The following is a 57,201-nucleotide window of genomic DNA, read 5'->3' as shown; positions in this document are numbered from 1 at the left end:
TGCTGCAGGCCTGCAGCACACTGGGGGTCCGGTTCATTGTCTGTGAGATGGGGCTGCGGGCAGAGGGGCTGACCGCAGCTGACCTGCGCGATGATCTGCCGCTGGAGGTCGCCGGGCTGGTAACCCTGCTGAACGACGCCTCACGCGACGGTTCGGTTATCTTTATCTAGGTCGCTCTGCTGACCGGAAAATCGCAAACGCTCCTCATCCCGGACCCGCCGGTCAGAGCTTGTCGTCATCCAGCAGAATACGGTTGGCCGCACCGTCCGGATCATCGAACTGCCCACTGCGCACGGCCCAGAAGAACCCGGCCAACCCGACCAGACCGAGAAACAGCGCCACCGGTATCAGCCAGACAATCACATTCATCCGCCGACCTTTCGGGCAACCAGCCGCAGCCGCAATGCATTCAGTGTTACCAGCAGGGAACTCGACGACATGGCCACGGCGGCGATCAGTGGCGTCGCAAAACCCAGAACGGCGATCGGCACAGCCACCAGATTATACAGCAGGGCCATGGCAAAATTCTGAAAGGCGATCCGCTTTGCGGCGCGGGCGACGGCGACAAGCTCAACCAGTCCCCGCAACCGGTTACCCTGCAGGACAACATCAGACGCCATGCGCGAAATATCCGCCGCATCGCCCAGTGAGGCCGAGGCATGACCGGCTGCCAGCGCCGGGGCATCATTCAGCCCGTCACCGACCATCAGCACCCGGCAGCCCTCGCCTCTCAGCGCCTCAACGACGGCCAGCTTATCCCCCGGCGACAGACCTGCCCGCGCATCCGTGATGCCCAGAGCCACCGCAACCTGTGTTACCGGGCCAGTCTGATCGCCCGACAGCAGAAGGACACAAAGCCCGGCAGCCCGCAGGCCGGCCACAGCTTCCACCGCATCATCCCGCAGCCGGTCTTCAAACCTGAACGCGACAGCTGGCTGATTGCCCGTTTGCAGCCAGACCACACTGTCTGTACCCGTCTCCGATACTTGTTCTTCGACGCCACACCACCGCGCACTGCCAAGCCGGACCGGCTGGCCGTCAAACAGGCCTTCCAGACCTGCCCCGGCTTCTTCCCGCACATCCCCGACAGCCAGACCCGCAGGGTCGCCAGCAGCAACCACCAGCGCCCGCGAGAACGGGTGACGGCTGTGCCGGGCAAGAGACGCCGCCAGCGCCAGATCCTGAGGCTTATGATCTTCCGCATTCAGGAGAACAGGGCGTCCCTCGGTCAGAGTGCCCGTCTTGTCAAAAATGACCGTGTCGACCTCCGCCAGCCGCTCCAGCCCGTCCGGGGCCTTGACGACAATGCCTTTTGCCAGCAGGCGGCCGACAGCCACCGTCTGGGTTGCCGGCACGGCCAGGCCAAGGGCACAGGGACAGGTGATGATCAGGGCAGTGATCGCCACCGTCAGTGACCAGGCCCAGCCGCCCCCGACAAACAGCCAACCAAAGAAGGCTGCCGCGGAAACAATATGGACAACCGGCGCGTACCATTGCGCCAGCCGGTCAGCCAGTCGTACATAATCCGTCTTCCGGCCTTCTGCCGCCTCGGTCATCCGGGCGATATCAGCCAGCAGGGTTGCCGCACCGACAGCCAGCACACGGACCGTCAGCACCCCGTCGAGATTGACCGTTCCCGCATGCACGGCAGCACCCGGCCGGACAATCTGCGGCACGCTTTCACCGGTCAGCAGGCTGACATCAAGCGAGGAAGACCCCGCCTCAACCTCGCCATCAACCGGCAGGCGGTCACCGGGCATGATCCGTATCCGCATCCCCGCGGTCAGGTCCTCTACCCGGGTTTCAGTCAGCCCGCCATCATCCGATATACGGGTCGCCCGTCGCGGGGCCAGACCTGCCAGACGGGCCGCCGCAGAGCGGGCACGCGAGCGCATGCGCTGATCGAGATAGCGACCGACCAGCAGGAAAAACAGCAGGGTGATCGCCGCATCGAAATAGGCGTGTTCTGACCCCATCGCCGTCTGGGCGACCGACATCGCGCTGGCCAGCACCACGGCAAGTGCGATCGGCACATCCATGTTCAGACGGCGTTTGCTCAGCGCCCGCCAGGCCGACCGGAAGAACGGACGGCCAGACCAGGCAATCGCCGGCAGGGCGATCAGCGCCGACAGCCAGTGAAACAGGGTTCGCGTGCCTTCCCCCATGCCGGACACATGGCCGGACCAGACGGAAACCGACAGCAACATCACATTGGCTGCCGCAAACCCGGCAATCGCCAGAGCCGCCAGCAACTGACGTTCTTCGCGGTCGCCCGGCTGATCCGTTTCCCCCTCGTCAACCGGCATCACCCCGTATCCAAGGCTGCCGACAACCGCCGCAAACCGGTCTGCGCGAACCGCATCACCACGCCAGACAAGCCGCAGCCGCCGGCTGGTCAGGTTCAGTCGTGCCTCCTGAATGTCCGGTTGCCGTCCGAGAGCCCCCTCAATCGCCGCAATACAGCCGGAGCAGTGGACCCCGTCGACATAAAGTTCCAGCCGGCACAGTCCCCCCTCGTCAACGGTGACGAAATCGGCCAGACCCTCGGAAGAACCGACCATGCCGTCCAGCGTCTGTGCCGCTGCCAGATCATTGGCAGCAGAGGACAGGCAACAGCCGGCTGTTGTCGTGATCTGGTTACGGGCGGAGACGAGTGTCATGGCCTGATGAATATTTCCTCTGTCATCCGGTAAACCGGCTGGCCCTCACGGGAGGCCACAACCAGCAACTGCCAGCGTCCCGGGGCAATTCCGTCCAGTCCTGTCCGGTGACCGGCAGCCAAGGGGATAAGGTCCAGATCCCGGGCACCGTCTGCGGTTGCCGGGCGCTCCAGCCGGGCCGTGACGGCAAGATAGGGAACATCCTGCCCGGCCGTATCGCGCAACCGCACCAGCAACTCTTTTTCACCCGCCGGGCCAGCGGGCAGGGTTACATCAAGGTTCCAGCCCAGTGCGGCCTGGCGGCGGCCGTCCTCCAGCGTCTGATTGTAATTCAGGCCTTCAACATAAGCCCGGTTGCTGGTCAGGCCGGGAAAGCTGTCGAGCGCGAGGTAAAGAAACACCCCATTGACGGCAAAGATTACCCCAAAGAAGGCAATCATGCCGAACAGGACAGTGCGGCCGGTAATGGTCATGGTTGTTGTACTCACTGATCTGGCCCTCTGAAGACACTGTTATAGGATGCACGCCCCTCGCCATTGACATCGATCAAAACAAATTCGATTTCCGTGCTTTCACCTTCCAGAACATCCCGGGGCAGGGTCACGAACAGCCGGAAACTGCGCAGCTGGTCAGACGGAACGTCGAGGAAGACCTGACGCCATTCGCTTTTGTCTTCAGACCCGACAATTGTCAGTTTGGCATCTTCACGTCCCAGCACAGACAGCATGAATCTGCGGTTGCGGTTCGCCTGATTGAGAATCTTGAAGGTGTAGCCGTTCCGGACCGACCCGTCGCTGAGTGTTGTGAAGACCGGATTGCGGTCCCGCAGCACGTTGATATCAAGGTCACTGCGGGTAAACAGCACAAACAGCATCGCTGCCCCGATCAGGGCCCAGGCCAGCGTGTAGACGATCGTGCGTGGCCGCAACAGCCGGATCGGTGCCGGACGGCCCTCGCTCCGGCGGACTTCATTGGCAACGGAGTCATAGCCGATCAGACCGGTTGGCTGCCCGATGCGGGTCATCACATCATCACAGGCATCGATACATAGCGCACAGGTGATACATTCAAGCTGCTGACCATCCCGGATATCAATACCCTGCGGGCAAACCACCACGCAGGCATTACAGTCGATACAGTCCCCGCGATCGGCAAAACTCTCGCCCTTTTTGAAGGGCCGGCGCGGTTCACCCCGGTCGCGCTTGTAACTGACGGTCAGCGATTCCTCATCCATCATCGCCGCCTGAATACGCGGCCAGGGGCACATATAGGTGCAGACCTGCTCGCGCATGAAACCGCCCAGCGAGAAGGTGGTGAAGGTCAGCACGGCCACGGTTGCATAGGCAACCACCGAGGCATTCAGTGTGAACAGATCAATGAACAATGTCGGGGCATCGGCAAAATAGAAAATCCAGGCCCCGCCTGTCGCCGCAGAGATAACCAGCCAGACCGCATATTTTGCAATCCGCCGGGATGCTTTTGACAGCGACATCGGTGCCTTGTCGAGCCGGATCCGCGCCCCCCGGTCACCTTCAATCAGCCGCTCAACCCAGATGAACAGGTCGGTCCAGACAGTTTGCGGGCAGGCATAACCACACCAGGCCCGCCCGACCACGCTGGTCACTGCAAACAGGCCAAGCGCGGCCATAATCAGCAGGCCGGCAAGGTAATAGACCTCGTGCGGCCAGATCTCGATGAAGAAGAAATAGAAACGACGCCCCGGAAAATCGATCAGCACCGCCTGATCCGGTACACCTGCGCCCCGGTCCCAGCGAAGCCAGGGCGTGACGTAATAGATGCCCAGCGTGATCGCCATGATGATCCATTTGAGCTGCCGGAACAGACCATAAATCCGCTTCGGATGAATTTTCACCCGTTTTGTATAAAGCGGCCGGTTTTCCTTTTTGTTGACCGCCTCAACCTCAAAGCGATCCGGCGCGGTCTCCAGCTTCGTCGTCATTTTGGGTTCTCTTTCTCTCCTGTCCTGTCGCCTCCGGGGCAACAGGACATGAAGAATTGCCGTCGTTCAGCCCTCCTGTTCAGCTTCCCGGAGGGGGCCGGGAAGCTGACAGAAGGTTATTTTCCGCCGCCCAGAGAATGGACATAAATGGCCAGTTTCTTGATGGCGACATCGTCGAGAATTTTACCCCATGCGGGCATGACCCCGGCCCGGCTGTTCGTAATGGTCGCCGTCAGGGTTTCAGTGTCACCGCCATAGAGCCAGATATTGTTGTTCAGTGCCGGCGCCCCAAATTCGGTCAGACCCTGACCCTGTTCCCCGTGACAGGCAGCACAGTTATCCGTGAACAGGGCCTGTCCCTGCGTGGCAGAAGCGGTCATCTCGCCATTGCCGGAGATATGCCGGACATAGTCGACAATCTGGGCAATCTGCGGGCGCTCCAGAATACCGTCCCTGCCGAAAGCCGGCATGGCGGAATCTCGGGCTTCGTCGGACTGGTTGTTACGCACGCCGTTGCTGACGGTGTGATAGATCTCGTCAATCGAGCCACCCCACAGCCATTCGTCATCATTCAGGTTGGGATATCCCGCAGCACCCTGTGCACCGCCGCCGTGACACTGCGAGCAGTTCACATTGTACAGCGCCCGGCCACCGGAGAGGGCGAAATTCAGCAATTCGGGGTCGGTCCGGATGGTTTCAAGATCACTGGACCGGATCCGGTCCGAATAGACAGCCTGTGCCGCCCGGGCATCGACAATCTCCTGTGAGACTTCAGCCCGCGAGGAATAGCCGATAAACCCCCGGGTGTAGTCGTCGATCAGCGGCCAGGCGGGATAGACAAACCAGTAACCAACCGACCAGACGATGGTGGCATAGAAGATCCACCGCCACCAGTTGGGCATCGGGTTATCCAGCTCCCGGATGCCGTCCCATTCATGGCCGGTTGTCTCAACACCGCTAATCTCATCGACATATCTTTTATCGGCCATGGTCTCAGTCCTCTTTCAACGGTATCCGGGCGGCGTCCTTGAACTTGGCCCGGGAGCGGGGGTTGAGGGCATAGATCAGCACCGCAATGAACATTGCGAAGAGGTAGACCAGGCCCCAGGTTTTGGCGAAACCCGCCACTGCTTCATATTCCATTTTCTGCTCCCTAGCGTTCGTTTGCTTTGGCGTCATAGGTCGAGAAATCGACCATCGTGCCCAGCACCTGCAGATAGGCAATCAGCGCATCCATCTCGGTAGGCGCACCGCCCACACCGTCAAAATTGCGGATATTGACGCCGGGATAGCGTTCTTCCAGTCCGTCCGTGCCATCGGCATCCGGATCAGCCTGCGCCTGCAAATCGGACAGCGCCGCAGCCACCATATCATCGCTGTAGGGCACGCCGACCCCCCGGTTGGCGAGCAGGTGATCGCCAATATCGGCCGTTTTCAGCGGCGACGTGCTGAGGAACGGATAGCCGGGCATGATCGATTCCGGCACCAGCGCCCGCGGATCAACCAGATGGTCACGATGCCAGTCATCGGAATATTTGCCGCCAACGCGGGCCAGATCCGGGCCGGTCCGCTTTGACCCCCACTGGAACGGGTGATCGTACATGCTTTCCGCAGCCAGACTGTAATGGCCGTAGCGTTCGACCTCATCCCGCAGCGGGCGGACCATCTGGCTGTGGCAGTTGTAGCAGCCTTCGCGGACATAGATATTCCGCCCCGCAAGCTCCAGCGGTGTATAGGGGCGGACACCATCGACTTCTTCAATGGTGCTTTCGAGATAGAACAGCGGAGAGATTTCAATAATCCCGCCGATAGAGACCACGATCAGTGTGCAGACCACCATAAGGATCGAGTTTCTTTCAATTTTGCCGTGATCGAACATTTTCAGATCCTCCTCAGGCTGTCGCAGCGGCTGGTGCGGTGAGATACGGCTTTTCCGTCCGGACATCGCCGCAGGCGGTGCGCCAGACATTCCAGGCCATCACGATGCCACCAGCGACGTAAAGCAGGCCGCCCAGAGCACGAATGACATAGAACGGGAACATCGCATCGACTGTCTCGGCGAAGGAATATTCCAGGAAGCCAAGGGCATCATAGGCACGCCACATCAGGCCCTGCATGATGCCGGAAACCCACATCGACGAGGCGTAGAGAACGATCCCGAGCGTCGCGAGCCAGAAATGCATGCTGACGAGCCGCAGCGAATAAAGCTCACGGCGGCCCCACATGCGCGGGGCAAGGAAATAGATCGCCCCGAAACTGACCATGCCGACCCAGCCCAGCGCGCCGGAATGAACATGACCGATCGTCCAGTCCGTATAATGGCTGAGGCTGTTGACCGCCTTGATGGACATCAGGGGACCTTCAAAGGTGCTCATACCGTAGAAGGCAACGGAGATCGCCATCATCCGGAGAACCGGGTCCGTCCGCAACTTGTCCCATGCCCCCGACAGGGTCATCAGGCCGTTGATCATGCCCCCCCAGGACGGCATCCAGAGCATAATCGAGAAGGTCATGCCGAGTGTCTGCGCCCAGTCCGGCAGAGCCGTGTAATGCAGATGGTGCGGGCCGGCCCAGATATAGAGAAAGACCAGGCTCCAGAAATGCACGATCGACAGACGATAGCTGTAGACCGGGCGGTCCGCCTGCTTTGGCACATAGTAATACATGATGCCAAGGAATCCGGCGGTGAGGAAGAAGCCGACCGCATTATGGCCATACCACCACTGGGTCAGGGCATCCTGCACCCCGGCAAACAGGCTGTAGCTCTTGGCGCCGGTGAAACTGACCGGCAGGCTCAGATTGTTCACCAGATGCAGCATGGCGACGGTCACGATGAAGGCCAGATAGAACCAGTTTGCCACATAGATATGCGGCTCCCGGCGTTTCCACAGCGTTCCCATGAAAACCAGCAGATAGGTCACCCAGACGATGGTCAGCCAGATATCGACATACCATTCCGGTTCAGCATATTCCCGGCTCTGGGTGGCGCCGAACACATAGCCGGTTGCCGCCATGACGATGAACAGCTGGTAGCCCCAGAACACGAACCACGGGGCAAAGCCACCGGCCAGTCGTGCCCGGCAGGTGCGCTGGACCACATGGAAAGAGGTCATGATCAGAACATTGCCGCCGAAAGCGAAGATCACTGCGGAAGTATGCAGCGGACGCAGCCGGCCGAAGGTGGTCCAGGGAAGATCAAGATTGAGCAGGGGGAAAGCCAGTTGCAGGGCGATGAAAACACCGGCCAGAAATCCGACAACACCCCAGAAGGTCGAAGCAATGACCCCCGCCCGGATAACCTCGTCATTATAGTCCATATCCCCGGCTGACGGATCCAGGGTGCGACCGGTATTCCCGTTGCGCCGGATCAGCCAGACCACCCCGGCAATACAGAATGCGGTCAGCAGCAGGCCGTGACCATACATGACATTGTCTTGCGCTCTTGCGGCAAAAAACAACCCCAGTAGCCCGGTCAGACCGAGCGGCGCCATGATTATCAGGTTCATTCTTCCCTCTTCCGTCCTTCTGATTCATCGACAGATTGCGTCGATCATGACGGTGTTCTACAGACCCGGGAAAGGGCCCGCCTTGATCAGGATCAATTTGAGGAGATTTTCTCAGACAGGCTGACAGACCACCTACGCACAATCCCTGATAGGAGTGAAGGCCCTGCCATGCGATACTTCTTTCCTGATTGGCCGACTTCAATTCTGCAATGACAGGCCTGAAACATGGGTAAGGAAATTCGATCGACGCTGCTGGGGCTTCTTCTGGTGATGACCTCGCCCGGGGTGACGACTGCCAGTTCCCTTCAGGATCCTGAATACCTTTCCCTTGAAGAACTCCACAATCAGGACTCCGGGGAAAAATTAAGATCAGAAGCTTTCTCGCGAACTGTTGCCGCCGCCCCTGTAGCTGTGGAGGGCGCAGAGCCTGTTTCAATTTCGGTGATCTATCCCGGCGATCAGATTTCCGACTACTGGCGCCGTAGTGTGGTGTCAATGGTCCGCCGGCTGAGTGACAGTGGCATACCCTACACCCTGACCAACCGCTTCACCCGTCCCGGGCTGGAGATCGGCAAACAGGCCGAGTTTCTGGCCAGGGAGCTGGAAACCAACCCTGATTATCTGATTTTCACACTCGATATCGGAGAACATGCCAACTTTATCGAACAGGCCATCTCGCGGGGGACGTCGCGTATTATCCTGCAGAATATCACGACACCCATAGCCCGCTGGAGGGGGCGCCAGCCCTTTCTCTATGTCGGCTTCGATCATCAGACCGGCACCCGGATGCTGGCAGAAAAATATATCGAAATGACCGGCGGCATCGGCCGTTATGCAATTCTGTACGGCACCCGGGGATATGTCAGCAAGATGCGTGGCGACAGCTTCCGTGTAGAGATGGACCAGCATCCGGGCCTGCATCTGGTCGATGCCTTCTATGTCGGATTTGACCGCCAGAAAGCCCGGCTGGCGACGGAAGAGCTGCTGGAGAGGCATCCCGATATCCGCTTTATCTATTGCGTTGCGACTGACATCGCTTTTGGCGCGCTGGACGCAATCCGCGAGGCCGGACGCCTCAATGACATCATCATCAACGGGTGGGGCGGCGGATCCCATGAATTAAGCGCATTGCGGGCAGGAGAGCTTGATTTAACCGTAATGCGGATGAACGATGACAATGGTGTCGCAATGGCAGATGCCATCCGGCTGGATCAGTCCGGCCGCCGAGATGAGGTCCCCTTGGTGTATTCCGGTGAATTCCATCTGTTGACCAAATACACATCAGACCAGCTGATTTCCGCCCTGGAACAGCGTGCCTTCCGCTATTCTGACTGAATTTTCTGATGAAAGCCCAAGTCAGCCCACGGTTTGAGGTAAGTTTTACGACGGTTGTCCTGCTGATCTCCGTGGGCGCGCTGATCACGGTGTCCTCAATTCTGATGTATCTCTCGCAGAGCGTCAGTCACGACGCGATCCGGCGTGAGACGCTTCGGCTGCTTGAAGTGCAAAGTCAGAGCGGGCGGCTTTTTCTCGACACCGAGCTTGCCTTCGCCGGCCTGCAGGTCCGTCAGCTTTCCGCTGATCCCCGTGTCCTTGAGACTGTGCTGAATGATGATCCCCGGAGTTTCAGGAATATCGCCGGGCTTCCGGAATTCGGCCTGCTGAACGGCAAGATCGATCTGTTTATGATCACAACCCTTCAGAAGGAATTCTGGGCAACGGCACGGTCGCCGTTTTCGACTTCGGATGACTTGCTGGAAAGTGCCCTGGAACAGACATGGGAAGAAGGCAAATGGCGTCTTGCTGCCGGTAAGATGCCGGGCAGCGACGGGGTGCCCAGAATAGCCGCTTTCATTACCCTGCCTCTCGTGGACCGGCAGCTTGGTCATGTCACCGGCCTGCTACACGGGTCATTTCCGCTTTCTCACAACTTCAAGCTTGCGACCGGCTTGCGGGATGCCATGCAGGCTGATGGTGTCATCCTGTCACAGGGAAACAACGTTCTGGTTTCAACCTACGCAGATCGTGAGAAGTCCAGGTCTCTCGTTGATTCGTTCAGGCTCCGTTAGCAACGTGAAATCGGTGCCTATGTTGCCTACAGCTGGGAGCTTGAACAGTTCAGGCATAATTCGCAGAACGTTGTCGTGACGGTCGCCCTGAAGAATGATCAGGTTCTGGCCTATCAGCAGACCTTCCGGAACAATCTCTGGTTGATGGCTATTCTGGTCCTCTGTGCCGCTGCAATTATTGCCGTCGTTTCAACACGTGTGACAATTCCACCGGTCCGGGGGCTTCTTGGCTTTGGCAACCGGATCATGAGCAATGATCCGGAAGCCTACTATCAGAAGGGCATCATCCGGGAGTTCAATCAGGTGGCGGACGCCCTGAAAGCGACGCTGTTCCGGGTCCGCGAAAGCGAGCAGCGGCTTGTTGATATCGTAGAAGCCAGTTCTGACTGGATCTGGGAAATGGATGCGGATCTGCGGCTGATCTCGCTGTCTCACAGGGCCGGCATATCCGGTAAGAATGAAATCAGCCCGTTCATCGGTCTGACCCGACGCGAGATTGCTGTCGAGCTGGGTGAATATGATGAGGATTTTGAGAATAGCCGGCTGCTCAAACTGATCGAAATGCTGGAGGCCCATGAACCGGTTCGGAATTACGGGTTCAGCGGCAAGTCGCTTCAGGGCACAATTGTTCAGAAGCAGATAACAGCCGTGCCGGTTTTCAGCGAAACAGGTGACTTTGCCGGATATCGGGGTGCCACAAGCGATATAACGGCAGAAGTAGAAGCACGGACAGCGCTGCAGAGCTACAAGGATCAGCTGGAGGAGCTTGTCGCGGAACGAACCCGGCAGCTTCAGGACCAGATTATCGAACGGGAAGCAATCGAGTCGGCGCTTCTGGATTCCTATCAGATGCTTGAGCAGAGAGTGGAGGAGCGGACCAGGGAACTGAACGAAGCACGTCGGCTGGCAGAAAATGCAAGCCGGGCAAAATCCACCTTCCTGGCCAATATGAGTCACGAGCTGCGCACCCCCCTGAATGCAATCATTGGTTTCTCACAGGTCTGGCAGATGCAGCTTTTTGGCCCTGTCGGGGACAAGCGTTATGTCAGCTATGCAGATCATATCGGTGACGCGGGAAACCATTTGCTGCAACTGATCAGCAACATCCTCGACATCTCCAAGATCGAAGCCGGTGAGATCGACTTCATGGAGAGGGAGATCAGGCTCGATGAACTGGTCCTGAAATGTCACACAATGGTGAGGGTCGAAGCAGGCAAGAAAGAAATCACGCTGAGCTTCAACATTGAGACGGGACTACCGCATCTGTACGGCGATGAAACATTCGTGCGGCAGATTTTTCTCAACATCCTGAACAACGCCATCAAGTTCAGTCCGCCGCGCAGCACCGTCTGTTTTTCCGCAAGGCAACTGGCAACCGGCGGGATAGAGATTCGTATCAGTGATAACGGTACCGGAATTTCACCTGAAGATATTGAACGGGTCCTCGAACCCTTTGTTCAAGTAGCCGACAGCATGACACGTGATCACGAGGGGGCGGGGCTGGGTCTGGCACTGTGCAAGCGGCTGGTGGAGCTGCATGACGGAGAGCTGCGCATTGAAAGCGAGCTCGGGGTGGGATCAACCGTCGTTGTCACCTTCCCGCCAGAGCGAAGCCGGGCGAGAGAGGCGGCCTCCCCCGGCAGTGACTGATAACCGGGTGGACAGCAGTCACTGCGGACAGGGATCAGGCCGGGTCCGACTTTACGGCCCGGCGTTAACCGCTGGCACGGGTTCTGTCTGCATAGGTCTTTATTGCCTTCAGCGACGGAGTCACCAGGTCTGTCAGGGGTTTTGCGAAGGACGGCGGTGATCCTGTCAGGCCCAGCAGGTCTTCCGTCACCAGAATCTGACCGTCACAGGCATCCCCGGCACCAATTCCGATGGTCGGAATTTCAATTTCATCCGTCACCCGCCGCGACAGATCAGGATCAACACATTCCAGCACCACCGCAAAAGCACCGGCATCGGCCACCGCCCGTGCATCGGTCAGCACCTGTTCGCTGGCCACTTTCTTGTAGCCGGTCTGGGCAGCGTGCTGCGGCATCAGACCAATATGGGCAAGCACCGGCAGACCGCTCTGGACCAGCAGACGGATCGTATCCGCCATCTCGACACCGCCCTCCAGCTTGATCGCATCACAGGCTGTCTCACGCATCAGACGTGAGGCCATGCGGAAGGCCACTTCCGGACTTTCCTGATAGCCGAAGGGCATGTCGACCACCACGCAGGCATGGCTGCAATTCCGCGTCACGACGTCGCCATGACGTATCATCATCTCCAGATCGACCCGGATGGTGGAATGATAATCGTAAAGCACCTGTCCGAGGCTGTCGCCGACCAGCACAAAATCGCATGCCTCATCAACCATTCGGGCAATGGGCGCGGTATAGGCGGTCAGGGAAACAATGCCTTTGCCTTTCATGGCACGAATGGCGCGAACGGTCTTCCGGGACATGGATATCCTCCAGTTTGAACTACTGGGTCAGGACATTGCACCGCCAGACTGGTCCGTCAACTCCGGGCGCAGCATGGCTGCCCTGCGCGGAAGGCAGAAGAAAAACCTAAGTTGCGAACGAATATCATTTGCATATCTTGCCTGACCCTCCTATAACGCAATTGCAAATCATTCGCGACGGATTGCCTCTCCTGTGTGAATGATCTGTTTCCCGAGCCGGTACGGGATCCCAGGCACCTTCTTCCCGAGGTCAGTCAGGGTTCCGACATCCCGTACCGGCTCGTTTTATATCTCCCGCCCGGCAGCAGGACTGCCTGAAATTCAAAGCAGACGCAGCTGGTCACCTTCGCGCACCGGTGCCTTGAAGGCCGCGATGTCCGGCTGCCAGACATGCCGGTTAAAATCGAGGCGGGCCACAGCACGGTCAAAGCGCCGACCCAGAAGTTCTGCGAACAGCCCGTTGCCCCGCATACGCGCGCCAAACCGGGAATCATTCAGCCGTCCATTGCGTGACTGACGCAGCAAATTCATCACCTTGCGGGCCCGGTTCGGATAGGTTTTCTGAAGCCAGTCGAAGAAAATCTCCTTCACCTCCAGCGGCAGGCGCAGCATGATGTAACCGGCATAAATCGCGCCGACTTTTGCCGCAGCTTCAAGAATATCCTCCAGTTCGGTGTCATTCAGGCCGGGAATCATCGGAGCAGCCAGTACCCCTGACGGCACACCTGCATCCGTGAGATGCCGGATTGCCTTCAGGCGTTTTGCCGGGGTTGACGCCCGGGGTTCCATCTTGCGGGCGAGTTCCCGGTCCAGCGTCGTGATCGACAGCATGACCTTCGCCTGACCACGGGCCGCCATCGGGCCCAGAATATCCAGATCCCGCAGCACAAGATCGGATTTGGTCACGATGCTGACGGGATGATTATGATCCCGCAGAACCTCCAGAATGGCACGGGTTAATCCCGCGTCACGCTCTACCGGCTGATAGGGGTCGGTGTTGGTTCCCATGGCAATCACATCACAGCGATAGCCCGGCTTGTGCAGTTCATCAGCCAGCAGGGCCGCTGCGTTTGGCTTGTGGAATATCCGGGTCTCAAAATCCAGACCCGGCGACATATCGAGGAAGGCATGGGTCGGGCGGGCAAAACAATAAGTACAGCCATGCTCGCACCCCTTGTAGGGATTGATCGACCGGTCGAACGGCACATCCGGTGATTTGTTGCGGGAGATGATCGTGCGGCTGCTGTCTACCAACAGTTCCGTCGGCACCCGCCGCTCATCAGACGGAAGAGCATCATCACCCTCATCACTCCGCCAGGGAGCCTGATACCAGCCATCATCAACAAAGCTTCTGCGCTCCGTCGAATAGCGGCTCGCCGGACTGGTGGTCGCACCCCGTCCCCGGGCACGGGGTGCCGCAGCTTCGGAAAAATCAAAATGGCTCTGGCCAGCGGTCTGACCGGTGATGACTGACTGAATACCCATCGTTCTCTCCTCCAACAGGACAGAAACCCTAGAACAAGAAAAAGAACATAACAAGAACATTCGTTCTCATTCCAGTGAAAACACAGCATCCAGACTGGATTGTCGCCCTCTCAGGCGGCAGTAAGCAGCCGATCAGCCGGTTTGACCGGAACCGGCGACCATGGCGTTATCTGACAATGAACATCAGCCTCGACATCATCATCCCAACCCTTAATGCCGGGGCCTGGCTGGGGGCAACCTTACAGGAAATCACCCGCGACCTGGCGACCGGCGATCAGATCCGGATTGTCGATGGCGGATCTGATGACGATACCATCCTCATCGCCACGAACTTCCGGGAGGCCGGTGTTCCCCTTGATATCATGACTTGCGGGAAAGGGCGGGGACGGCAACTCGTCGCGGGCGCAGAACAGTCCACCGCCGACTGGCTGCTGTTCTGGCACGCAGACACCCTCCCCGGCGACAACTGGCGCAGTGCCATCACCTGTTTCCAGACAGAGGTGCCAGCCGGAAAGGCCGGCTATTTCAGATTTCGGCTTGATGACAACAGCCATCCCGGTGCCCGGCGGATCGAACATATGGTCGACCGGCGCTGCCGCTGGCTGGGTCTGCCCTACGGTGATCAGGGTCTGCTGATCCGGCGCGGGGATTATCAGCAGGCCGGTGGTTACCGGAACATCGCCCTGATGGAGGATGTCGATCTGGTCCGGCGGCTCGGGCGGAGCAATCTGCACCCTGTCGATGCGGACGCCATCACCAGCGCCCTCCGCTATCAGCGCGACGGATACTGGCTGCGTCCCCTGCGGAACCTTGGTTGCCTGACGATGTATTATTGCGGCGTCTCGCCTGACCGCATTGCCCGGCTTTACAGATGACCGCCCGCGTCGTCCTGTTCGCAAAACAGCCGGTTGCCGGACGGGTGAAATCCCGGCTGGCAAAGGGGCTGGGCACCGCACGGGCGACCGGGTTTTACCGGACCACAACCCGGCTCATCTGCCACAGGCTGTCCCGTGACCCGCGGTGGCAGCTTATTCTGGCCCGCACGCCGGATCACTGGCAGCCGGGGCCACCGGTCTTCCAGCCGGAGATCAGGACAACACCACAGGGATCCGGTGACATTGGCGATCGCATGGCGCGGCTGGCACGGCGGTTTTCTGACGGACCGGTCATTCTTGTCGGCTCGGACATTCCAGCCCTGCGGGCCGGCCATATAACCGCCGCCCTGCGCTGTCTGAAGCGCGCGGATGTTGTCTTCGGGCCCGCAACCGACGGCGGATTCTGGCTGGTCGGCTACAGCGCGCGGGCCGCAAGACATGCCCGCTTCACAGAGATCCCCTGGTCGACCGGAACAGTCTTGAAAGATTGTCTGGCCGGACTTGGGACAGCCCGCGTCAGCCTGTTGCCGCCTTTGTCGGATATTGATGATATCGGAGATTACCGCGCCTGGCAGGCGTCAGGACAGATGCTCTTTCAGCCGCGGCATCAGTTCGACCAGATTGCAGGGCCGGTGCCGGCTGTCGAGCTGATAGCGAAGGATATCATCCCAGCCGTCCTTGCAGGCCCCGGTGGAACCGGGCAAGGTAAACAGATAAGTCCCGTTCGCGACACCGCCGGTGGCCCGTGACTGCATGGTCGAGGTACCGATCTTGTTGTAGCTCAGCATCCGGAACAGCTCGCCAAAGCCCTGGATTTCCTTGTCATAGACCGCGTGGAAAGCTTCCGGCGTAACATCACGACCGGTCACACCCGTGCCGCCGGTCGCAATAACACAATCAATATCCGGATTCGCAATCCAGTCTTTCAGCAGTTCGGTGACGACAGCAGCGTCATCCTTGCAGATACGGCGATCCACTACCTTGTGACCGTCACCCTCGGCCCGGCTGACCAGCGTGTCGCCAGAGCGGTCATCCTCAAGCGTACGGGTATCGGAAACCGTCAGAATAGCGATATTGACCGGCAGAAATGTGAGAGAGTCATCGATGCCCGGCATGGATCAGTTTCCGGTCAGACGGTCGGCAACCTGAAGGTCATAGCCGTCCTGCGACTGATAACGCGGCCAGACACCGGCGGCCAGCTGATCAAGCGACGGCGTATCCTGACCCAGCCGGTCACGATAAATCCAGAAGTTGGTCAGCACCTTCTCGATATAGCTGCGGGTCTCCCGCGAGGGAATGCTCTCGATGAACAGCAGCGGGTCATCCTGATGATCAACTGTGCGTTTCCAGCGCGACAGGTTTCCCGGCCCGCCGTTATAGGCAGCGACCAGACTGAACAGATCGTCGCCAACCTGCTTGTGGTCCATCAGATAGGTCACATATTTCTGGCCCAGTGCCATATTGAAGGCCGGGTCGAACAGTCGTTTTTCATCATTCTTCAGCCGCCGGTCGCCGGAAATATAGACGGCAGTGGACGGCATCAGCTGCATCAGACCACTGGCACCGGCACCGCTGCGGGCATCTGGCAGAAAACGGCTTTCCTGACGCATGACGGCGAACATCAGCGCCCGGTCGACTTGAAATCCGCCCCGCGGCGTCCAGTCAGGAACCGGATAGACGGCCCCATCAACGCGCCGGCTGGTCCGCATTTCATAAAGTGTTCCGAGACGGAGAGAGATGCCCGGCATGTTCCGGCGTGACGCCAGCGCCAGCATCGCCTCGACCGCCAGCGGGGAGGCATGGGGCAAAAGCCGCTTCAGTTCCTGTTCTGCACGTCCGTCCTGACCGATCTGGGTCAGGGCCAGCGCCCGCTGCCCGGCCGGACTGGAGGTCAGAAGGTCGACATGCGCCTCCGTAAAGACCACGGAGTTCCAGTCATAATAGCTCTGGAAACCGAGCGTTCGCCGCGCCAGCGCACCATAGAAAGTCCGGGGATAGGCGCCGGCAATGCTCAGCCAGTCGTTTACCTGTCCCGGACGGCGACTGACCAGGTGCGACCGGGCTGCCCAGAAAGCACCTGCCGCCCGCAACCACGGATCCGCATATTCGGAGCCGCCAACGATTTCAAAATAGGCTCCGGCTCCATCGCGGTCACCACCCTGCCAAAGCGCCAGACCAAGCGTCCAGGCGGCCAGAGGAACCTGCTTGCCGGAGCGCATGGCCTCTTTCGCCCAGTCCTTCGCCCAGTCGGAACGACCGTGGATATAATAGGCAAAAGCCAGTTCGGCACGCAGGCTGTCATGAGCAATCGGCGGCAGAATGCGAATCGCCTCACTGCTCTCGATGACCCGTTTGGCGGCCAGTGTCTGCCCCCGGCGGAGCATGCGAATGGCCTTGTTGCGGATAATGTAAGCCTGACGGGAAACCCGCTCGTCCGGGCTTTCGCTCTCCGCAATCGCAATGCCGGTCAGCACACCGGCAGTACCACCGCCACCCAACCGGGTGACCTGCGGGCGTTTCGGTGCAGATTCGCCGGCCGGCTTGCGGCGCGTCGCCAGCTTGTAAATCTGGTCGGCCTCCGGCTGATCGGCATAAAGCGCCAGCCAGCGTTTCAGCTCACGATATTTCGACCGGTATTTTGTCGGATGCAGATAGCGTTGCGCCAGCACATAGCCCAGCAACACATCGTTCTTCAGCCCGCCAATCAGCTGGTCCGCACGGGACCAGTCGCCGTTACGCTGAACAAGAAAGATTTCCTGATAACGCGCTACATCTTCCTGAGACAGGAGATCGGGAACGGCAGCTTCACGCACCGCACCAGGTCGCACGCCCCCTGATAACGCGATTTCTACACCGGTCTGTTGCTTCTCAGCAGTCTTACGGAGGGTCGCAGAATCTGATGCAACAGCCGCCTGCAGTCCGCAGACGGAAATCGCGATTATCGCCAACCCCACGCCAGCGAACCGGCTTCTATACCCAAGCATCAAGCGGTTAATAATCGGTTTCGATTATTTTCACAAGCAGAAGATGGTTAACAACTATCCACAGGTTGTGGATACTTGAACAGCGCTTCTCAAGATATTGATTCGGGAAGGTTAACCCGCAAGTTTATCGCGAATGACCAGCAAGTCTCGCCAGGACTGACGCTTCTGTGCCGGTGACCGCAACAGAAACGCCGGATGAAAAATCGCCGTGGCCGGGATTTTCGCGTTGCCCGACGGCAGGCTGTAATCGAACCAGCGGCCCCGCAGCTTCATCACCCCGTCATTCGTCTCCAGCAGGGTCTTGGCGGCTGTCCCCCCGACAAAAACCAGTAGCTTTGGCGCCACCAGCTCGATATGCCGGTCGACAAAGGGCCTGCAGGCAGAAATCTCTGCCGCGCTGGGCTGTCGGTTGCCGGGCGGGCGCCAGGGCAGGATGTTGGTAATATAGAAGCTGGTACGGTCAAGACCGATGGAGGCCATCATAAGGTTCAGCAATTGCCCGCTTGCCCCGACAAACGGTTTGCCCTGACGATCCTCTTCCGCGCCCGGTGCCTCGCCAATCATCATGACATCCGCCTGCGGATTGCCGTCACCAAACACCAGATTGGTCGCTGTTCCTTTCAGGCTGCAACCGTCAAAAGCCGCGATCGCATCGCGCAGTTCCATCAGGTTCCCTGCCGCTGCCGCCATCTGCCGGGCTGTCGCCTCATCCGGGCTGACAGGAGCACCTCGCGCGCCAACCATCGAGGTAACCGTTGCTGACCGTTCTCCGGCAGGAGAGACCGGGGATATCGCAGCGGCAGGCGGTACGACGGCATAGCGGTCCTGCACGGCCTCTTCGATGGTTTCATCGACGCCGGCGTCGATATACCACCTGAGCAATGCTTTCGCGGTTGCCTCGTTCAACATCTGTCGCCTTCCTGCGCATTACGGAGCGTGCCTGATAATGACACGACCTTGTCCAGCCTTCACTGGATGATTAAGACTATAAGCGAATTTGTTCAATTGCCGGGGCGATATGCCCCGAAGAGGAGAGGCCATGGAACGGGAATCAATGGAACTGGATGTGGTGGTGGTCGGCGCCGGTGTTGCCGGGCTGTCTGCTGCCATCCGTCTGATGCAGATGGCTGAGGAGCAGCAGCGGGAAATCACCGTCTGCGTGGTCGAAAAAGGCGCAGAAGTCGGCGCACATATCCTGTCTGGCGCTGTGATGCAGCCGACAGCCATGAACGAGCTTTTCCCGGACTGGAAAGAACGCGGCGCGCCGCTGAACACGCCCGCCGGTGATGAGCGCTTCTATTTCATGACCGAACAGAATGCTGTTCGCCTGCCAGTACCGCCGCAGATGCAGAATCATGGCAATTACATCATCAGCCTTGGCAATGTCTGCCGCTGGCTGGCGGAACAGGCAGAAGCCATGGGCGTGGAAATCTATCCCGGCTTTGCGGCTGCCGAGGTGCTGTATCATGAAGATGGTTCGGTAAAGGGTATCGCCACCGGTGACATGGGCCTGCAAAAGGACGGCACTCCCGGCCCGAATCATGAGCCGGGTATGGAACTGCATGCCAAATGCACCCTGTTTGCAGAAGGTGCCCGCGGGTCGCTGACCAAGGGCCTCTGCGACAAATTCGATCTCCGGGCGAAATCGGAACCGCAGACCTATGGCATCGGCATCAAGGAGCTGTGGGAAATTGATCCGGCAAAGCATAAGCCCGGCTTCATCATGCATTCGACCGGCTGGCCGCTGGACAGCGAGACCTATGGCGGATCCTTCCTTTATCACCTCGAAGACAATCTGGTGTCCTATGGCTTTGTCATCGGACTGGATTACAAGAATCCCTATCTCAGCCCCTATGATGAAATGCAGCGTTTCAAGCTGCATCCGCTGGTACGCGAGACGTTTGAGGGCGGACGGCGGATTTCCTATGGTGCGCGGGCGCTGAATGAAGGCGGCTTCCAGTCCATCCCGAAGCTGACCTTCCCCGGCGGTGCACTGATCGGCTGTACAGCAGGCTTCCTGAATGTCCCGAAGATCAAGGGATCACATACCGCCATGAAATCCGGCATGGTCGCGGCCGAAGCGATTTTCGACATGCTGGCAGAAGACGGCAATGAGCCGGTGACCTATCGCGAGAAACTGGAAGACAGCTGGCTGTGGGATGAGCTGTACCGCTCCCGCAACATCCGGCCTTCCTTCCAGAAGGGTTTCTTCGCCGGCATGATTTATTCAGCCATCGACACCTACCTGCTGCGCGGCAAGGCGCCCTGGACCTTCCGGCACCACGAAGACCACAAGCAACTGCGCAAGGCCGACGAGGTGGATCGCATCGATTATCCGAAACCGGATGGCAAGATCACCTTCGACAAGCTGACATCCGTGTCGTTCTCCGGCACCAACCATGAAGAAAATCAGCCGGTCCATCTCACCCTGAAAGACGACAGTGTTCCCGTCTCACACAATCTTGCCCTCTATGACGGCCCGGAACAGCGGTTCTGTCCGGCGGGGGTTTACGAGTTTGTGCAGGATGACAGCGGCGCTGACCGCCTGCAGATCAACGCCCAGAACTGCGTCCATTGTAAAACCTGCGATATCAAGGATCCGGGCCAGAACATTCACTGGGTCACGCCGGAGGGCGGTGGCGGTCCGGCCTATCCGAACATGTGATCGTTCAGTTCCGTCCAGCGCTGGAGAACCAGCAGGGACCAGAGTTTCAGGGAATGGTCGCGATAACCATTCTGAAACTCTGACCTGAGCTGCATCACCGGTTCCGGCCGCAGGCCCAGCGCCTCAAGATTTGCCGGGGTCAGGGCTTCCTCAAGGCGGGCCCGAAGGTCACCCTTCAGCCAGACCCCCATGGGCGGGTTGAAACCCCGTTTCGGCCGGTCGACGATATCTGCCGGTAGCATCCGCTTTGCCACAGCGCGGAGCAGCGCCTTCTTGCCACCCTGCATCCGCAGAGCCGGGGACAGGGTCTGCACGGCCTCAATCAGACGGTGATCGATCAGCGGCACCCGCAATTCCAGCGCATGCCGCATGCTCATGGCATCCCCGTAGGCCAGCAGATTGCCCGGCAGGAACGTCTCCAGATCGGTCTGCTGCATCCGGTCCAGTACATCCGGCGAGGCGGCACCGCGGAAGCAGTCAGCGACCGGGCTGCCGGGCCGGTCGCCACCCAGCAGGGCCGCCCGTTCTTCCGGCGTGAAATACTCCACCCAGGCCGCATACATCTCGTCATCTGGCAGCGAGGCCGAGGTCAGGAACTCCCGGGCACGGCGCAGGCTGTGCAGACCGCTGGTACTCTCCGGAATCAGCCCGGCCAGACGACGGATTACCCCCTGCCGCAGCCACTGGGGCAGCTTGCGGTAACGCTGTGCCAGCAGGCCGCCGTCATAACGCGGATAACCGGCAAAAACCTCGTCCCCGCCATCGCCAATCAGGGCCACCGTGACATGTTCACGGGCCTTGCGGGACAGATCGTCGATCAATAACGCCGTCGGGTTGCCGAACGGCTCGCCAAAAGCCCGGATCATCGGGTCGAGCTGGTCGGTCAGCGAGGATCCTGCCGACAGTTCCGTATGCCGGCTGCCGATATGAGCGGCAACAGCCGCGGCCGCCTCCCGTTCGTCATAGGCTTTCTCGGCAAAGGTCATGGTGAAGGTGCGGATCGGTCCCGCCCCCTGTCTCTCTGCTTCTGCCGCCATGAAGGCGGCGATGGCGGAACTGTCGACGCCACCGGACAAAAAGCAGCCGACATCCACATCGGCGACCATGCGGTCGACGACGGCCTGTCGTACCAGCGGCAGCACCTCCTCCACCGCTTCATCCATCGAGGGCTGGCGACCGCCTGTGAAGGCCGGGCGCCAGAACGGGCGGATCGTTATTTCCCCGCCCTGCCATTCCAGCAGACTGCCTGGCGGTAATTTCCGGATGCCCCGGAAAAATGTCATCGGCGACGGCACATAAAGGCAGGCCAGATAGGCAGACAGCGCCTCCGGATCACGGGCCAGGTCAATTCCCGGCTGGGCACGCAGGGCGGCAATTTCCGACGCAAAGGCAATCCCGTCACCGGGCAGCCGGGCATAGAGCAGCGGCTTGATGCCAAGCCGGTCACGGGCCAGCAGCAGCCGGGCCTCCTCACGGTCCCAGAAGGCGAAGACAAACATGCCGACCAGCCGCTCGACAGCCTTCGCGCCCTCGCGCATCAGCAGGCGCAGCAGAACCTCAGTGTCGCTCTCGCTGCTGAAATGCTCGCCAGCCGCTTCCAGATCCTGCCGGAGCTGGCGATAATTGTAGATCTCGCCATTGAATGTCAGCGCATAGCGGCCACAGGGAGACCGCATGGGCTGCGCCCCGCCTTCGCTCAGATCAATGATGGCAAGCCGGGTATGGGCAAAACCGATCCGGCCTTCCGGCTCTGCCCAGACGCCGCTTGCATCCGGGCCACGATGGCCAAGACCATCGGCAAACCGGCGCAGCAAGGCGTCATCAGGCGTGGTCGTCCCGGCTATTCCGCACATCCGTCAGGCTCGCTGGTCATGGTCTGGCATTCTCATCGGCGGAGAGTATCCGCCCCGCCCCAAGCCGCAAGTCACAAGCCACCGAACATCGTGACAACGCTCCCCGCTTGATATCGGCCGTAATCTGCTTAGCTTGGTGAAATGGACGAACTCGACATCGACATACCGAAACGCAGGCGCCTGCCGGGATCGGTAAAAAAGGTTTCCCTCGGCGGACTGGTTATTCTGGTTCTGCTGGCGGCTCTTTATTATCCGATTGGCATGATGCTGAGCCATTCGATCAATGACGACCCGGACTTCGGTCTGGTCGCTGGTCCGGACGGTGCGCTGGCACCCCCGCAGACCGCTGGCAGCGAGGCCGTTCGCCTGACCATCGAGATGCTGCGTCGTGAAGTGGACATCAATCCCTGGACACCGAACGACCCGTTCTTTTTTCCGACAGCCGCTCTCGACAACATGCCCAACTATCAGCAGGGCATTCTTTACGCCATCTCACGCTTCGCCATCGAAATGGCTGACCAGATCGGCCGGTCCCGCGGTTCCAGTCAGGTTGATCCCAATCTCGACAAGGCCTCGGGCCTGCTGAAATATGCCGGTGATGTCTGGGTCTGGGATCCCGCAGTTTCCCTGGCACCAACCGCCACCAGTGAGGCACAGTACCGTGCCGGCCGACGCGAACTCGAAGCCTATAACGACCGGCTGGCCCGCGGCGAAGCTGCGTTTGAACGACGCTCCGACAATCTGCTGGCGACGCTGGAACGATTCACTTCGGATCTCGGCTCAACCTCTGCCGTGATTGACGAGCAGATCCGCAATCATGCCGGCGATGTCTTCGATTTCCGGGCCGATGATGTTTTCTATCAGACCAAGGGGCGGCTTTACGGCTATTACCTGCTGCTGCGCGGGCTGAAACATGACTATGCCAGTGTCATTATGGAACGTCAGATTGACGCGGCCTGGGACAACATGCTGGCCTCTCTGGCCGCCGCCGTGGCGCTGGAGCCGCTGGTTATCACCAATGGCGCCCCGGATTCCATGATCCGCCCGAGCCATCTTACCTCTCAGGGCTTTTATCTGCTGCGTGCCCGCACGCAAATGAAAGAGATCGGAAACATCCTGCTGAAATAGTCCGGCGCCCCTCCGGGACACACGGCAGAATTTCTGCAGAGAAGGTCCGGAACCGCCGCCTGATAAAAATTTCCCGCAGGGTCTGGACCTTCATCATTCCGGGAGTAGCATCCCGCGATGCAGATCTACCTCCCGATTGCGGAAATTTCCGTTAACATTTTTCTGTTGCTTGGTCTCGGTGGCGGCATTGGCGTGCTGTCCGGATTATTTGGCGTGGGCGGCGGGTTTCTGCTGACGCCACTGCTCATCGTTATCGGAATCCCTCCTTCCGTCGCCGTCGCAACCGGCGCCAATCAGATTGTTGCTTCCTCCGTTGCCGGGGTGCTCTCGCACTGGCGGCGCGGCAATGTCGATGTAAAGATGGGCATCCTGCTGTTGCTTGGCGGCCTGGCCGGCTCCTCCATCGGTGTTGGCCTGTTCAGCCTGCTGCGGCGGCTCGGGCAAATCGATCTGTTTGTTGCTCTTGCCTATGTGCTGCTGCTTGGCGCCATTGGCGGTCTGATGTTTGTCGAGGGATGGCAGAGCCTGAACCGCTCGAAACGGGCCGCGGCTCCCCGCCGCAAGATGCATCAGCATACCTGGATGCACGGGCTGCCCCTGAAGATGCGGTTTCGCAAGTCGCGGCTCTATATCAGCGCCCTGCTCCCCCTGCTCATCGGTTTTGTGGTCGGTGTCCTGTCTGCCATGATGGGGGTTGGCGGCGGCTTTGTTGTGGTGCCCGCGATGATCTATCTGCTGGGTATGCCGACACTGGTGGTGGTTGGCACTTCACTGTTTCAGATCATCTTCGTCACCGCCAATGCCACGATCCTGCAATCCTCCGTCAATCACAGCGTCGACATCGTCCTCGCCCTGTTGCTGATCGTCGGCGGGGTGATCGGGGCCCCCATCGGGGCCCGCCTCGGAAGCCGCCTTCCCGCAGAAAAAATCCGCATTCTGCTGGCGCTGATGGTGCTGGGAGTCTGTGTCTGGATTCTGATCGGGCTATTCATACCGCCGGGAGATGTTTACGCGGTTCAGCTCACCCGGTCCGGATAATCCGGCAACCGGCCCCGATCACAACTTCGGGATGGCCTTTTAACGAATTTCACTTGTGATTTCGGCCACAAAAGCGCAATAAGAATCAATGATTTCCCGTCTGTCGGGAAACAATCGTAAAAACTCCCGGCGACTCGTCCTCCATGCAGATCTACCTGCCGATCGCGGAAATTTCTGTCAATGTCTTCATCCTTCTGGGATTAGGCAGTGGCATTGGCGTGCTGTCCGGGTTGTTCGGTGTCGGGGGCGGCTTCCTGATGACGCCGCTGCTGATCTTCATCGGCATCCCGCCGGCTGTTGCCGTCGCGACCGAAGCCAATCAGATTGTTGCCTCCTCCGTCTCCGGCGTCCTGGCGCACTGGAAGCGCGGCAATGTCGACGTGAAGATGGGCATGCTGCTGCTGGTTGGCGGGATTATCGGGTCAACCGTCGGGGTCTGGCTGTTCAAGCTGTTGCGCCAGCTCGGTCAGGTCGACCTGTTTGTCTCTCTCGCCTATGTCATCTTCCTCGGGGCCATCGGGTCGCTGATGTTCATCGAAAGCTCCCGGGCGATCCTGCGGTCGAAGCGACCCGGAGGGCGACGCAAGAAACTGCATCAGCATACCTTCCTGCATGGCCTGCCGTTCAAGATGCGGTTCCGCAAGTCGAAGCTTTATATCAGCGCATTGCTGCCAATCCTGGTCGGTTTGTTTGTTGGTATTCTGTCCGCCATGATGGGGGTTGGCGGCGGTTTCGTCATGGTGCCGGCGATGATTTATCTGCTGGGGATGCCAACCGCTGTTGTGGTCGGCACCTCGCTGTTCCAGATCATCTTCGTCACTGCCAACGCCACCATCCTTCAGGCCTCCATCAACCATACGGTCGACATCGTGCTGGCGCTTCTGCTGCTGGTCGGCGGGGTGATCGGGGCCCAGTTCGGGGCCCGCCTCGGCAGTAAGCTGCCGGGCGAGAAACTGCGCGTTCTGCTGGCCATGATGGTGCTGGGCGTCTGTATCTGGCTACTGGTCGGACTGATTGTCACCCCCGACGACCTGTTCTCTATCGGTGGCGGAGGTCACTAATGCGTATTGCCCTTCTGCTCATCGGTCTGTTTCTCGCAACCCCGCAGCCGGCCAGCGCCGATACGCTTGTTGCCGATCTCTCCAACCACCTGATTGCCATCAATTCCGGTTTCGACGGGGATGATGTGCTGATGTTCGGTTCCATCGAGGGACCGGGCGATATTGTGGTCGTTGTCCGCGGACCGGAACAGGATCTGACGATCCGCCGCAAGGAACGCATTTCCGGCATCTGGGTCAATAACGCCTATCAGACTTTTGAAGATGTCCCGGCCTTTTATGCCATTTCCTCAACCCGGCAGCTCACCGACATTCTGCCGGACACAGAAGAACGCAAGCGCCACGCCATCGGCTTCAATCAGTTGCCGATCAAATCAGGCACGGTCAGCCGGAATGTTTCCCAGGAAGATGTCGAGAAATTCCGCACCGCGATCATCCGCAACAAGCAGCGCACCGGGCTGTATCGCTACGCCTCCGGCGAAGTGACCATGATCAGCGGCAAGCTGTTCCGGGCCCCGATCCACTTCCCGGCCAATGTTGCCGAGGGGATTTACCGGGTCGAGGTCTATCTTGTGCGCGGCGGCGAAGTCGTCTCCGCAGAAATCACTCCCCTGTCTGTCAGCAAGGTCGGGGTTGAGTTTGAAGTCTATGACTTTGCCACCCGTCAGGGACTGCTTTACGGCATTTTTGCGGTGATTATTGCCTGCTTCGCGGGCTGGCTTGGCAGCGCCATCTTCAGAAAACGCTGAGGCCGTCAACCGCCCCCTGACAGGAAGCCGATCACGTTTTTGGATCGGGGGCTTGATGACCGTCACCGAATACCTTATCTCCTTAGTCGGAATTAGACCGCTTAAAATGAGGCAGCAATGTTCATCCAGACCGAACAGACCCCGAACCCGGCGACACTGAAATTCATTCCCGGTGAAATCGTCCTGAGCGAGGGCACAGCAGACTTCAAGACCGCATCTGCGGCAGAGAAATCACCAATGGCGAGCCGGCTTTTTGGCATCGACGGCGTTTCCGGTGTTTTCCTCGGCAGTGATTTCATCACGGTAACCAAGCTGGAAGATGAGGATTGGCAGGTCCTGAAACCACAGGTTCTGGGTGTCGTCATGGAGCATTACACATCCGGACGCCCGATGCTTCTGGCTGATGATTCAGCACCGGAAGACGATGGCGAGGAAGATGATGAGATTGTCACGCAGATCAAGGAACTGCTTGATACCCGCGTCCGTCCCGCCGTCGCCCAGGATGGTGGCGATATTATTTTCGAACGATTTGAAGACGGCGTCGTTTATCTGCACATGCAGGGGGCCTGCGCCGGATGCCCGAGTTCGACAGCCACACTGAAGCACGGCATTGAAAACATGCTGCGTTACTATGTGCCGGAGGTCGAGGAAGTCCGGCCGGCCGGTCAGCAGGAAATGTACTGACCCCTCGGGTTGAGACATACCGCTGACACAAGCGGAGTGTAGCGATGCTGAACGGAATATTGCTGAATACGTCTGCCGGGGCGGTTGCCATCGGGGCGGTTGTGCTGGCCTCCCAGTTCGGGTCCGGGCCGATCGGGTCCGGCGTCTATGGTCCTGATCAGGCTCTGGCCTCTTTCCGGTCTGGCCCGGATCAGCCGGAACGGAACTGGACCATCACCACCGAGCTGGCTGACCTGATGGAGATGGACTCCGTTCTGGCACCGTTTCTGGCGGCCCGGCTGGATGCCAGCCACTATACCCTGGACCGGGTTATCAGCGGTGAAAGCCGGGTTCCCCGGTTGTTTCTGCCCAGACTGCCGGAAGGTCTGAAGGATGTCGCGGATACGGACACCCGGAAATCCGTTTTCCTGCGCACCGTCCTCCCGCTCGTCCTGCAGTCCAATCGCGAGATACTGGCAGAGCGCCAGCGGCTTCTCGCGGCCCGAAAGCTGATGGATTCGGGAAAGGCCCTGCCCGTTGCAGACGCCATCTGGCTGGAGCAACTGGCTGAGAAATACAAAACCCCGGCGGATGATCTGGACAGGCTGGTCCGCCGTGTTGATGTGGTGCCCGTGGCGCTTGCTCTGGCACAGGCGGTCGAGGAAAGCGGCTGGGGAAGTTCGCGTTTTGCCCGCCTCGGAAATGCGATCTTTGGCCAGTATACGACCCTTGATGATCATGGCCTGATCCCGAAACAGGCCGGTGATAACCCGGACTTCAAGATCAAGGCGTTTCCTGATCTGCTGACCGGTATCCGTTCCTACATGCGCAATCTGAATATTCATCCTGCCTATGCCGATCTGCGGCGCAAACGGGCTGAAATCAGGGCCGAAGGCGGCAAGCCGCTGGGCCGGGTGCTGGCCGTCACCCTGACAGGCTATTCAGAACGCGGCTTCGATTATGTGAAGACCCTGCATCTGATCATTGATGCGAACGACCTGTCCGACCTTGAGAAAAAGGCCCGGCTGGCGCCACCATCTGCACCGGCACCCGTCAGCTGAGCCTCTGCTATGCTGCAGGTTTGGGCCGGTCTCCGAAAATCGCCGAGCCCACGCGTACCAGCGTTGCACCACAGGCAATCGCCATTTCAAAATCCCCGCTCATCCCCATGCTGAGTCCCGACAGATTGTTACGGGCAGCGATCTGCGACAGTAATCCGAAATGCAGGACCGCCTCGTCATCCACCGGCGGGATACACATCAGCCCGACGACGGTAAGGCCCAGTTCATCCCGGCAGAGACGGATCAGATCATCGGCTTCTGCGGGTGTCGCCCCGGCTTTCTGCGGTTCTTCTCCGGTATTGACCTGAATGTAATAGTGCCGCTTCAGGCCAAGTTTCTCCTCGGCCTTTGCGAGAGACCGGGCCAGCTTGGGGCGATCAACCGTCTGAATGACATCAAACAGGGCCACCGCATCCTCACATTTGTTTGTCTGCAACGGGCCGATCAGATGCAGGGAGACATCCGGATAATCCTTGCGCAATGCCGGCCATTTTCCTTCGGATTCCTGAACCCGGTTTTCGCCAAACAACCGGTGGCCTGCTGCCAGGGCTTCAGCAATCACGGGGGCGTCAAACATCTTGCTGACCGCGCAGAGCGCCACATCTTCCGGCTTTCTGTCCGATGCTTCTGCTGCTGCGCTGACGGCTGCGCCGACCGCGTGGAGTGACTGTTCAATTGTCATTCTTCGTCTTCCTCATGATTCCGCACCGCTCTGCCGGTCTCCGACGACCGCGTGGCATGGTGCCTGTCAGATCAAGGCATTGTCCAGAGCGCCCGAGAGCGTGATAATGCCGCTCCATTCCGTAACCACAAGACGGGCATCTCCTTCATGTTACTCTGGCTGCAAAAACTGCTGACCCCGGAAGAAATTGGCCGGCTGCGCAAAATCGGCGATCAGGCAACTTTTCTGGACGGGGGCGCAACCGCACCGGAACTTGGCCGCAAGGGGGTTAAAAATAACCTCGAACTGAAAATGCGGTCAAAGCAGCAGACGCAGGTTGAAGATATTGTGCTGGCAGCGCTGAACAGGAACGAGACGTTCCGGACTGCTGCCGTACCCAAGCATATTCAGCGCCCCATCCTGTCAAAATATGTGACGGGCATGCATTACGGCACGCATATCGACAATCCGGTCCAGCGCAGCCCGGAACCGATGCGTCTTGACCTCTCGCTCACCCTGTTCCTGTCTGACCCTGAGTCCTATGCCGGGGGCGAGCTTGTCCTGGATACCGGATATGGCGAAAAGCCGGTCAAGCTGCCCGCAGGTGATGCGATGCTCTACCCGACGACCATGTTGCACCGGGTTGCGGAAGTAACCTCCGGCGAGCGGCTGGCAGCGGTAACATGGGTACAGAGCATGGTCCGCGATCAGGCACAGCGACAGATTCTCTATGATATCGCGGTCAGCACAAACTGGGTCAACCAGGTCGCTCCGGAGACCCCGGAATTTCACCGGCTAAGCAATGCCCGGGCCAATCTGTTACGAATGTGGGCCACGGATTAAGTCAGTTACCGTCGTCATATCCCAGTTCACGCAGGAACGGGGCCAGGTCAGCCGCAACCGGGGCCAGTTGTGCGGCATAATTGACATGCCGGCCAAGGGCGCGGGTATAAAGACCGGACGCCACATCACGGGCCGACGGGGTTGATATCGCCCGGCCCGCAGATTTCTGCGCAAAACCCTGCATCTCATCTGTCCAGTCCAGCCCCAGGAAGGTCAGAATCCGCGTGGCTTCGCCCTGCAGGTCAGCCACCACATCCTCATAGCGGAATCTGAGTGTCTGCAGGCCCAGATCCTTCTCGAAAGACAGCAGCAGGCCCATTGCTGCGCAGTAGGCTTCCGCCGTGCGCTCAATGGTCAGGAACTGAATCATCGCCGTATTGAGCTGAAAATTCTGGCAGAACGCGCTGAGACAGACATCCCGCGGATCGCGAAGCGCCACAAGTATCTTTGCCTCCGGGAAAATCCGCCGGATGAAACCGAGATGCACGATATTGAGCGGCAGCTTGTCGAGCAGCAGCCTGCCCCGGATTGCCTCGCCGAACAGGGCCGCCGCGGAATCACGGTAGGCCTGACGGAACGCCGGTATATGCCGGTCCTCGATGGCATCAATATCCTGCGGATAGGCAAAGTCCCGGCCCAGAATCGACGAGGCGGCCTGCGCCATACCGCGAACCAGTTCCCGTTCATCGGTTGCCAGAACAGAGGGATGCGCTGCCAGTATCTGCTCGGTCAGGGTCGTGCCGGATCGCGGAAAACCGACAAGAAAAACCGGCGCGGGCTGATCATCGGCAATATCCACCGGCCAGCGGGAAACCCGCTCCCCGGTAAAGATATCCCGCGCATTGCGGATATCGGCAAAAAACGCATCCCGGTCCATCGGATGGGCAATGTCAGAGCGGTCATGTATGTCGTTGCAGCGGGAGAATGCCAGCCAGGCGTCATCGTAGCGCCCGAGCCGGTCGAAATTGGTTCCCATTTCAAAATAGCGGGAGGTTGCCAGTTCGTAGCCCAGATCCGTCCTACCCTCCATCGGCTCCAGAATATCCAGCGCGGCCTGATACTGCTTGCCCCGTCGGCACAGAATGGCCCGGGTCAGTAATGCTGCCGCGTCATCCGGATCGATCTCCAGTGCCTGCAAGGCCAGGTCTTCTGCTTCTTCTGTCCGGTTCAGGGTCTCCAGCAGACTGGCATAGGCAGACAGCGCCGAAGCCGGTGTTTCCGGTTGCCGGATGGCCTCCGCATAATGCCCTGCTGCCTCCTCCATCAGGCCCGCCGCACGGCAGGCTGCCGCAAGATTCAGCCGGTAATCCGGCCGGTCCGGTGCCAGATCTGTTGCCTGTCGCAGATGGTCTGCGGCTTCTTCCGGGAAATTTCCGTTCAGCAACAGCACACCCAGATTATTCCGGGCCGCAGAACTCGCCGGATCAAGGGCCAGTGCCTGACGGGCTGTCGAAATTGCGGCCTGACCCTCCCCCGCCGCGGCCTGTGCCTCTGCCAGTTTCAGCAGGGTGATCTGGTCACGGGGACTGCCGGCAGAAGCTTTCTCAAGCGCCGTCACCGCACCTGTGGCGTCACCCAGTGCCAGCAATGCCAGCCCGAGCCCGCGCCATGTGGTGAATTTTGATGCACCCTTTGCCAGCGCCTGACGATAAGCCGTCGCGGCGGCATCCCACTGCCCGGTCAGGCGGCTGGCCTCACCCAGATGATGCAGAATATCCTGCCGGTCCGGGGCCAGAGCCGCCGCTTTCGAGAAATGCGCCCAGGCCGCCTTCAGGTCAGTACGCTGCAGGGCAACAACACCGGACATATTCAGCAAATCCGCATCCCGGGGCCGGGTCCGGCGCAGCAGTTTCAGTTTTTTCTCAGCCGCATCCAGGCGACCCGCTGAAATGAGGCCGCGTATTTCGTCTGCCGGGCTCTGCGGCAGCCCTTTCGGTTTTCGAAACCCCGGATTGAACGCCATTCATATGCTCGTCTTGCTGAGAAACAGGGTTCTCAGATCAGCATTTCAGCACCGAAAAGACAAAAAGAAAGGGCGGCCGAAGCCGCCCTTTCCAGGATCGATAACTGATCTGAACTTAGAAGCTCAGGTAGATACCGTTGATCCAGATCCAGCCGTCGTTCTCGTAGCCGTTGCCACCACCGTTAAGCGGATTGGTTTCAACGTCCTGTTCGAACTGAACGTAGGAAACGCCTGACTTGAAGTCGACGCCGTCAGAGATCTTGTAGCTCATAGCCAGTTCCGTAGCGGTGAAACCGTCTTCTGAACCATTATCGCCGTTCGAGCCGTTAGCCGTACCGTTGTGGTAACCGAGGGACAGGCCATAAGGGCCGGTCGCATAGGAAACACCGATGTTGTAAGCGGAACCGTCTGTGGTTGCGCCTTTGTTGATCCGGCGACCCCAGCCACCACCAACGGTGAAGCCAGCGTAGGAAACATTCAGGCCTGCGCTGTAAACCGTGCGGTTGTTGGCGCCCTGGTTCGAACCATGCAGAGCCGAAACACTGGAACGAACGCCAAAGCCGGCAATATCGGTGTCGAGGAGCAGAGTACCTTCAACAACATTGTGCAGGGATGTGTTTGCCGACGGGCCTTTGCCGTCTTCTGCATCCGTGCTCGGCGTGTAGGAAACACCAGCCTGGAACATGCCACCGAGCTTCGGCGAGATGTAGGTCAGCTTTTCGTTATCGCCTGAGTCAGAAGCATCGATTGATGTCGGTGCAGCTGAACCGGTGTTGGTGAACCAGTAAGTGGCGTTCGAGCCGTCGATGCCCATCGGGCCGACGCCCGGAGCATGCGTGGTGATCAGATCGCCAACGCCGTTTTCCGTACCGAGGATAACTTTACCCCAGGTCTTGCTTTCGATCCAAGCATAGCTTTCATCGATCTGGTCAGCAGCCTGGCTGTTGCCTTCGAGCTGGATGTCAGCACCGATGGTGAGACCGTTATCAAGGGTCGTGCTGCCCTTGAAGTGAACTTCCGTGTTGGACACGAGGTTGACCGTGGTCTGGCCAGCGCGGGAGTCAGCAACGCCAACTTCCTGCCACATGTAACCACTGACGCCGAGCTTGATCTTCTCTGCTGCATGAGCGGAGGTGACCAGGCCAGCTGCGACGAGAGCAGTCGTTCCGAAGAGGATCTTTTTCATTTCGATAATTCCTTCCGATTTACCGGATAATTTGTTCCAAACGTTTGGATGTCTTGCGACGAGGCGTATAAGCACATGTACCGGCTTTCGGGTCAAGTGAGAGAAACACCGGTTTGTGATAAATATCCCATACTGTTGCAAAGTTGTCACAGATTGTCTGCGGGCCAGCAGGACTGCCGGTTTACGGTCATTGCACAGATAGGAATGGCCGGGCTTGGCTGTCCGGCGCAGAAACGTGTATAACACTGGCGCAAACAGAATCCGGGTTAAACGTGATGCTGCAGACTTTTAAATATATCGGACTGGGACTGACACTGATGGCGGGCCTTGCCGCATGTGAGAATATTCCCGTTGAAGGTGATTACCCGAGAGACCGCGCTCCCGGCGAAATTGATACGGGTGGCAATTATTCGGACAGCGACCGGGGCAGTTCCGTCTTCGGTGCCGGTGGCATTACCGGACTGTTCGACGGTAGTTCCAAGGAAGGAAATGGCGGTGGTGGCATCGGCGTCAATGCCTATCTCTGGCGCGCCTCCCTCGACACCCTGACCTTCATGCCGCTGTCTTCAGCTGATCCGTTTGGGGGCGTCATCATTACAGACTGGTATTCCCCGCCCGATGCACCGGCGGAGCGGTTCAAGATGAATGTTTACATTCTTGGCGGTCAGTTGCGCTCTGACGGCGTGCGTGTTGCGGTTTTCCGCCAGACACGTGACCGCTCGGGCGGATGGCTTGATTCCCGGGTTGAACCGGCGACCAATACCCAGCTGGAAAACCAGATCCTGGCCCATGCGCGGGAACTTCGCAGCCGCACCCTGTCACAGACCCAGTAACCGGACCTCTGACCGCGCAGCCCCGGTCCGGGTCAGCTTAATCCCTGCCGGTCGCCGCAGTCAGCACTGACCGGATACCCTTTTCATCAGAAGACGAGAGAACATTGATGGCGCGATATAACGCCAAGGAAACTGAAAGCTACTGGCAAAAGCAATGGGCGGACCAGCAGGTCTTCGCCGTACAGGAAGACCGCAGCCGGCCAAAATATTACGTGCTGGAGATGTTCCCCTACCCGTCCGGGCGCATTCATATGGGCCATGTCCGCAATTATACGCTGGGCGATGTGGTCGCCCGCTATAAACGGGCGCAGGGGTTCAACGTGCTGCATCCGATGGGCTGGGATGCCTTTGGCCTGCCAGCGGAGAATGCGGCGATTGAAAACCGCTCCCATCCGGCCGACTGGACACGGGAAAATATCGCCGCCATGCGCACGCAGCTCCAGTCAATGGGCCTGTCCTATGACTGGGATCGTGAACTGGCGACCTGCGAACCGGGTTATTATCGCCACGAACAGAAGATGTTCCTCGATTTCCTGGCCAATGACCTGGTCTATCGCAAGGAAAGCTGGGTCAACTGGGATCCGGTCGAGAACACGGTTCTTGCCAACGAACAGGTCATTGATGGTCGGGGCTGGCGCTCGGGTGCTCTGGTTGAAAAGCGCAAGCTGGCCCAGTGGTTCCTGAAGATCACCGACTATTCCGAAGAATTGCTGAGCGCCCTCGACGGGCTGGAACGCTGGCCCGACCGGGTCCGGCTGATGCAGCATAACTGGATCGGACGTTCCGAAGGTGCCCGCCTGCGGTTCGAGCTTGAAGGCCGTGAAGACCGGCTGGAAGTCTATACCACCCGGCATGACACCCTGTTCGGGGCTTCCTTCTGCGCTATCGCCGCCAATCATCCGCTGGCGCAGGAACTGGCAGCCTCAAATACGGACCTCGCCGGCTTCATTGCTGAGTGCAACCGCATGAGCACCAGCGAAGCCGATATCGAGAAAGCCGAAAAGAAAGGCTTTGCGACCGGGATCTTCGCCCGTCATCCGTTGCGCCCCGGTGTTCAGTTGCCGGTTTATGTCGCTAACTTTGTCCTGATGGAATATGGCACCGGCGCTATCTTCGGCTGTCCGGCACATGACCAGCGGGATCTCGACTTCGCCCTGAAATATGACCTGCCGGTCCTTCCCGTCGTCATCCCCGATGATGTCGATGCTGCCACATTCTCTGTCGGCAATACCGCCTATACAGGGGACGGCCGCCTCGGGAACTCCGACTTCCTCGATGGCATGACCGTTGCCGAAGCCAAGACCGAGGTTGCCTCCCGGCTGGAAGCTTCCGGTGTCGGTGAGACCTCCGTGACCTACAGGCTGCGTGACTGGGGTGTCTCCCGTCAGCGTTACTGGGGCTGTCCGATCCCGATCATTCACTGTGCTGACTGTGGTGTGGTTCCCGTGCCCGCCGACGCCCTGCCCGTTGAGTTGCCAAGGGATATCGATTTTGACGAACCCGGCAATCCGCTTGCGCGTCACCCGTCCTGGAAGCATGTGGACTGCCCGGCCTGCGGCAAGGCTGCGGTCCGGGAAACCGATACCTTTGATACCTTCTTTGAATCCTCCTGGTATTTCCTTCGCTTCTGCGATCCGCATAACAGCGAGACCGGGGTCAGCGACGCGGCCGCTTACTGGATGCCGGTGGACCAGTATATCGGCGGCATTGAACATGCTGTCCTGCATCTGCTGTACAGCCGATTCTTCATGCGGGCTCTCAAGAAATGTGGCTATGTTACTCAGGATGAACCGTTTGATGGCCTGCTGACCCAGGGCATGGTCTGCCACGAAACCTATCGTGATGATAAGGGTAAATGGGTTTTGCCCTCTGACCTCATCACCCTTGAAGATGGCAGTCTGGTCGCTCAGCCTGACAACCGACCGGTAACCGCCGGCCGTTCCGAGAAGATGAGCAAGTCGAAAAAGAACGTGGTTGATCCGGAAAGCATTCTGGAGACCTACGGTGCCGACGTTGCCCGCCTTTTCATGCTCTCCGACAGCCCGCCGGACCGCGATCTGGAATGGACGGATTCAGGTGTTGATGGTGCCTGGCGCTATCTCAACCGGCTCTGGAAACTGGGCGAAGACATTCTCGGCGCAACCCCGGCAGAGCCTGCCCGGCGTGATGGGGATGACGATGTCAGCCGCGCGATCCACAAGGCCATTGATGGCGTGACCGCTGATCTGGACCGGTTCCATTTCAACAAGGCTGTGGCCCGCATCCGGGAGCTTTCAAACCTGATAAGCGGGCTTGATCTCAGCCAGCCCGGCAATCCCGGCCTCGCCCGTTTCGGATTCGAAGCGATTATCATGCTGATCTCTCCGATGACCCCGCATATCGCTGATGAACTCTGGCGGCAACTCGGTCATACTGATCCGGTTATCAAGACCTCCTGGCCGGTTGCCAATGCCGGGCTGCTGGTTGATGAGAGCGTCACGATCGGCGTACAGATCAATGGCAAAATGCGGGCAACCATCGAAATGGCTCTGGACGCTGACCGGGAAACAGTCGAGGCTGCTGCCCTGGCTGAACCGAAGGTAATCGCACAGCTGGACGGCAAAACGCCCCGCAAGATCATTGTTGTCCCCAACCGGATTGTGAACATTGTTGCATAGGCTTCTGCTCATCATTGTCCTCGTCGGCCTCACCGGCTGCGGCTTTCGTCCGCTGAACCATCCCCGGCTTGCCGGCGGTGCCGTGACCACCGGCCTTCAGAGCACGACGGTGGAATTTATCGACGACCGTATCGGACAGCAGCTTCGAAACGAACTGCTCGACCGCCTGAATCCCTACGGGGAGCCGGACAATCCGCAATATCGCCTCATCGTCGATTTGCAGGAGGCCGAACAGGATCTCGGTATCCGCAAGGATGATTCATCAACCCGCGCCAACCTGTTGATTTTCGCGACATATAAGCTGGTTGCGACCGGCGATAACCGCAGTCTCCTCGCCGGGCGCTATCAGAGCGTCAACAGCTATGACATTCTCAGCTCCCAGTTTGCCACCCAGAGCGCGCGGGAAGATGCCCGGCGACGGGGCGCAGAACAGATCGCCAGTCAGATCAAGACCCGGCTCTCCCTGTTCTATCTTGACCAGGCCGGGGCGCGACGGAGCACACAGTGATCCTCCGGGATGGCAATCTCGACCGGTTCGTGGCCGCGCCAAACCCGGAAACACGTGTTCTGCTGCTCTATGGTCCTGATGACGGACAGGTTCGTGATCGCGTCGAAGCCGCAATTCGCGCCGTCGCCGGTGACCTGCAGGATCCCTTCCGGGTTGCCGACCTTGATTCAGCCGACCTGAAAGACGATCCCGCCCGGCTCAGCGATGAAGCCTTCGCCATGGCCCTGACGGGCGGCCGCCGTGCGGTCCGCGTGCGCAACGGGGCCGATCACATGGTCGACGGACTGGAATCCATTCTCTCTGCAAAGACCTGCGACAACCTGGTGGTAATCGAGGCCGGCAACCTTTCCAAAGGCTCAAAACTGCGGAAACTGGCCGAAGAAGATAAAACTGCCGTGGCGGGCCCCTGTTACGGGGACAGCGACAATGACCGCGCAGGACTGCTTCAGCGCCTGCTGAAAGAAAACGGCTACAGCATCGACCGGGATGCCACGGACTGGATCCTCAGCCATACAGGTTCAGACCGGAAAGCGACCCTCAGCGAATATGAAAAGCTGATGCTCTATATGGGCCAGGAAAAAGCCATCACGCTGGCCCATGCAACTGTCTGTTTTGGTGACAGCAGCGCCACGGCACTAGATGACGTGGTACAGGCCGCGGCTGGCGGCCAGACGGTCCAGCTGGAAGTCGCCATTCAGGCCCTTCGCGCAGAAGGGATGAGCGTCATTCCGATTATCCTCGCCGTGCAACGCCACCTGCACAAGCTTCATTACGCAGCCGGATTGATGCGGCAGGGCCAGTCCGCAGATCAGGCAATCGGGGCAATCCGCCCCCCTGTCTTCTTCAAGGTAAAGGATGCGTTCAAGCACCAGCTTTCGATCTGGACCCTCGACCGGCTGTCAACAGCACTGGAACTGCTGACCGAAGCCGAGCTGGATTCCAAGACAACGGGTCGGCCGGATGAGGCGATCTGCCACCGCGCCCTGATGCGCATCTGCCAGGCAGCACGGGCCGGGATGCGCCGACGCTGAGCAGAGCGTCAGCATTTTCTCAGCAGAATCGGTGATCAGGCGGAAGCTTCCGGGTTTTTCCAGCCGGAGCCGCGGATGATATCTTCGGATTTCTTACCGGAAGAGGCCCGGACCGTTACTTTTGTATCTCCCGACTTCCACCCCATCTGCCCGAGTGCACCGGACGGGGCATCCTCGGAATCCTGCTTATGAAGGTGCAGATCAAGCTCGCTCAAGGCCGGCTCGCCGCTATCCTCGTCTTCGGCTTCTTCAAGAAGGGCCCGCATTTCATCTTCATCAAGCTCTTCCTTGGCAAACAGATCCTCATCTTCATAAGCATCCGGATCGCTGCTCAGCCGGGCCAGAATATCGTCGAGCTGCTCAAGCGAACGATAAGCCACGACAATCTCGCCCCCCTGCCCCCGGGGATTGATGGAGACAGCCAGACCCAGCCGGTTCGTCAGATCCCGTTCCAGTGCCAGCGTATCCGCATCTTTCGATCCGCCGCCTGAAGCACTGCCGCCACTTCCCTTGCTTTTGCCGCCCTGGGATAATCGTTCCGTCTGCCGAACGTTCAGACCTTTAGCGACAACCTGCTCTGCCAGCTGAACCGCATGGTCAGACCCCAGCAAGGCCCGGGCATGGCCTGCACTCAGGCGTCCTTCTTCCACCATCGCACGAACTGGTGTTGGCAGATTCAGCAGACGCAGGGTGTTTGCCACATGGCTCCGGCTTTTCCCGACAGCCTTGGCGATATCTTCCTGGGTATGCTGGAAATCATCGATAAGTCGCTGATAACCCTCTGCTTCTTCAATAATCGAGAGATCCTTGCGTTGCAGGTTCTCGACCAGCGCCAGCTCCAGCGCTTCCTGATCTGTCAGTGAGCGAATGACGGCAGGAATTTCATGGAGCTGGGCAATCTGTGAGGCGCGCCAGCGACGCTCCCCCGCGATCAGCTCATAGGCATCAGGATCATCCGGATGTGGCCGCACCAGAATCGGCTGCAGAACACCCTGCGCCTTGATCGACAGAACAAGTTCATCAATGTCTTCTGACGTAAAGACCTGGCGCGGCTGATAACGGTTCGGCCGGATTTTCTCGGTCGGCAGATTGCGCGCACCCGTGCCGCCAGCGTTTCCCGCATCTGTGCCTGCGGCGGTTGGCGCATCATCACCCAGCAGCGCAGAGAGACCACGGCCTAGGGCGCTGCGTTTTTCTTTTTTGTCCATCTTTTCGCTATCGCTCATGCCGCCAATCCGTTTTCTCTGTTCAACACTTCACTCGCCAGATGAATATAAGCCTGCGACCCCGCACATTTCAGGTCGTAGACCAGAACCGGTTTGCCATGAGACGGGGCCTCAGAAACACGCACATTTCTCGGAATGACTGTCTTGTAGACCTTGTCTCCAAAGAAATCGCGCACATCGGACATCACCATATTGGAGAGGTTGTTCCGACCGTCATACATGGTCAGGACAATTCCCTGGATTTCCAGTCGCGGATTCTGATTGCGCTTCACCCGCTCAATTGTGCGCATCAGATCGCTGATCCCTTCCAGCGCAAAAAATTCGCACTGCAGCGGAACCATAACAGCCTGCGCGGCAACCAGGGCATTGAGTGTCAGCAGGCCGAGCACCGGCGGGCTGTCGATCAGAACATAATCATAGCTGTCGATCTGACCGGACATCGCATCCCGGAGACGATATTCCCGGCGATGCTGGTCAACCAGCTCAACCTCGGCGCCCGACAGATCCCGCCCGGACGGCAGAACGAAAAGGCTCGGGATCGCTGTTTCCTGAACGGCTTCCGACAGGGAGACCTCGCCAATCATGGTGTGGTACGTGTTCAGCGTCCTGTTTTCACGCGGAATACCAAGGCCCGTGCTCGCATTGCCTTGGGAGTCCAGATCAATGATCAGGGTCTTTTTACCTGCCGCAGCCAGGGCCGTTCCCAGATTAATCGCGGTCGTGGTCTTACCCACACCGCCCTTCTGATTAGCGATAGCGATAATACGGGGACGCCGTCTGGCGGGGTCAGTTCCGATCAGCGACATGTCGAAACGCTCCAATTTTGAGGATAATGCCGTCCGGATCCGTCATACTGGGGACCCGATGAGCCTCAATAAACCACTTTTTGTGTGCTTCGGTCAATTCCTCATCAACATGTTGTCCTTTGAGAAACAGACATTGTGTCTTTTCGGTCGCAACAAACCGGCCCAGATCGAGCAGTTTTCCAACCGGCGCACAGGCCCTGGAGACAAGAAGTCCAGCCCGCAGCCCCCCGCAATTCTCGACACGCTCCGGGTGAAGGGTCACTTCGGCCCCGGTTATACGGGCCGCCTCCCTCAGAAAAGCGCATTTTCTTTGGTCGCTTTCGATGAGGTGAACATCCCGAACCCCGGCAATCGCCAGCATCAATCCGGGAAATCCGGCGCCCGATCCGATATCTGCGATGGGACGTGCCTCCGAGAGATGGGGCAGCAATTGCAGACTGTCAATAATGTGACGCTGCCAGATATCATTGATGGTCCTGGGGCTGATCAGGTTTATTCGGGAGTTCCACTTGATCAGAAGGTCCGCATAAACACCGAGTCGCTGAATTGTTTCACGTGAAACAGTCAGCGCCTCGAGTTGTTTCAGAGTCTCTCTGTCCGGCTCGACCACGGTTATCGTCTCTCCAAAAAAGGCAGAGACATGTTTCACGTGAAACAGTGGCGGTGGTCAAGCGGCTTCTCTGCCTGCCTTTTTGACAAAACGCAGCAAGGCCGTCAGCGCTGCCGGGGTAATTCCTGATATCCGGGCCGCCGCCCCCAGAGATTCTGGCCGCGCCGCCGCCAGTTTTTGCTGCACTTCATTCGAAAGCGAGCCGATTGTTGAATAATCCAGATCAGCCGGCAGACGCAGAGCCTCATCCCGTCGAAAGGCGTCGATGTCCGCCTGCTGTCGGGCAACATAGCCCTGATACAGCGCGTCGATGGAAAGCTGCTCAACGATGGCCGGTTCAATCTCGCCAAGGGCCGGGAATATCTCAACCAGCCGTTCCCAGGTTACATCCGGATAAACCAGCAATTCGAAAGCGTTCCGTCGCTGTCCATCCAGATTGATATTTATCCCGAAACTGATCAACGCGTTTGGCGTTGCCTGACTTTCTTCCATCACCGCCCGCGCATGGGCAAGTTTGGCGGCCTTGGTTTCATAGACCACCCGCCGCGTCTCGCCGACAAGTCCGATATCAATGCCTCTCTGCGTCAGACGCTGGTCCGCATTATCAGCCCGCAGCAACAATCGATATTCTGCCCGGGACGTAAACATCCGATAGGGTTCCGAAACCCCCTTGGTTGTCAGGTCATCAATCAGCACGCCCATATAGCCATCAGCCCGGTCGAGCGTGAACTGTTCAGCTGAGCCACCGGCAACCAGCGCCGCATTTGTGCCTGCAATCAAACCCTGAGCGGCAGCTTCTTCATATCCGGTCGTTCCATTGATCTGGCCCGCCAGAAACAGGCCCGGTAATTTATGGAGGGCCAGTCGGCTATCCAGTTCCCGAGGATCAACATAATCATATTCAATGGCATATCCCGGTTGCAGAATGACCGCTGTCTCAAGCCCCGGGATATGTTTCAGAAATTCTGCCTGCACATCGGCGGGCAAACTGGTTGAGATGCCATTCGGATAGACCGTGTGATCATCCAGCCCTTCAGGCTCCAGAAATATCTGATGTCTGGTCTTGTCCGCAAACCGGACAACCTTGTCTTCAATAGACGGACAGTAACGCGGACCCGTCCCTGAAATCTGGCCGGAATAAATCGGCGCCCGGTCAAGATTCTTTGTGATGACCGCGTGAGCCTGTTCCGTCGTATAAGTGATATGGCAGGAAATCTGCGGAACCGTCACCTTCTCTGTCAGGAATGAAAATGGTGTCGGCGGATCATCGGCCAGCTGCTCTTCAAGCTGGTCCCAGGCAATCGTCCGGCCATCAAGCCGGGGCGGCGTCCCGGTCTTCAGGCGCCCCATTCGCAGGCCCAGAGATTCAAGCCGTTCCGCCAGCTTCACGGAAGGCTGTTCCCCAACCCGCCCGCCGGATGTCTGGGATTCACCGACATGGATGACGCCGCGCAGGAAGGTGCCCGTGGTGATCACCACCGCCCGGCAGGCGTAACAGGTGCCACTTTCGCCGACGACCCCGGAAATCACACCCTCATCCGTGGTCATCAGGTCTGCAACCGGGTCTGCAACCAGATCCAGATTGTCGATCTGCCGCAGCTCTTCCTGCATCGCCAGGCGATAAAGCTTTCGGTCGGCCTGCGCCCGTGGCCCCCGGACAGCCGGCCCCTTGCTTCGGTTCAGCATCCGGAACTGAATGCCGGCGCGGTCAATTACCCGGCCCATCAATCCATCCAGCGCATCGACCTCGCGAACCAGATGGCCTTTCGCCAGACCGCCAATTGCCGGGTTGCAGGACATCACGCCAATGCTGTCGAGCTGATGGGTCAGCAATGCTGTGCGCGCGCCCATGCGGGCAGCTGCCGCGGCTGCTTCACAGCCGGCATGTCCGCCCCCGACAACGATGACATCATAATTCTGTTGCATAAGCCGGAATGTATGGATTTGCCCAATCCAAGTCAAAGGGGAACCGGCCCCGGACAACCGAATGTTTCACGTGAAACACTACTTCCCGATACAGAAATCCCGAAAGATAACATCAAGAAGGTCTTCGACATCTACCGAGCCGGTAATTCTGCCGATTTCACGCATGGCGAGCCGAAGATCCTCCCCCGCCAGTTCAGGTAAAGGGGCTGTCTGAAAACGATCCAGACAGACCAGTGCCAGTTCCAGCGCCTGCCGATGACGGGCCCGCGTTAACGGAGTGTCTTCGGAACGGGAAGACCGGTTCAGGTCAAGCCGCCTGGCAATTGCCTGCAGCAACTCCCCGATACCGGCACCCGTTTCAGCGGACACCCCGATCCTTTCAGGAGAGTGGTTGTCCACTCGGTCCAGCAGGTCCGTCTTGTTTGCCACCAGCAGGACCGGTGTGCCCTCCGTCTCGATAGTCTCTGCCGGGCCCCCGGCCCGAGCATCAAACACATGAAGAACCAGATCCGCCTCGGATATCCTTTGTCGAGACCGGATCACCCCTTCCCGTTCTATCGGGTCACTGGTCTCTCTCAACCCCGCGGTGTCAGCCAGCACGACCGGATAGCCCGCAAGATCAAGATGCACCTCCACCACATCACGGGTGGTGCCCGCCATTTCCGAAACGATCGCCGCATCCCGTTGTGCCAGGCAGTTCAGCAGACTTGATTTGCCAACATTAGGCTCGCCGACAATGGCCAGCCGGAAACCTTCCCGAAGGCGCTCCCCCAACCGGCCGTCATCAAGATGCTCATGAATTTCTTTCTGGAGCATCCCGACCGTTGCGCGGACCGGTGCCAGCATATCCTCCGGCAGGTCCTCCTCCGGGAAATCAATCTCTGCTTCCACATGCGCGAGTGCCCGGATCAGGCGTTCCCGCCAGCCATCATAGAGACGGCCCAGCGCACCCGACATCTGATGGATGGCCTGCCGCCGCTGTGCCGTGGTTTCCGCCTCCAGCAAATCTGACAGGGCTTCAACCTGGGTCAGGTCCATTCGGCCATTGTCAAATGCCCTGCGGGTAAATTCTCCCGCCTCCGCCGGGCGGCATCCCGGGTGGTGAGACAGAATGCCATAGAGATCGGTCAGAACAGCCTTGCTGCCATGGCACTGAATCTCCACCACATCTTCACCGGTGAAACTGGCCGGCGCCGGGAACCAGAGCAGCAAAGCCTGATCAATGGTCTCTCCCGTCTCCGGATCATGAAGATAACGTAAGGAGGCCTGACGCGCCGTGATCCACGGGCCGGGGATCATTGTCCGCGCCGCCTCCACAGCCTGCGGACCGGAGAGACGAAGAACCGCAACACCGGAAATACCACTGCCGCTGGATCGGGCGAAAATGGTTGCCTGTCCGGCAGTCATCTCACGCACACGACGTCACATACAAAAGCATCGGGAAACATCACGTCTTGTCTGACTTTCCACTTGCCTGAAACTGCGACCAGAACATTTTCTGTAATTGCTCAAAACCCTGCACGCCCGCCGGCAGCCAGGTTTTCATCATCGTCTCTGCATCCATCCCGGCCAGATTTTTGGCCATGGTTTCCTGCATCTGTTCCAGCAACGCCGCCTGCATCGGCTGAACATCCGGCAAACCGAGGAAGCTTCGGGCTTCTTCAGGAGTGCAATCGATATCAACAGTAATCTTCATCTTGCTATCTTCCCTTCAGTGGGGTGTTCGCCTGCCGCCAGACACACTAAGTTAAAACCTGACGGTTCATTATCATAAGGCTTTTCCGCATGGGTGACAGAAATCTGCTGTCGAACGAAACCAGTCCCTATCTTTTGCAGCATCAGGACAACCCTGTCCATTGGCGACCCTGGGGAGCCGATGCACTGGAGGCTGCAAAAACCGAGGATAAACCAATCCTGCTCTCCATCGGATATGCAGCCTGTCACTGGTGTCATGTGATGGCCCATGAAAGTTTTGAGGATCCGGAAACGGCCGACATCATGAACAACCTGTTCATCAATATCAAAGTCGACCGGGAGGAACGCCCCGATCTGGATGCCATCTATCAGTCGACCCTGCACTTGCTGGGACAACAGGGCGGATGGCCGCTGACCATGTTCCTGACACCGGATGGTGAGCCTTTCTGGGGAGGCACCTATTTCCCCGATACACCCCGCTATGGCATGCCCTCCTTCCGTCAGCTTCTGAATGGGGTCAGTTCCGCCTACCAGCGGAAGTCAGAGGATATTGTGAAGAATGTCGGCGCCTTGCGAGACGGCCTGGCAAAAATGTCCGCTGAAGCGGGTGCCGCCGGCGAGGATATCTCCCTCGCCGGGATTGATGCCGCAGCAACCTCCCTGCTTCGCGCTGTCGATCCCGTTCATGGCGGGCTGAACGGGGCACCGAAATTTCCCCAGCCCTGTATCTTCAAATTTCTCTGGCGGTCCGGACTGCGCACCGGCAATCCTGATCTCAAACAGGCCGTCATCCGCACCCTTGATGCCATGTCACAGGGCGGAATTTATGACCATCTTGGCGGCGGTTATGCCCGATATTCCACAGATGACGAATGGCTCGCCCCGCATTTTGAGAAGATGCTCTATGACAACGCACAGCTGATCGACCTGCTGGTTGATGTCTGGCGGGAAACCGGCAGCGATCTCTATGAAACCCGCATCCGGGAATGCATTGCCTGGCTTGAGCGGGAAATGATTGCCGAGGGCGGTGCCTTTTCCAGCACCATTGATGCCGACAGCGAAGGAGAGGAAGGGAAATTCTATGTCTGGCAAGAGGCGGAGATAGACGCCCTGCTGGGTGAAGACAGCACCGTCTTTAAAGCCGCCTATGATGTTGGGCCACACGGCAACTGGGAGGGTAAAACCATTCTCCGCCGTACCAAAGCCCCGGAGCTGAACGACCACAGTCAGGAAGCCGCCCTTGCCGGCATGCGGGCCAAACTGTTTGCTGAGCGGGAAAAGCGTATCCGTCCCGGCCTTGATGACAAGGTTCTGAGTGACTGGAACGGCATGATGATCACGGCGCTGGCAGATGCAGGTGCCACCTTTGGCGAGCCGGAATGGACAAACCGGGCCATCAGCGCCTGGTCCTTTGTTTTACAGAACATGAATGACGGAAACTGCCTGTCACACGCACATCGCCTCGGTCGCAATTCTGCGCCGGGTATTCTTGATGACTATGCCCAGATGGCACGGGCCGGTATTGCACTGTTTGAGGCCACCGGCGATAAAGCCTGTCTTGATCAGGCCATCAACTGGGTCGACTACGCCAACACGCATTTTCTGGACAATGAACAGGGTGGATACTTCTTCACCGCCGACAATGCAGAAGCTCTGATCACCCGCACCCGGACAGCCATGGATAATGCCGTGCCAGCCGGAAACGGTGTCATGATGGAGGTCCTGGCCCGGCTCTGGCGTCTCACAGGCGATGTGACCTGGCGGCATCAGGCTGAACATCTGTTCAAAACCTTTACCGGTGATTTCAGCCAGCGCTATATCAGCTATCCCACTCTGATTGGTGGTTATGAACTGCTGATTGATTCTGTTGATCTGGTGATTCTGGGCCGTGATGAAGCCGACATTGCCAGCTTCTCCAGGGCCGTCCGGCAACACCCCCTCCCCGTTGCAACCCGGCTTGTCCTGAACAGCAGTGATGATCTGCCCGATACACATCCGGCCTTTGGCAAGGCGATGGTCGATAACAGGACAACACTCTATATCTGCCATGGGACAGTCTGTTCCGCTCCCGTAACCAGCCTTTCTGAGATTGCTTCTGCTCTGAGTCAGAAAATCAGGACCCACTAGATGATGTATCAGCTTTCCATGCATAGTCCGGTCGGTGATCTCACCCTGACCGAAGCCGATGGTCAGATTATCGCCCTCGACTGGGGCTGGGCGCCGGATGAATTCGGGCTGGTCCGGGAAACACCCCTGCTCGTGACGGCTCGTGAACAACTCAACGCCTATTTTGACGGTGATCTGCGGAACTTCGATCTGCCGCTGGCGCCGGATGGCACACCGCATCAGCAAAGCGTCTGGCGAGTGATGTCAGCCATTCCCTACGGACAGACACGGACATATGGCGAACTGGCAACAGAGCTTGGGTCCGGATCACGGGCTGTCGCCAATGCCTGCGGACGAAACACCATCCCGATCATCATCCCCTGCCATCGTGTGGTTGCAGCCGGGGGCAAGCTGGGGGGCTATTCCGGGGATGGTGGTGTGGAAACCAAGAAACAACTCTTGAACATCGAGGCGCTGCTGTGAAATCCTGACGGTCTGGCATATCCAGCGCCACTCACCAGACTCACTCCGGAGATGGGGTGTCGTGACCGGAGTAATTCATGTTTGTTGTGACTGACTTCGATCAGCTTGTCCGGAAACTGGATCGGCGTAACCGGGTGCTGGTTCTACAGGTCAGTCGCTCAGAAGACGGTCGTGAAGAACCCGCACTCTGGATTGCCGCAGCAAAAGAGCCCATCCGCAAGCTTGAGCTTGTGGACAGCGATCTCGTCGGGCGGGCTATTCTCAGCGATCTTCTGGTCCGTGGTCCCGACCCCAATACCTGGTCACATCACAAGCGGCTCTCGGCAAACAAGAAGCTGGTCGCGACAGCAGAATACAAAGCCGCCGTCTTTATCCGGCGCAATCTCATGGTCAACAAGGTCTTTGCCCTGCTTACCCTGATTGCCGTCATCGCCCTGATCGCTGCGGTCATTGTTATCGAAGTCAGTCGGCCGAAGATGGAAAACAGTGATCCTGTTACCCTCCAGCAGGGTGAAAATCCGCTGACAAAAGAAAAGGATGCCACGCTCTGTTACCCCAGAGGATCATCGGCCTGCATAGAGTCTGCGAACTGAGGACAGGTCACGGCAATGAGCCAGAAACAAGACAGGGCAGCGTTAGAAAAACTGGCGGCTGCACTGAACCGGCCAAACCGGATTCTGGTGGAGGAGGTTCTGCCCGGCAGTGCCGGAGCAGAAACAGATCGTCGATTGTGGATCGCAAAAACCAACAAGCCGGACCATTCACTCCGCCCCGTCGATCCGGATCTGTTCGGAATGATTGTTACCAGTGATCTGCTGATCCGCGGGCCTGATCCGAATGTCTGGTCTCACCGTGATCGTTATGACGACAATCTAAAACGGGTAACCCGGATGGCCAAAAACTCAGGACGGTTTCTGCGCCAGTCACTGTTGATCAACGCCCTGATCGGTATTGCTACACTTGTCTTCGTGATAACGATCATCATGATCGCCAGCAATTCCGGCTGAAACAGGCCTGACAACCCCGGTGGATTGTCAGGCCGTCAGCATCAGGAATTCATGGCGTCGAAGAAATCGTCGTTGTTTTTGGAGTGCTTCAGCTTGTCGAGCAGGAATTCCATGGCATCGACAGTTCCCATCGGGTTCAGGATACGACGCAGCACCCACATCTTGGCGAGCGTGCCCTTGTCGACCAGAAGTTCTTCCTTCCGGGTACCTGACTTGCTGATATCAATCGCCGGGAAGGTCCGTTTGTCGGACAGCTTGCGATCAAGGATAAGTTCCGAGTTACCCGTACCCTTGAATTCCTCGAAGATGACTTCGTCCATACGCGACCCGGTATCGATCAGCGCCGTGCCGATGATGGTCAGTGATCCGCCTTCTTCGATATTACGCGCCGCACCGAAGAAACGCTTCGGCCGTTGCAGGGCATTTGCATCAACACCACCGGTCAGCACCTTGCCGGAGCTCGGCACAACCGTGTTGTAGGCACGGGCCAGACGGGTGATGGAATCCAGCAGGATAACTACGTCCCGCTTGTGTTCGACCAGACGCTTGGCCTTTTCCAGCACCATCTCGGTTACCTGCACATGGCGGGTGGCCGGCTCGTCAAAGGTCGAGGAAACAACCTCACCCTTCACGGAACGGGCCATGTCCGTCACTTCTTCCGGCCGCTCGTCAATCAGCAGAACAATCAGATAGGTTTCCGGGTGATTGACCGAGATCGCATGAGCGATGTTTTGCAGGATCATCGTTTTACCGGTGCGCGGCGGAGCAACGATCAGAGCGCGCTGGCCTTTACCGATCGGGGCCACCAGATCAATGACCCGCGTGGTGTTGTCTTTCTTCTCCGGATTATCGACTTCCAGTTTCAGCCGTTCTTCCGGGTAAAGCGGGGTCAGGTTGTCAAAGTTGATGCGATGACGAACTGCATCCGGATCCTCGAAATTGACCTGAGCTACTTTCAGCAGGGCAAAATAACGCTCGCCCTCTTTCGGGGCCCGGATCTGTCCCTCAACCGTATCACCGGTACGCAGACCAAATCGGCGCACCTGGCTGGGAGAGACATAGATATCATCGGGGCCCGGGAGGTAGTTCGCTTCCGGTGACCGCAGAAAGCCGAAACCGTCCTGCAGAATTTCCAGCACACCAAGGCCTGAAATTGCGACGTCATTTTCGGCCAGTTGTTTCAGAATGGCGAACATCATGTCCTGCTTGCGCAGAGTACTCGCATTCTCGACTTCAAGCTCCTCTGCAAAAGCGAGAAGGTCAGCCGGTGATTTGTCTTTCAGATCCTGAAGATTCATGAAGTCGCTCGATTAGTGAAAACACATGGGAAAAAGGAAATGTCATGATCGAAGGCAGACCGGGCCTTAATTCAGGGCCGTTTACTGAGGCGTTATCGCCTTCGAATTGTTGATTGACGCGGCAGCCGGACAGCTACCGAACCATACATGTAGCTACAACCTGTTCATCCGTCAACGGTGATCTTTAGAACGGTTTTACAATAACCATGATGACAATCACGACCATCAGCACAGCCGGAACTTCATTCATGATCCGGAAATAGCGCTGACTGCGCTGGTTCTTATCTGCCAGAAAATCTTTCCGCCATCGTCCTGCCATATGGTGAAAGACTGTCATCAAAACAACCGCCAGCAGTTTAACATGCAGCCAGACTTCAAAACCGGTGGCGGCCTGATAAACAACCATCATCGATCCGAAGACCCAGGCGGCGATCATCGCGGGGTTCATGATCCCCCGCAACAGGCGTCGTTCCATGATCTTCAGGGTTTCAGACTGGTCAGAGCCTGTTTCCGCCTCGCAGTGATAGACAAACAGGCGTGGCAGATAGAGCAGCCCTGCCATCCAGGCGATGATCGACATCACATGCAATGCCTTGATCCAGAGATACCAGTCGCCAATGAAATCAATCATGCTGATGCTTTCTCCAGAACATGCCCGCCACCCCGGATATCAATGATACAGCCACAGGGATCATCCTCGGCACAGGCCAGTGATTTATCTGCCAGCGCGTTTTGTACCAGATCTGTCAGGCAGTCGATAAAGGCTTTATCTGTATTCAGTGCAGGAACCCGAAAATAGCCGGGAACCCCGTTCTGTTCTGCCAGTTCACGATATTCGATATCCAGTTCAACCAGCGTCTCGGAATGATCGGACACAAAGGCAACCGGCAGAATGACCAGTGGAACACCATCCTTCCCGGCCCGGTGGATTTCATCCTCGGTTGACGGACCGATCCATTCCAGCGGTCCGACGCGGCTCTGATAGCAGGTAACGTGATCCAGGCCATCGACCCCCAGCCGCTTAACAATCGCCGCTGCGGAGGCCTCTACATGCCGTTGATAGGGGTCTCCGGCCTTGATGATCTTGCAGGGCAGACCATGAGCCGAAAAGAGCAGCCTTGGCGTTCCCTTTGTCCGTGCCTGTTCCAGAACGGGGCGGGTCAGCTCTGCCATCGATTCAACAAATCCCGGATGTTCCGGATAACAGCAGACAAGTTTTTCTTCTGCCATCAGGCCTGCATCACGGGCTGCCTCGCGCCAGGCCTTGATCGCCGAGCCTGTCGTTGTTGTCGAATATTGGGGATAAAGCGGCAAAAGCACGACCTTGTCTGCCCCCCATGCTTTAACATCCGCTGCAACCTCGCCGCTCATCGGATGCCAGTAGCGCATGCAGACAAAGCATTTTATGTCATCAACCTCATTTTTCAGGCTGGCTTCAAGTGCATCAGCCTGTTTGCGGGTCAGGGGCAGCAATGGTGAGCCACCCCCCAGATGAGCATAAATTTCACGGGCAACCGGCCCGCGCCTTTTGCAGATCAGTTTTGCGATCAGCCAGCGGATCGGTTTCGGTGCGCCGATGATTGCCGGATCACGGAAGAAGTTGAACAGAAAGGGTTCAACAGATTCCGGTTTGTCCGGTCCTCCGAGATTCAGCAGAACAACAGCGGTTTTCGCCATAAATCAAATTCCTTCGTGGCCGGTCAGCCGACGTTGCGAACCCGATCAATCATTCGCTGAACATTTTCCGGCGGTGTTGGCGGCAGAATGCCGTGACCGAGATTGAAGATATGGGGCCGGCCCTTCCCGGCTTCCAGCACTTCATCAACAGCCCGGTCCAGCGCCTCGCCACCACTGATCAGATGAATTGGGTCAAGATTACCCTGAACCGGCCGGCCCTTCACCAGATCAGCCGCCGCACCCAGCGGTGTCGACGTATCGATACTGACAGCAGTGACGCCGGTTTTTTCCGCATATTCGCCAAGCATCAGACCGGCATCACGCGGAAAACCGATAATCGGAATGTCAGGATGTTCTGACCGAACGCCTTCACAAATTCGCCGGGTCGGCTCGATTGACCATTTACGGAATTCAGCCGGCGGCAGGATCCCGGCCCAGGTATCAAAAAGCTGGAGGACATCGGCACCCGCATCAACCTGACGGCAAAGATAGACAATCGTCGTCTCAACGAGCCGGTCGATAATACCCTGAAAATCATCCGGACAGGCATAGGCCAGCTGTTTCAGTTTCGAGAAATCCCGGCTGGAACCACCTTCAACCATATAACTGGCGACCGTCCATGGCGCCCCTGCAAACCCAATCAGCGCCACCTCGGGAGGCAGGGCAGCCCGTAATTGCCGAACCGTCTCCATAACCGGTGCCAGAAGACTATCTACCGCTTCAGCCGGATCAGAAATCAGTGTCGCTGCGGAGGTAACCGGCTCAAGTTTTGGTCCCACACCGCCTTCAAACCAGACCTTTTGTCCAAGGGCATCGGGAATGACGAGAATATCTGAAAACAGGATGGAGGCATCAAAGCCATAGCGCCGGATTGGCTGCAATGTGGCTTCAACGGTCATTTCCGGGGTATAGCAGAACTTCAGAAAGTCTGGCTGCTTTTCCCGCAAGGCACGGTATTCCGGCAGATAACGTCCGGCCTGACGCATGATCCAGATCGGCGGGGTCTCAAGTACCTCACCCCGGAGGACCCTGAGAAACGGTTTTTCAGCTGTGGTTTTCATATCCGGGGTATGGCCTCTCGTTTCCTTCCAATCAAATATAAAGAATCTAATAGGATGAGGATAGTTGTAGTAGGGGATGCGGAAATCGGGGATTAAATTTCATCCACAAAGCCATCCAGAATTAACTGTGGTCTGTTGATGCGGAAATTTTCAGGTGGATAATTTGCGGACAGAAAATCGGAAATCCCCATCAATCCTGATGTATAAATCTTTCGGGCAAACGTGGAAAACGGGGATCAAATCTTTCCGGTTCAGGTTATCCGACTTCCTGTTGTCTGTGAAAGTCCGGTTGCCCTCATCCCATAACCGGGTAGGTTTCTTCCGGACAGTTAGGGGATAAAACCACCTTTTTGTGAAGATGATGATTCTATCCCCAGGACATGAGAAATGACGCTGAACAATACACGAGATTTCCACATCCATCTGGTCTCTGATGCGACGGGTGAAACAGTAAACGCTGTTGCGCGTGCCTGTGTTGTTCAGCTAGAGAACGTCAATCCGATAGAACATGTCTGGTCGCTGGTGCGCACGCGTGGACAGATGCAGCGGGTTGCTGCGGGAATTGCGGAAAATCCCGGTCCTGTTGTCTTTACAGTCGTTGATCCGGGTTTACGGGTTGTCCTGGAAGAAAGCTGCCGGGAGATGGGGCTGCCCTGTATCTCGATCATGGATTCCGTGCTCGCCGGTCTTGCCGCCTATGCCGGATCGGCGATCCGCGGACAGCCAGGCCGCCAGCATGTCATGGATACGGAATATTTTGAGCGTATTGAGGCTGTGCATTTCACCATGAGCCATGATGACGGTCAGCTGACTCATGATCTGAATGAGGCTGATATCATTGTTGTTGGTGTGTCGAGAACCTCGAAAACCCCGACCTGTATTTATCTGGCACAGCGCGGCATCAAGGTAGCAAATATTCCGCTGGTGCCGGGCTGTCCCGTCCCGCCAGAGCTGGAACGCGTCACCCGCCCGATGGTTGTCGGACTGACCAAGGATCCGAAACGGCTGATTGAAATTCGCCGGAACCGGCTGCGAATGCTGAATCAGGAAGATACCACAGATTATGTCGATCCTGATGCGGTGAAGGCGGAAACCCAGATGGCGCGCCGGCTTTGTTCCAAACATGGCTGGCCGGTGATTGATGTCACCCGGAAATCGATCGAAGAAACGGCGGCGGCCATTCTGACTTATTACGGTGAATTCAAGGATACCCAGGCATGAACAACCCCCTCCCCTTTCCGGCAGGTCCGAACGCGGCCACCATCCCCCTGATTCTGGCCTCCGGATCAGAAGCGCGAGCTGAAATGTTCCGGGCTGCCGGACTGGATGTGCAACTGCACCCGGCGAATGTGGATGAAGAAAGCTTCCGGAACGCCCTTCGGGCAGACCGGGTGACCACCAGTGCTGCCGCAGAAGCACTGGCAGAACTGAAAGCCATGAAAGTTTCCGGTCGTTACGAAACCGGAATTGTTATTGCTGCCGACCAGATGCTTGATTGCGGCGGTGTCTGGTTTGAAAAGCCGGTGGACCGTGACCATGCGGTTGGTTCGCTCCGGGCCTTATCCGGGAAAAAGCACCAACTCGTCAGCTCAGTTGTCCTGTTCCGCAATGGTGCGCGGATCTGGCATCATACGGGGATTGCCGAAATCACCATGCGCAACCTGTCGAATGACTATATCGACCGGTATCTCGATCATATCGGTGACGAAGTTTTCCAGACGGTTGGCTGTTACAAGATTGAAGGCATGGGAATGCATCTGTTTTCCGAGGTGAAGGGCGACCATTTCACCATTCTCGGGATGCCGTTATTGCCTCTGCTGGATATTTTGCGCGAACAGGGCGTTGTTGCATGACAGGGCTGAGCGGGGCGGCAAAGGTCGCCGGTGTTATGGGCTGGCCGGTGAGCCACAGCCGGTCACCCCGGCTACAGGGGCACTGGCTGCAACGTTATGGTATTGACGGTACCTATCTGCCATTGCCGGTCCGTCCGGATGATTTTGAAACGGTCTTCCGGGCTTTGCCGAAAATGGGCTTTTCCGGGGTGAATGTGACCATTCCTCATAAGGAAGCAGCACTGTCGCTGGCAGACGAGGCCGATGATCTGGCCCGCCGGATCGCCGCCGCCAATACGATTATCTTCCGGGAAGACGGCTCCAGCCTGGCCACCAATACCGATGGTTTCGGGTTTTTAATGAATTTGCAGGATCAGGCTTCCGGCTGGAAGGCTGATGCACCGGCGGTTGTTCTGGGTGCGGGCGGGGCTGCCCGGGCTATTATAGTTGCCCTGATCGACCGGGGAGTTCCTGAAATCCGGTTGTTCAACCGGACAAAGGCGCGGGCAGAGGCGATTGCCGGTGAACTCGGCTCGCCTGTTCATGTGCTGGACTGGACCGAGCGGGAAGCGGCGTTGTCGGATGCCGGGTTACTGGTCAACACCACCAGCCTCGGGATGAAAGACAACCCGCCGCTGGAAATCCGGCTTGATGATTTACCCCCACAGGCCACAGTTGCCGATATTATCTATGCGCCGGTAGAAACGGATCTCCTGATATCTGCAAAGGTGCGAGGATGTCGCGTGGTCACCGGACCGGGTATGTTGCTGCATCAGGCCGTCCCCGGTTTTGAAGCCTGGTTTGGCCGGCGGCCGGTGGTCGATGACGCCCTGCGTCAGGCCGTTTTCCCGGAAATATATGGCGCGCCATGATTATTCTCGGCCTTACCGGGTCTATCGGCATGGGAAAATCAACGGCAGCAGGGATGTTCGCCCGAATGGGTCTTCGGGTTCATGATGCGGATCGGGCCGTGCACCGGCTGATGGAACGTGGCGGCGATGCGGTGGAGGCTGTTGAGAAGCGGTTTCCCGGTGTCGTTCATGATGGTGCTGTTGATCGCAAGGCGCTGGGTGCGGAAGTGTTTGGCAATCCCCCTGCCCTGAAGGCGCTGGAGGCTATTCTGCATCCCCAGGTCCGCCGGGCCGAAGAAAGATTTCTCCGGATTGCCCGCGGTCAGGGCTGCCGGGTTGTTGTGCTGGATATCCCCCTGCTGTTTGAAAGTGGCCGGTCCGGGCGCTGTGATTACAGCATTGTGGTGACGGCGCCGAAATTCGTTCAGACCCGTCGCGTGCTGGCCCGGCCCGGCATGACGATGGAGCGGTTGCAGACCATCCGGGCCAAACAGATGGGCGAAGCCGAAAAACGCCGGCGTGCTGATTTTGTCGTGCCCACATCTCTTGGCCGGGCAGATACCTGGCGACGTTTGACGGCGATTCTTGACCGGGTTACTACCTGATCATAACGGACATGAAACGAGTAAGCTGATGCGTCATATTGTTCTGGATACGGAAACCACCGGCTTTAATCCGCAATCCGGTGACCGGATTGTTGAAATTGGCTGTGTTGAGCTGATCAATCACATTGCGACGGGTGTGGATTTTCACCGCTATCTGAATCCGGAACGGGATATGCCGACCGGTGCGTTCGAGGTTCACGGCCTGTCGGAAGAGTTTTTGTCGGACAAACCGTTATTCGTCGATGTGGTGGATGATTTCCTGACCTTCATCGGGGATGCGCCGCTGGTCATCCACAATGCCGAATTTGATATGAAGTTCCTGAATGCGGAACTGAAAATGATCGGGCGGGCTGAATTGCCGATGTCACGCTCCATCGACACGGTACAGATGGCCCGGAAGCGGTTTCCCGGGGCCCGGGCCAGCCTTGATGCGCTCTGCCAGCGTTTTGGCATTGATCTCAGCGCCCGTGACAAGCACGGGGCGCTGCTGGATGCGCAGCTGCTGGGCGAGGTGTTTCTGGAATTGCAGGGCGGGCGCGAACCGGGTCTGGAACTGGGTGCCGGCTCACAGGCAAATTCCGGAAGCGGTTTTATTCTGCGGCGCGAACATCGCGACCCCCGCCCGCACGCGCCGACCGGGGCAGAGCTTGCAGCGCATGACAAATTTCTGGAAAAACTGAAAGACCCGGCCTGGAAAAAAGCCGCCGCCGGTGACTGAACAAACCCCGAAGGGGGCTGGAGAGGACTGAATGACTGAAACAAGAATTGGTGTCGTGGGCTGTGCCGGCTATATGGGTCGCCTGCTGGTTAAAATTGCGCAGGAAACAGACGGGCTGACCGTTACCGCCGGGTCAGAGCGCGCGGGCTCCGACATGATTGGCCGGGATGCGGGTGAGATTGCCGGAATCGGCCGGATCGGGGTCGCCATCACGGATGATGCAGATGCCCTGTTTGCATCCTGTGATCTGGCGATTGATTTCACCCATCATACGGTGACACCCGGCCTGATCCCGCTGGCCCGCAAACATGGCACGAAACTGGTGGTCGGCACCTCCGGTCTGACGGCGGAAACCGAAGCGGAACTGGCGGAACTGGCGAAGGATGTGCCGGTGCTCTATTCCACGTCGATGAGTCCGGTGGTGAATATCCTGTTCGGTCTGACCAAACAGGTCGCCGGCATGCTGGAAGAAGATTACGACATCGAGATAATCGATTTCCACCACCGCCGGAAAGTCGATGCGCCCTCCGGGACAACGCTCAGCCTTGGTAAACTGGCCGCTGAAGGGCGCGGTGTCAGCCATGATGATGCGGCGATCTATGCCCGGGAAGGCGATACCGGTGCACGCCCGGCGGGCGGGATTGGCTATGCGGTTCTGCGTGGCGGCGATGTGGTTGGTGAACATAAGGTGATGTTCATCGGTGAGGGCGAGCGGATGGAAATCGGCACGATGACGACCGACCGCAGCGCCTATGCCCGCGGGACGATCCGTGCGGCCGGCTGGCTGGCTGACAAAGGGCCCGGCCTCTACCATATGCGCGATGTTCTCGGTCTTCCGGGCTGAAGTCGTTCGGGATGGGCGGGTTAAAACCTGGTCTTAACCGCCGCCAGACCTGACCTTGCGCAAGCCGCCCCTGATTTCGAGGGCGACTTCCAGCCGTTCCGGCGGGGTCAGGAAACTGCCGAGGGTCAGGGACCGTCCGTGTGAGCCAAGGGTCAGCTGGCTGTGGCGCTCTGGCGGATCATCCATTTCGACGCGTAACCAGTGCGGCTGAAATTCATGCCGCTCAGCCCGCCCCTTCGGGTCGACCTTCTGTACTGCCAGTGTCGATTGTGTCAGATCCACCGTCTCGAAGGCCCGGCCGTCGCGATAATTGAGTTTGAACAGCACATAGAGCAGCAGAACCTCGATGCCCATGAAGCCGAAGACCGGCCAGGCCCCGATGGAAAAGAAATACCCGCCGACGATGGCATAAACGGTCATAACTGCCGCCATGAAACAGACAAAACCGTAACGGCTCAGGCTGCGATGTGGCCGCAGGATAAGGCTGAGAAGCGACGGTTCGGCTGTCTGCGCGTCGGTGTTCGATGACATGAAACAGATATTAGCATTCCCGGCATCCGGTTAA

The 57,201-nt window shown here is 58.3% G+C and carries 56 protein-coding genes (1 of these 56 cut by a window edge); 28 read left to right on the top strand and 28 right to left on the bottom strand.

Annotated elements, in window-relative coordinates; genetic code table 11:
* Positions 1-170 carry the final stretch of a hypothetical protein gene (locus GH722_07110; protein ID MRG71529.1) on the top strand. The gene continues 256 nt to the left of window position 1, outside the view, so 170 of the gene's 426 nt are visible here — the last part of the coding sequence; its start codon lies off the left edge, out of view; the stop codon is at positions 168-170.
* 52 nt (positions 171-222) lie between these two features.
* On the opposite strand, the gene ccoS is transcribed toward GH722_07110, so the two are convergent.
* The 8 genes from ccoS to ccoN all read right to left on the bottom strand — a co-directional run bounded on the left by ccoS (position 223) and on the right by ccoN (position 8,126).
* Positions 223-369 (bottom strand): cbb3-type cytochrome oxidase assembly protein CcoS, encoded by a 147-nt coding sequence (gene ccoS, locus GH722_07105; protein ID MRG71528.1) that lies wholly within the window; start codon positions 367-369, stop codon positions 223-225.
* A complete protein-coding gene (cadA, locus tag GH722_07100) occupies positions 366-2,660 on the bottom strand; it encodes a cadmium-translocating P-type ATPase (protein MRG71527.1) in 2,295 nt (764 codons plus the stop codon). The genes ccoS and cadA overlap by 4 nt, the downstream gene beginning before the upstream one ends.
* The gene (locus GH722_07095; GenBank protein MRG71526.1) at positions 2,657-3,148 is read right to left on the bottom strand and encodes a hypothetical protein; all 492 of its coding nucleotides are present in this window, start codon (positions 3,146-3,148) and stop codon (positions 2,657-2,659) included. The genes cadA and GH722_07095 overlap by 4 nt, the downstream gene beginning before the upstream one ends.
* Positions 3,145-4,620, bottom strand: coding sequence for a cytochrome c oxidase accessory protein CcoG (gene ccoG / locus GH722_07090; GenBank protein ID MRG71525.1), 1,476 nt, complete (start codon positions 4,618-4,620; stop codon positions 3,145-3,147). Before ccoG ends, GH722_07095 begins: the two co-directional genes overlap by 4 nt.
* Before the next feature lie 116 nt (positions 4,621-4,736).
* Entirely contained in the window at positions 4,737-5,609 is an 873-nt protein-coding gene (gene ccoP, locus GH722_07085; GenBank protein MRG71524.1) for a cytochrome-c oxidase, cbb3-type subunit III, read from the bottom strand.
* 4 nt (positions 5,610-5,613) lie between these two features.
* Positions 5,614-5,763: a CcoQ/FixQ family Cbb3-type cytochrome c oxidase assembly chaperone gene (locus GH722_07080; protein MRG71523.1), complete on the bottom strand. Its 150-nt coding sequence runs from the start codon at positions 5,761-5,763 to the stop codon at positions 5,614-5,616.
* A gap of 10 nt (positions 5,764-5,773) precedes the next feature.
* Positions 5,774-6,499, bottom strand: a complete 726-nt coding sequence (ccoO, locus tag GH722_07075) for a cytochrome-c oxidase, cbb3-type subunit II (protein MRG71522.1) — start codon at positions 6,497-6,499, stop codon at positions 5,774-5,776.
* A gap of 13 nt (positions 6,500-6,512) precedes the next feature.
* Positions 6,513-8,126, bottom strand: coding sequence for a cytochrome-c oxidase, cbb3-type subunit I (gene ccoN, locus GH722_07070; GenBank protein ID MRG71521.1), 1,614 nt, complete (start codon positions 8,124-8,126; stop codon positions 6,513-6,515).
* 225 nt (positions 8,127-8,351) lie between these two features.
* On the opposite strand from ccoN, the gene GH722_07065 reads away from it, so the two are divergent.
* The 3 genes from GH722_07065 to GH722_07055 all read left to right on the top strand — a co-directional run bounded on the left by GH722_07065 (position 8,352) and on the right by GH722_07055 (position 11,845).
* Positions 8,352-9,461 (top strand): substrate-binding domain-containing protein, encoded by a 1,110-nt coding sequence (locus GH722_07065; protein MRG71520.1) that lies wholly within the window; start codon positions 8,352-8,354, stop codon positions 9,459-9,461.
* An 8-nt stretch (positions 9,462-9,469) separates the two neighbouring features.
* Positions 9,470-10,195 carry a hypothetical protein gene (locus tag GH722_07060; GenBank protein MRG71519.1) on the top strand — a complete coding sequence of 242 codons (726 nt, stop codon included), beginning with the start codon at positions 9,470-9,472 and terminating at the stop codon, positions 10,193-10,195.
* A gap of 75 nt (positions 10,196-10,270) precedes the next feature.
* Positions 10,271-11,845 carry a hypothetical protein gene (locus GH722_07055; GenBank protein ID MRG71518.1) on the top strand — a complete coding sequence of 525 codons (1,575 nt, stop codon included), beginning with the start codon at positions 10,271-10,273 and terminating at the stop codon, positions 11,843-11,845.
* A 64-nt stretch (positions 11,846-11,909) separates the two neighbouring features.
* Here GH722_07055 and panB read toward each other — a convergent pair whose 3' ends face one another.
* Together panB and GH722_07045 are read right to left on the bottom strand one after the other, a co-directional pair.
* A complete protein-coding gene (gene panB / locus GH722_07050) occupies positions 11,910-12,650 on the bottom strand; it encodes a 3-methyl-2-oxobutanoate hydroxymethyltransferase (protein MRG71517.1) in 741 nt (246 codons plus the stop codon).
* 321 nt (positions 12,651-12,971) lie between these two features.
* Positions 12,972-14,135, bottom strand: coding sequence for a PA0069 family radical SAM protein (locus GH722_07045; GenBank protein MRG71516.1), 1,164 nt, complete (start codon positions 14,133-14,135; stop codon positions 12,972-12,974).
* A gap of 182 nt (positions 14,136-14,317) precedes the next feature.
* Between GH722_07045 and GH722_07040 the strand changes: the two genes are divergently transcribed.
* Positions 14,318-15,010 (top strand): glycosyltransferase, encoded by a 693-nt coding sequence (locus GH722_07040; protein MRG71515.1) that lies wholly within the window; start codon positions 14,318-14,320, stop codon positions 15,008-15,010.
* The gene (locus GH722_07035; protein MRG71514.1) at positions 15,007-15,759 is read left to right on the top strand and encodes a DUF2064 domain-containing protein; all 753 of its coding nucleotides are present in this window, start codon (positions 15,007-15,009) and stop codon (positions 15,757-15,759) included. The genes GH722_07040 and GH722_07035 overlap by 4 nt, the downstream gene beginning before the upstream one ends.
* Here GH722_07035 and moaB read toward each other — a convergent pair.
* The 3 genes from moaB to GH722_07020 form a co-directional block, all read right to left on the bottom strand.
* Positions 15,589-16,125: a molybdenum cofactor biosynthesis protein B gene (moaB, locus tag GH722_07030; protein MRG71513.1), complete on the bottom strand. Its 537-nt coding sequence runs from the start codon at positions 16,123-16,125 to the stop codon at positions 15,589-15,591. The genes GH722_07035 and moaB overlap by 171 nt on opposite strands.
* Before the next feature lie 3 nt (positions 16,126-16,128).
* The gene (locus GH722_07025; protein MRG71512.1) at positions 16,129-17,994 is read right to left on the bottom strand and encodes a transglycosylase SLT domain-containing protein; all 1,866 of its coding nucleotides are present in this window, start codon (positions 17,992-17,994) and stop codon (positions 16,129-16,131) included.
* Between the two features lie 111 nt (positions 17,995-18,105).
* Positions 18,106-18,903: a uracil-DNA glycosylase gene (locus GH722_07020; protein ID MRG71511.1), complete on the bottom strand. Its 798-nt coding sequence runs from the start codon at positions 18,901-18,903 to the stop codon at positions 18,106-18,108.
* A gap of 130 nt (positions 18,904-19,033) precedes the next feature.
* On the opposite strand from GH722_07020, the gene GH722_07015 reads away from it, so the two are divergent.
* On the top strand, positions 19,034-20,659 hold the full coding sequence (locus tag GH722_07015; protein ID MRG71510.1) for an FAD-dependent oxidoreductase: 1,626 nt from the start codon (positions 19,034-19,036) through the stop codon (positions 20,657-20,659).
* On the opposite strand, the gene asnB is transcribed toward GH722_07015, so the two are convergent.
* Complete coding sequence (asnB, locus tag GH722_07010) at positions 20,644-22,512, bottom strand: asparagine synthase (glutamine-hydrolyzing) (protein ID MRG71509.1); 1,869 nt, start codon at positions 22,510-22,512, stop codon at positions 20,644-20,646. The two genes, GH722_07015 and asnB, sit on opposite strands and share 16 nt — an antisense overlap.
* Before the next feature lie 141 nt (positions 22,513-22,653).
* Here asnB and GH722_07005 point away from each other — a divergent pair, with 141 nt between their 5' ends.
* The 6 genes from GH722_07005 to GH722_06980 all read left to right on the top strand — a co-directional run bounded on the left by GH722_07005 (position 22,654) and on the right by GH722_06980 (position 28,209).
* Positions 22,654-23,640, top strand: a complete 987-nt coding sequence (locus GH722_07005; GenBank protein MRG71508.1) for a DUF2333 family protein — start codon at positions 22,654-22,656, stop codon at positions 23,638-23,640.
* Positions 23,641-23,757: 117 nt separating this feature from the next.
* Entirely contained in the window at positions 23,758-24,678 is a 921-nt protein-coding gene (locus GH722_07000; GenBank protein MRG71507.1) for a TSUP family transporter, read from the top strand.
* A gap of 143 nt (positions 24,679-24,821) precedes the next feature.
* Complete coding sequence (locus GH722_06995) at positions 24,822-25,739, top strand: TSUP family transporter (protein MRG71506.1); 918 nt, start codon at positions 24,822-24,824, stop codon at positions 25,737-25,739.
* Positions 25,739-26,485, top strand: a complete 747-nt coding sequence (locus GH722_06990; protein ID MRG71505.1) for a hypothetical protein — start codon at positions 25,739-25,741, stop codon at positions 26,483-26,485. Before GH722_06995 ends, GH722_06990 begins: the two co-directional genes overlap by 1 nt.
* 117 nt (positions 26,486-26,602) lie before the next feature.
* The gene (locus tag GH722_06985; protein MRG71504.1) at positions 26,603-27,169 is read left to right on the top strand and encodes a NifU family protein; all 567 of its coding nucleotides are present in this window, start codon (positions 26,603-26,605) and stop codon (positions 27,167-27,169) included.
* A gap of 44 nt (positions 27,170-27,213) precedes the next feature.
* Positions 27,214-28,209 carry a hypothetical protein gene (locus GH722_06980; GenBank protein MRG71503.1) on the top strand — a complete coding sequence of 332 codons (996 nt, stop codon included), beginning with the start codon at positions 27,214-27,216 and terminating at the stop codon, positions 28,207-28,209.
* A 7-nt stretch (positions 28,210-28,216) separates the two neighbouring features.
* Here the strand turns inward: GH722_06980 and GH722_06975 are convergent, their stop codons facing one another.
* Entirely contained in the window at positions 28,217-28,891 is a 675-nt protein-coding gene (locus GH722_06975) for a YggS family pyridoxal phosphate-dependent enzyme (GenBank protein MRG71502.1), read from the bottom strand.
* 147 nt (positions 28,892-29,038) lie between these two features.
* On the opposite strand from GH722_06975, the gene GH722_06970 reads away from it, so the two are divergent.
* Entirely contained in the window at positions 29,039-29,713 is a 675-nt protein-coding gene (locus tag GH722_06970) for a Fe2+-dependent dioxygenase (GenBank protein MRG71501.1), read from the top strand.
* A gap of 1 nt (position 29,714) precedes the next feature.
* On the opposite strand, the gene GH722_06965 is transcribed toward GH722_06970, so the two are convergent.
* Positions 29,715-31,676 (bottom strand): tetratricopeptide repeat protein, encoded by a 1,962-nt coding sequence (locus GH722_06965; protein MRG71500.1) that lies wholly within the window; start codon positions 31,674-31,676, stop codon positions 29,715-29,717.
* Positions 31,677-31,791: 115 nt separating this feature from the next.
* Positions 31,792-32,862 carry a porin gene (locus tag GH722_06960; protein MRG71499.1) on the bottom strand — a complete coding sequence of 357 codons (1,071 nt, stop codon included), beginning with the start codon at positions 32,860-32,862 and terminating at the stop codon, positions 31,792-31,794.
* A gap of 275 nt (positions 32,863-33,137) precedes the next feature.
* Here GH722_06960 and GH722_06955 point away from each other — a divergent pair, with 275 nt between their 5' ends.
* From GH722_06955 to GH722_06940, 4 genes are all read left to right on the top strand, one after another.
* On the top strand, positions 33,138-33,695 hold the full coding sequence (locus GH722_06955; protein MRG71498.1) for a DUF3576 domain-containing protein: 558 nt from the start codon (positions 33,138-33,140) through the stop codon (positions 33,693-33,695).
* A gap of 107 nt (positions 33,696-33,802) precedes the next feature.
* The gene (locus GH722_06950; protein MRG71497.1) at positions 33,803-36,352 is read left to right on the top strand and encodes a leucine--tRNA ligase; all 2,550 of its coding nucleotides are present in this window, start codon (positions 33,803-33,805) and stop codon (positions 36,350-36,352) included.
* Positions 36,342-36,860 (top strand): hypothetical protein, encoded by a 519-nt coding sequence (locus tag GH722_06945; GenBank protein ID MRG71496.1) that lies wholly within the window; start codon positions 36,342-36,344, stop codon positions 36,858-36,860. The genes GH722_06950 and GH722_06945 overlap by 11 nt, the downstream gene beginning before the upstream one ends.
* The gene (locus tag GH722_06940) at positions 36,857-37,891 is read left to right on the top strand and encodes a DNA polymerase III subunit delta (protein MRG71495.1); all 1,035 of its coding nucleotides are present in this window, start codon (positions 36,857-36,859) and stop codon (positions 37,889-37,891) included. Before GH722_06945 ends, GH722_06940 begins: the two co-directional genes overlap by 4 nt.
* Before the next feature lie 35 nt (positions 37,892-37,926).
* Here the strand turns inward: GH722_06940 and GH722_06935 are convergent, their stop codons facing one another.
* The 6 genes from GH722_06935 to GH722_06910 form a co-directional block, all read right to left on the bottom strand.
* The gene (locus GH722_06935; GenBank protein MRG71494.1) at positions 37,927-39,117 is read right to left on the bottom strand and encodes a ParB/RepB/Spo0J family partition protein; all 1,191 of its coding nucleotides are present in this window, start codon (positions 39,115-39,117) and stop codon (positions 37,927-37,929) included.
* Positions 39,114-39,923 (bottom strand): AAA family ATPase, encoded by an 810-nt coding sequence (locus GH722_06930; protein MRG71493.1) that lies wholly within the window; start codon positions 39,921-39,923, stop codon positions 39,114-39,116. The genes GH722_06935 and GH722_06930 overlap by 4 nt, the downstream gene beginning before the upstream one ends.
* Complete coding sequence (rsmG, locus tag GH722_06925; protein ID MRG71492.1) at positions 39,904-40,491, bottom strand: 16S rRNA (guanine(527)-N(7))-methyltransferase RsmG; 588 nt, start codon at positions 40,489-40,491, stop codon at positions 39,904-39,906. Before rsmG ends, GH722_06930 begins: the two co-directional genes overlap by 20 nt.
* Positions 40,492-40,590: 99 nt before the next feature.
* Positions 40,591-42,459 carry a tRNA uridine-5-carboxymethylaminomethyl(34) synthesis enzyme MnmG gene (gene mnmG, locus GH722_06920; GenBank protein ID MRG71491.1) on the bottom strand — a complete coding sequence of 623 codons (1,869 nt, stop codon included), beginning with the start codon at positions 42,457-42,459 and terminating at the stop codon, positions 40,591-40,593.
* 78 nt (positions 42,460-42,537) lie between these two features.
* Positions 42,538-43,866 (bottom strand): tRNA uridine-5-carboxymethylaminomethyl(34) synthesis GTPase MnmE, encoded by a 1,329-nt coding sequence (gene mnmE, locus GH722_06915; protein ID MRG71490.1) that lies wholly within the window; start codon positions 43,864-43,866, stop codon positions 42,538-42,540.
* Positions 43,867-43,906: 40 nt separating this feature from the next.
* Entirely contained in the window at positions 43,907-44,155 is a 249-nt protein-coding gene (locus GH722_06910) for a hypothetical protein (protein ID MRG71489.1), read from the bottom strand.
* An 89-nt stretch (positions 44,156-44,244) separates the two neighbouring features.
* Between GH722_06910 and GH722_06905 the strand changes: the two genes are divergently transcribed.
* The 4 genes from GH722_06905 to GH722_06890 all read left to right on the top strand — a co-directional run bounded on the left by GH722_06905 (position 44,245) and on the right by GH722_06890 (position 47,750).
* Positions 44,245-46,281, top strand: coding sequence for a DUF255 domain-containing protein (locus GH722_06905; protein ID MRG71488.1), 2,037 nt, complete (start codon positions 44,245-44,247; stop codon positions 46,279-46,281).
* A gap of 3 nt (positions 46,282-46,284) precedes the next feature.
* Positions 46,285-46,743 carry a methylated-DNA--[protein]-cysteine S-methyltransferase gene (locus GH722_06900; protein ID MRG71487.1) on the top strand — a complete coding sequence of 153 codons (459 nt, stop codon included), beginning with the start codon at positions 46,285-46,287 and terminating at the stop codon, positions 46,741-46,743.
* Between the two features lie 77 nt (positions 46,744-46,820).
* Positions 46,821-47,336, top strand: a complete 516-nt coding sequence (locus GH722_06895; protein ID MRG71486.1) for a hypothetical protein — start codon at positions 46,821-46,823, stop codon at positions 47,334-47,336.
* A gap of 15 nt (positions 47,337-47,351) precedes the next feature.
* Positions 47,352-47,750, top strand: coding sequence for a hypothetical protein (locus tag GH722_06890; GenBank protein ID MRG71485.1), 399 nt, complete (start codon positions 47,352-47,354; stop codon positions 47,748-47,750).
* 41 nt (positions 47,751-47,791) lie between these two features.
* On the opposite strand, the gene GH722_06885 is transcribed toward GH722_06890, so the two are convergent.
* The 4 genes from GH722_06885 to GH722_06870 form a co-directional block, all read right to left on the bottom strand.
* Positions 47,792-49,048: a transcription termination factor Rho gene (locus tag GH722_06885; GenBank protein MRG71484.1), complete on the bottom strand. Its 1,257-nt coding sequence runs from the start codon at positions 49,046-49,048 to the stop codon at positions 47,792-47,794.
* Between the two features lie 184 nt (positions 49,049-49,232).
* Positions 49,233-49,679 (bottom strand): protoporphyrinogen oxidase HemJ, encoded by a 447-nt coding sequence (gene hemJ, locus GH722_06880; protein ID MRG71483.1) that lies wholly within the window; start codon positions 49,677-49,679, stop codon positions 49,233-49,235.
* On the bottom strand, positions 49,676-50,725 hold the full coding sequence (hemH, locus tag GH722_06875) for a ferrochelatase (GenBank protein ID MRG71482.1): 1,050 nt from the start codon (positions 50,723-50,725) through the stop codon (positions 49,676-49,678). Before hemH ends, hemJ begins: the two co-directional genes overlap by 4 nt.
* Positions 50,726-50,748: 23 nt before the next feature.
* Entirely contained in the window at positions 50,749-51,786 is a 1,038-nt protein-coding gene (locus GH722_06870) for a uroporphyrinogen decarboxylase (GenBank protein MRG71481.1), read from the bottom strand.
* 387 nt (positions 51,787-52,173) lie between these two features.
* Here GH722_06870 and ppsR point away from each other — a divergent pair, with 387 nt between their 5' ends.
* The 6 genes from ppsR to GH722_06840 are packed head-to-tail and all read left to right on the top strand — an operon-like array spanning position 52,174 to position 56,636.
* Positions 52,174-53,007: a pyruvate, phosphate dikinase/phosphoenolpyruvate synthase regulator gene (gene ppsR, locus GH722_06865; protein ID MRG71480.1), complete on the top strand. Its 834-nt coding sequence runs from the start codon at positions 52,174-52,176 to the stop codon at positions 53,005-53,007.
* Positions 53,004-53,639: a septum formation protein Maf gene (locus GH722_06860; protein MRG71479.1), complete on the top strand. Its 636-nt coding sequence runs from the start codon at positions 53,004-53,006 to the stop codon at positions 53,637-53,639. Before ppsR ends, GH722_06860 begins: the two co-directional genes overlap by 4 nt.
* The gene (locus tag GH722_06855) at positions 53,636-54,490 is read left to right on the top strand and encodes a shikimate dehydrogenase (protein ID MRG71478.1); all 855 of its coding nucleotides are present in this window, start codon (positions 53,636-53,638) and stop codon (positions 54,488-54,490) included. Before GH722_06860 ends, GH722_06855 begins: the two co-directional genes overlap by 4 nt.
* A complete protein-coding gene (locus GH722_06850; GenBank protein ID MRG71477.1) occupies positions 54,487-55,074 on the top strand; it encodes a dephospho-CoA kinase in 588 nt (195 codons plus the stop codon). Before GH722_06855 ends, GH722_06850 begins: the two co-directional genes overlap by 4 nt.
* Positions 55,075-55,102: 28 nt before the next feature.
* Positions 55,103-55,792, top strand: coding sequence for a DNA polymerase III subunit epsilon (dnaQ, locus tag GH722_06845; GenBank protein MRG71476.1), 690 nt, complete (start codon positions 55,103-55,105; stop codon positions 55,790-55,792).
* A 31-nt stretch (positions 55,793-55,823) separates the two neighbouring features.
* Positions 55,824-56,636, top strand: coding sequence for a 4-hydroxy-tetrahydrodipicolinate reductase (locus GH722_06840; GenBank protein MRG71475.1), 813 nt, complete (start codon positions 55,824-55,826; stop codon positions 56,634-56,636).
* Between the two features lie 33 nt (positions 56,637-56,669).
* Here the strand turns inward: GH722_06840 and GH722_06835 are convergent, their stop codons facing one another.
* Entirely contained in the window at positions 56,670-57,167 is a 498-nt protein-coding gene (locus GH722_06835) for a DUF2244 domain-containing protein (protein ID MRG71474.1), read from the bottom strand.
* Between the last annotated feature and the right edge of the window lie 34 nt (positions 57,168-57,201).

The organism is Alphaproteobacteria bacterium HT1-32 (assembly GCA_009649675.1).
GTDB lineage: Bacteria > Pseudomonadota > Alphaproteobacteria > Rhodospirillales > HT1-32 > HT1-32.
The sequence above is the reverse complement of the archived record's forward strand: the minus strand, read 5'-3'. Positions and strand labels throughout refer to the sequence as shown.

Coding starts and splice junctions, on each gene's coding strand:
- GH722_06835 (MRG71474.1), bottom strand. CDS start 57,167: ATGTCATCGAACACCGACGCGCAGACAGCCGAACCGTCGCTTCTCAGC.
- GH722_07000 (MRG71507.1), top strand. CDS start 23,758: ATGCAGATCTACCTCCCGATTGCGGAAATTTCCGTTAACATTTTTCTG.
- ccoO (MRG71522.1), bottom strand. CDS start 6,499: ATGTTCGATCACGGCAAAATTGAAAGAAACTCGATCCTTATGGTGGTC.
- GH722_06935 (MRG71494.1), bottom strand. CDS start 39,117: ATGAGCGATAGCGAAAAGATGGACAAAAAAGAAAAACGCAGCGCCCTA.
- GH722_06970 (MRG71501.1), top strand. CDS start 29,039: ATGTTACTCTGGCTGCAAAAACTGCTGACCCCGGAAGAAATTGGCCGG.
- GH722_06885 (MRG71484.1), bottom strand. CDS start 49,048: ATGAATCTTCAGGATCTGAAAGACAAATCACCGGCTGACCTTCTCGCT.
- ppsR (MRG71480.1), top strand. CDS start 52,174: ATGACGCTGAACAATACACGAGATTTCCACATCCATCTGGTCTCTGAT.
- GH722_06910 (MRG71489.1), bottom strand. CDS start 44,155: ATGAAGATTACTGTTGATATCGATTGCACTCCTGAAGAAGCCCGAAGC.
- GH722_06930 (MRG71493.1), bottom strand. CDS start 39,923: ATGTCGCTGATCGGAACTGACCCCGCCAGACGGCGTCCCCGTATTATC.
- mnmG (MRG71491.1), bottom strand. CDS start 42,459: ATGCAACAGAATTATGATGTCATCGTTGTCGGGGGCGGACATGCCGGC.
- GH722_06955 (MRG71498.1), top strand. CDS start 33,138: ATGCTGCAGACTTTTAAATATATCGGACTGGGACTGACACTGATGGCG.
- GH722_06975 (MRG71502.1), bottom strand. CDS start 28,891: ATGACAATTGAACAGTCACTCCACGCGGTCGGCGCAGCCGTCAGCGCA.
- hemJ (MRG71483.1), bottom strand. CDS start 49,679: ATGATTGATTTCATTGGCGACTGGTATCTCTGGATCAAGGCATTGCAT.
- GH722_06980 (MRG71503.1), top strand. CDS start 27,214: ATGCTGAACGGAATATTGCTGAATACGTCTGCCGGGGCGGTTGCCATC.
- GH722_06900 (MRG71487.1), top strand. CDS start 46,285: ATGTATCAGCTTTCCATGCATAGTCCGGTCGGTGATCTCACCCTGACC.
- GH722_06855 (MRG71478.1), top strand. CDS start 53,636: ATGACAGGGCTGAGCGGGGCGGCAAAGGTCGCCGGTGTTATGGGCTGG.
- GH722_07060 (MRG71519.1), top strand. CDS start 9,470: ATGAAAGCCCAAGTCAGCCCACGGTTTGAGGTAAGTTTTACGACGGTT.
- GH722_06850 (MRG71477.1), top strand. CDS start 54,487: ATGATTATTCTCGGCCTTACCGGGTCTATCGGCATGGGAAAATCAACG.
- GH722_06890 (MRG71485.1), top strand. CDS start 47,352: ATGAGCCAGAAACAAGACAGGGCAGCGTTAGAAAAACTGGCGGCTGCA.
- GH722_06895 (MRG71486.1), top strand. CDS start 46,821: ATGTTTGTTGTGACTGACTTCGATCAGCTTGTCCGGAAACTGGATCGG.
- GH722_07025 (MRG71512.1), bottom strand. CDS start 17,994: ATGCTTGGGTATAGAAGCCGGTTCGCTGGCGTGGGGTTGGCGATAATC.
- GH722_06990 (MRG71505.1), top strand. CDS start 25,739: ATGCGTATTGCCCTTCTGCTCATCGGTCTGTTTCTCGCAACCCCGCAG.
- GH722_06965 (MRG71500.1), bottom strand. CDS start 31,676: ATGGCGTTCAATCCGGGGTTTCGAAAACCGAAAGGGCTGCCGCAGAGC.
- GH722_07015 (MRG71510.1), top strand. CDS start 19,034: ATGGAACGGGAATCAATGGAACTGGATGTGGTGGTGGTCGGCGCCGGT.
- GH722_06840 (MRG71475.1), top strand. CDS start 55,824: ATGACTGAAACAAGAATTGGTGTCGTGGGCTGTGCCGGCTATATGGGT.
- moaB (MRG71513.1), bottom strand. CDS start 16,125: ATGCCGGGCATCGATGACTCTCTCACATTTCTGCCGGTCAATATCGCT.
- GH722_07020 (MRG71511.1), bottom strand. CDS start 18,903: ATGTTGAACGAGGCAACCGCGAAAGCATTGCTCAGGTGGTATATCGAC.
- GH722_07080 (MRG71523.1), bottom strand. CDS start 5,763: ATGGAATATGAAGCAGTGGCGGGTTTCGCCAAAACCTGGGGCCTGGTC.
- GH722_07035 (MRG71514.1), top strand. CDS start 15,007: ATGACCGCCCGCGTCGTCCTGTTCGCAAAACAGCCGGTTGCCGGACGG.
- GH722_06860 (MRG71479.1), top strand. CDS start 53,004: ATGAACAACCCCCTCCCCTTTCCGGCAGGTCCGAACGCGGCCACCATC.
- ccoP (MRG71524.1), bottom strand. CDS start 5,609: ATGGCCGATAAAAGATATGTCGATGAGATTAGCGGTGTTGAGACAACC.
- GH722_06905 (MRG71488.1), top strand. CDS start 44,245: ATGGGTGACAGAAATCTGCTGTCGAACGAAACCAGTCCCTATCTTTTG.
- asnB (MRG71509.1), bottom strand. CDS start 22,512: ATGTGCGGAATAGCCGGGACGACCACGCCTGATGACGCCTTGCTGCGC.
- GH722_07045 (MRG71516.1), bottom strand. CDS start 14,135: ATGGGTATTCAGTCAGTCATCACCGGTCAGACCGCTGGCCAGAGCCAT.
- GH722_06950 (MRG71497.1), top strand. CDS start 33,803: ATGGCGCGATATAACGCCAAGGAAACTGAAAGCTACTGGCAAAAGCAA.
- GH722_06960 (MRG71499.1), bottom strand. CDS start 32,862: ATGAAAAAGATCCTCTTCGGAACGACTGCTCTCGTCGCAGCTGGCCTG.
- ccoN (MRG71521.1), bottom strand. CDS start 8,126: ATGAACCTGATAATCATGGCGCCGCTCGGTCTGACCGGGCTACTGGGG.
- GH722_07005 (MRG71508.1), top strand. CDS start 22,654: ATGGACGAACTCGACATCGACATACCGAAACGCAGGCGCCTGCCGGGA.
- mnmE (MRG71490.1), bottom strand. CDS start 43,866: ATGACTGCCGGACAGGCAACCATTTTCGCCCGATCCAGCGGCAGTGGT.
- GH722_06870 (MRG71481.1), bottom strand. CDS start 51,786: ATGAAAACCACAGCTGAAAAACCGTTTCTCAGGGTCCTCCGGGGTGAG.
- GH722_06985 (MRG71504.1), top strand. CDS start 26,603: ATGTTCATCCAGACCGAACAGACCCCGAACCCGGCGACACTGAAATTC.
- dnaQ (MRG71476.1), top strand. CDS start 55,103: ATGCGTCATATTGTTCTGGATACGGAAACCACCGGCTTTAATCCGCAA.
- panB (MRG71517.1), bottom strand. CDS start 12,650: ATGTCCCGGAAGACCGTTCGCGCCATTCGTGCCATGAAAGGCAAAGGC.
- GH722_07065 (MRG71520.1), top strand. CDS start 8,352: ATGGGTAAGGAAATTCGATCGACGCTGCTGGGGCTTCTTCTGGTGATG.
- cadA (MRG71527.1), bottom strand. CDS start 2,660: ATGACACTCGTCTCCGCCCGTAACCAGATCACGACAACAGCCGGCTGT.
- ccoS (MRG71528.1), bottom strand. CDS start 369: ATGAATGTGATTGTCTGGCTGATACCGGTGGCGCTGTTTCTCGGTCTG.
- hemH (MRG71482.1), bottom strand. CDS start 50,725: ATGGCGAAAACCGCTGTTGTTCTGCTGAATCTCGGAGGACCGGACAAA.
- GH722_06995 (MRG71506.1), top strand. CDS start 24,822: ATGCAGATCTACCTGCCGATCGCGGAAATTTCTGTCAATGTCTTCATC.
- ccoG (MRG71525.1), bottom strand. CDS start 4,620: ATGACGACGAAGCTGGAGACCGCGCCGGATCGCTTTGAGGTTGAGGCG.